The sequence below is a fragment of the Ectopseudomonas khazarica genome (assembly GCF_017915135.1).
GTDB lineage: Bacteria > Pseudomonadota > Gammaproteobacteria > Pseudomonadales > Pseudomonadaceae > Aquipseudomonas > Aquipseudomonas khazarica.
The window spans coordinates 5,072,257-5,127,990 of record NZ_CP068551.1 but is presented as its reverse complement, the minus strand read 5'-3'; the positions used below and the strand labels follow the sequence as shown (position 1 = coordinate 5,127,990).

Below are 55,734 nucleotides of genomic sequence, written 5' to 3'. Positions count from 1 at the left end.
CACGTCCATGGTCGCGGTGTCGGTGACGCGCATGCCGTCGATGAAGTGGCTCTCGATGGACAGGCGCTTGAGCAGGTCGCCGATCTGCGGGCCGCCGCCGTGCACGACCACCGGGTTGATGCCGACGGCCTTCATCAGCACGATGTCCCGGGCGAACCCCTGCTTGAGCTCCTCGCTTTCCATGGCGTTGCCGCCGTACTTGATCACCAGGGTCTTGCCGACGAAGCGGCGGATATAGGGCAGGGCTTCGGACAGTACCTTGGCAACCTGGGCGGCGGCGTCACGCTCGAGGGTCATGCGGGGGCTCCTGGAACTAATCGATCAAAAGGGCAGTTGCAGGTCGGGGGCGACCTTGTGCAGCTGGTTGCGGAACACATCCTGAATCCGCTCCAGCTCTTCCTGGGTGTCGGCCTCGAAGCGCAGCACCAGCACCGGCGTGGTGTTGGAGGCGCGGATGAGGCCCCAGCCCTTGGGATAGTCGACGCGCACACCATCGATGCTGGTGAGATTGGCCTCGCCCCACTGGCCTTCACGCTGCAGGCGCTCGATCAGCGGGAACTTGCTCTGCTCGGTCACCTGGATGTTGATTTCCGGCGTGGAGATGTCGCTCGGGAAGGCGCTGAACACCAGCTCGGCTTCGCGCTTGTCGAGGCTGAGGATTTCCAGCAGGCGCGCCGCGCTGTAGATGCCGTCGTCGAAACCGAACCAGCGCTCCTTGAAGAAGATGTGGCCGCTCATCTCGCCGGCGAGCAGGGCGCCGGTTTCCTTCATCTTCTTCTTGATCAGCGAGTGGCCGGTTTTCCACATCACCGGACGACCGCCATAGCCGCTGATCAGCGGGGTCAGGCGACGGGTGCACTTGACGTCGAAGATGATGTCGGCGCCCGGGTTGCGCGATACCACGTCCTTGGCGAACAGCATCAGCAGGCGGTCGGGATAGACGATGTTGCCGGTATTGGTGACCACGCCAACGCGGTCGCCATCGCCATCGAAGGCCAGGCCGAGATCGGCGTTTTCCGCTTTCACGCGGGCGATCAGGTCCTTAAGGTTCTCCGGCTTGCCCGGGTCCGGGTGGTGGTTGGGGAAGGTGCCGTCCACTTCGCAGTACAGCGGGATCACGCTGCAGCCGAGGGCTTCGATCAGTTGCGGGGCGATCACGCCGGCCGCGCCGTTGCCGCAGTCGACCACCACGCGCAGCGGCTTGGCCAGGGCGATGTCGTCACGGATGGTCTTGAAGTAGCGCTGCAGCACGTCGACCTGCTGCACGCTGCCCACGCCGCTGGCCAGGTCGTTGTCGTCCAGGCGGGTCTTCAGCGCCTGGATCTGCTCGTTGGCCAGGGTGTCGCCAGCGATGATGATCTTGAAGCCGTTGTAGTCCGGCGGGTTGTGGCTGCCGGTGAGCATCACGGCGGAACGCCCTTCCAGCACGTTGGCGGCGAAATACACCACCGGGGTCGGCACCATGCCGATATCGGTCACTTCGCAACCGCAGTCGAGCAGGCCCTGTACCAGCTGTTGCAGCAGTTCCGGGCCGGAGAGGCGGCCGTCACGGCCGACGATGACCTTGGGTTCGCCCTGGGCCAGGCTCTGCGAGCCGATGGCACGGCCGATCCAGTAGGCGTACTCGGCGGTCAGGGTGTCACCCACCACGCCACGGATGTCGTAGGCGCGGAAGATGTCGGCGGGGAGTTTCGGGGCGCTTTGGCTAGTCGTCATTGCGGGGTTCTGCTCCAGTCCCAGGAGATCCTGGTCTTCGTCGAGAATGTCGATATCGAGGATATCGGTGTCCTGGAACAGCGGGTCGACCAACTCGGCGGGCTTGGCAGCGGGCGGAGCGGCGGGAGCCGCAGCTGTTCCTTTAGCGGGTGTGGTACTGCCTTCAGAGCTGCTGCGACGCGGCAGCCGGGCCAGGCTCTGAGCCAGGGCATCGAGTGCTGGCACGCTGAGGCTGAAGGCTTTGACGTTTTTGCCGGCGGAGAGTTCTTTGAGCATTTGCCCGAGTTGTCTGGCGTCGCCGTTGACCTGGCGTTGCAGGCCGCCGCGCACCAGGATCAGGCCGATGACCGCGCCGCCGAGGGCGAGCAGGGCGGCCAGGGCCAGCATCAGCGGAGGAATGCTGCCCTGCACCAGGCCGGGGCCGGGGGTGAAGGTGACTTTCCAGTAGGGATTGCCGGTGGCGAAGGTCTGGGCGTTGCCGGCGCCCGGCTGGCCACGCTGCAGCAGCACCTGCGCCGGGGTGTTGGCGAACTGTTGCACCAGCTGCAGCTGGCCATACTCGGCCGGCAGCGGCGGCAGTGCCGCGAGCAGGCGTTGCAGATCGAACGCCAGCAGCAGGGTGCCCTGGGCCGGCTGGGTTTCGCTCATGCGCAGCGTTGCCGCGCTATAGGCCAGCCAGCGCTGGCCGACCCGATAGGCTTCGATGGCGGGTTGCTGGCCGCTCTCGGCGCGGCGCAGCATGTCCAGCCCGGCGAAGTTCATGGGGGCTGCGCGGCTGGTGTTCTGCACGGCTTCGCCACGCCGGTTGAGATGGGCATCGATGACGCCGTCCCAGTAGCCCAGGCGCCGTTCGGCTTCGCTGACCTGCAGGCTGTCGCCGCTCTGCAGGGCCTGCAGCAGCTCGGGGTTGCGCGCAGCGGACAGGCTGTCGGCCTGCATCTGCTTGAGCGCCTGCTGCACCGCCGCGGCCTGGCTGCTGCCGATGGCCTGGGTCAGCTCGGCCTGGCGGGCCTGGTCACCGCTGCTCTGGACGAACCAGAGCAGCGCGCCGCCGGCGCCCACGCCGATCAGCGTGGCCAGCAAGCCGGGCAGCAATGGGCCCAGGGCCGGCGCCGGCGCCTTGCTCCTGGTCTTCTCCGGCACGATGGCGGCGGAGGTGTCGGCTTCCTTGGCGTTGCGCTTGAAGAGTTTCACGTGGGTGCTCCTCGGCGGATCGTCCTGTGGGAAAGGGTCAGTGGCTGCCGGAGTGGCCGAAGCCGCCCGAGCCGCGTTGGGTTTCGTCGAACTGCTCGACCAGCTCGAAGTGCGCCTGCACCACAGGCACCAGCACCAGCTGCGCGATACGCTCGCCGATGGCGATGGTGAACGGCGTCTGGCCGCGGTTCCAGCACGACACCATCAGCTCGCCCTGGTAGTCCGAGTCGATCAGGCCGACCAGGTTGCCCAGCACGATGCCGTGCTTGTGGCCCAGGCCCGAGCGCGGCAGGATCATCGCGGCCAGGCCCGGGTCGCCGATGTAGATCGACAGGCCGGTCGGGATCAGGACGGTCTGGCCCGGCTCGAGGACGATGTCCTCCTTGAGCATGGCGCGCAGGTCGAGGCCGGCGGAGCCCGGGGTGGCGTATTGCGGCAGGGGGAATTCCTGGCCGAGGCGAGGATCGAGGATCTTGGCTTGCAGAGCGTGCATGGTCAGTTCTTGTTCAAACGGTCGGCGATGAGTGTGATCAACTGGCGGGCGATCTTGCCCTTGCTGGTCTGGGCAAAGCTGGTTTGCTGCAGCTCGCGGTCGATCACGGTGATGGCGTTCTCTTCACTATTGAAGCCGATGCTGGGATTGGCCACATCGTTGGCGACGATCAGGTCGAGATTCTTGTCGCGCAGCTTGCGCGAGGCGTATTCGAGCAGGTTCTCGGTTTCCGCGGCGAAGCCCACGCTGAACGGGCGGTCGTCGCGACCTGCGATGGTGGCGAGGATATCCGGGTTGCGCACCATTTGCAGGAGCATCCCCTCGCCACTGCTGGGGTCTTTCTTCAATTTGTGCTGCGCGACCACTTCCGGGCGGTAATCGGCCACGGCCGCGGCGGCGATCAGCACGTCGCAGGGCATCGCAGCTTCGCAGGCGGCGAGCATGTCGCGGGCACTGACCACATCGATCCGGCTGACCCGGTCCGGCGTCGGCAGGTGCACCGGGCCGCTGACCAGGGTGACCCTGGCGCCGGCTTCGGCGGCGGCCTCGGCCAGGGCGAAGCCCATCTTGCCGGAGCTGTGGTTGGTGATGTAACGCACCGGGTCGATGTTTTCCTGGGTCGGGCCGGCGGTGATCAGGATGTGCAGGCCGTCCAGCGCCTGACGCTCGAAGCAGTCGGCGGCCAGGTTGGCGAGGTCGTTCGGTTCGAGCATGCGGCCCAGGCCGACGTCGCCGCAGGCCTGGCTGCCGGATGCGGGGCCGAACAGGCGCATGCCGCGCTGTTGCAGCAGGTCGAGATTGGCCTGGGTGGCAGCGTCGCGCCACATCGCCTGATTCATCGCCGGCGCCAGGGCGATCGGGGCGTCGGTGGCCAGCACCAGGGTGGTCAGCAGGTCGTTGGCGATGCCCTGGGCCAGGCGGGCCATGAGGTCGGCGGTGGCCGGGGCGATGAGGATCAGGTCGGCCCAGCGTGCCAGTTCGATATGGCCCATCGCCGCTTCGGCGGCCGGGTCGAGCAGGTCGAGATGGACGGGGTGCCCGGAAAGCGCCTGCAGGGTCAGCGGCGTGATGAACTCGCGGCCGCCCTGGGTCATCACCACGCGGACTTCGGCGCCCTGATCCTTGAGTCGGCGAACCAGCTCGGCGCTCTTGTAGGCGGCAATACCGCCCCCCACGCCGACGATGATGCGTTTGCGATACAGCCGCTGCATAGGCTTGCCTTTTATATACCGGTGGATGTGCGCCACGTGACCAACGCCTCCCCAGGCCGGTCCCGTGTAAAAAGATGGGCTACGATAGCACAGCGCCCGCAGCGGAACAGCGGGCGCCTGGCTCGACATGGAGGTGTTCGATGAGCATTCGCGACTGGCCCGCGGCGGAGCGTCCGCGGGAGAAATTGCTGGAGCAGGGCGCTGCTGCGCTGACCGATGCCGAACTGCTGGCGATCTTCCTGCGCACGGGGGTTGCCGGCTGCAGTGCGGTGGACCTGGCGCGGCGCCTGCTTGCCGAGTTCGGCAGCCTGCGGGCCTTGCTGGAGGCGGAGTTGCCTGACTTCAGTCAGCACCTCGGCCTGGGGCCGGCCAAGTACGCGCAGCTGCAAGCGGTGCTGGAGATGGCCAGGCGGCATCTGGCCGAGCGTCTGCGCCGTGATTCGGCGCTGGAGAGTCCGCAGGTGGTGCGCGACTACCTCAAGGCGCAATTGCGCCACGAGTTGCACGAGGTGTTCGGCTGCCTGTTCCTCGATGCCAAACATCGCGTGCTGGCGTTCGAGGTGCTGTTCCGTGGTGGCATCGACAGTGCCAGCGTCCACCCCCGGCAGGTGGTCAGGCGTGCGCTGGCCAACAACGCGGCGGCGGTCATCCTCACCCACAATCACCCGTCTGGCGTTTCCGATCCCAGCCAGGCCGACCGTGTGCTGACCCGGCGCCTCAAGGACGCGCTGGCGCTGGTGGAGGTGCGGGTGCTCGACCACTTCATCGTCGGCGACGGCGAGCCGCTGTCGATGGCCGAGCAGGGGTGGATGTAGCCCGGCCGGTCAGCGGGCCAGGCTGACCCTGGCGAAGTCCTGCCGACCGAACGGGCTGACCCGGTAGCCCTCGACCTTGGCGTCGAGCAGGGCGAAGGCCGTGGGGTGGGCCAGCGGCAGCCACAGCGCCTGCTGCTGGATGATCGCCTGCGCCTGGTGATAGAGGCGACTGCGTTCGGCCTGGTCGCTGTGGGTCTTGCCGTCGGCGATCAGCCGGTCCAGGTCCTTGTCGCAGTAGCGCGCGAAGTTGAGGCCGGACTCGACCGAGGCGCAGGCGAATTGCGGGGTGAGGAAGTTGTCCGGATCGCCGTTGTCGCCGGCCCAGCCCATGAACAGCAGGTCGTGTTCGCCGGCCTTGGCGCGGCGGATCAGCTCGCCCCATTCGATCACGCGAATCTCGGCGTCGATGCCGACCTTGGCCAGATCCGCCTGCAATAGCTGGGCGCCGAGGCTGGGGTTGGGGTTGAGCAGGCTGCCGCTGGGGCGGGTCCAGATGGTGGTCTTGAAGCCGTCCGCCAGGCCGGCTTCGGCCAGCAGGGCGCGGGCGCGCTCCGGCTCATGGGCGTAGCCGGGCAGCTCGCGGGCGTAACTCCAGGTGTTCGGTGGGTAGGGGCCGTTGGCCGGCTCGGCGCTGCCTTCGAACACGGCCTTGACGTAGCTGGCCTTGTCGAACGCCAGGTTGATCGCCTGGCGGACCTGCGGCTTGTCCAGCGGCGGGTGCTGGCTGTTGATACCGACGAAGGCGGTCATGAAGGCGGCGGTCTGGGCACTCTTGAGCTTGGCGTCGCCGGCGATGGCCTGGACGTCCTGTGGCTTCGGCGACAGGGCGATCTGGCATTCGCCGCGGCGCAGCTTCTGCAGGCGCACGTTGCTGTCCGGGGTGATGGCGAAGATCACCCGGTCCATGGCGGGCTTGCCGGCAAAATATTCCGGGTTGGCGCGGTAGCGCACGGCGGCGTCCTTCTGGAAGCGTTCGAAGACGAAGGGGCCGGTGCCGATGGGCGCGCTGTTGAGCTTCTCCGGTGTGCCCGCCGCCAGCAGTTGCTCGGCATATTCCGCCGGGTAGATGGAGGCGAAGCCCATGCTCAGGGTGGCCAGGAAGGTGGCGTCGCGGCGGCTCAGGGTGATGCGCACGCTGTGTGCGTCCGGCGCCTCGACCCTGGCGATCAGGCTCGGCCACTGCATCGATTGCGCATGCGGATAGCCGCTGACGGCGACCGCGTGCCAGGGATGCTGGTCGTCGAGCATGCGCTGGAAGCTGAACACCACGTCCCGGGCATCGAGGTTGCGGCTGGGAGTGAAGGCGGCGCTGTGGTGAAAATGCACGTCATCGCGCAACTGGAAGTCGTAGACCAGGCCGTCCGCCGAGATCGACCAGCTGCGCGCCAGGCTCGGCAGCAGCTTGCCCTGCACGGCGTCGAACTCCACCAGGCGATTCATCAGCATGTCGGCCGACGCATTGGTGGTGGTCAGCGAGTTGTACTGCACCACGTCGAAACCTTCCGGGCTGGCTTCGGTGCACACGCTGAGGGTCGCGGCCTGGGCAAGGATCGGGGTGCACAGCAGAGTGGCGAGCAGCAGGCGCATGGTTGGCTCCATTCCTGGCGTGGATGACAAGCTTGCAACCCTAGTCGATTTGCCGGGTGCTGAATACCTCGGCGAGGCGACGAGCGGTCAAATGTGGATAATGCCCCGAAGGCTCGGCCCCAGGGCCGTTCGCGGGTGCGCCCTGACTTTTTATCCTGCGCTTTCCCTTGTTGCCCCCAGGGCTTTCTGGTATAAAGCAGCGCTCTTTTCTAGGGGCCCGGTTCTTGCGCTATTCAGTGCGCCCGGTAAGACCCTCGAGAAACGCGGCGCTGAGCGCCAATGACATTGAGTTTAAGCGGCCAACCCATGCCGGGTTGGGCATGTGGTTTTAGAGGGCTGAGGCATGTCGAGAGTCTGTCAAGTTACCGGTAAGGGTCCGGTAACCGGGAACAACATTTCCCACGCAAACAACAAAACCCGTCGTCGTTTCCTGCCGAACCTGCAGCACCATCGCTTCTGGGTCGAGTCCGAGAAGCGCTTCGTGCGTCTGCGCGTATCTGCCAAGGGCATGCGTGTCATCGACAAGCGTGGCATCGACGTAGTGCTGGCTGAGCTGCGCGCTCGCGGCGAAAAGGTTTAAGGAGAGAGTCATGCGTGAACTGATCCGTTTGGTGTCCAGCGCCGGTACCGGCCACTTCTACACCACCGACAAGAACAAGCGCACCACCCCCGACAAGATCGAAATCAAGAAATTCGATCCGGTCGTACGCAAGCACGTGATCTACAAGGAAGCCAAGATCAAGTAATTGATCGGCCTTCCGTCGAAAAAGCCCGCCCTTCCGGCGGGCTTTTTCGTTTCTGCGTGCGGCAATAGGTCTCAGGCATTCCCGGCGGGTGCCGGCCCGTGCCGGCTGACGACAGCCCAGGTGGCGGTTTAGACTGCGGCCTCTGGCCTGAAACTGACGCATCGTGCAGCTTTCTCCGGCCCGGCAACCTCCCTTCGTTCCCGTCCAGAGAGTCGCATGACCGCCTCAGCACATCCCGTGGAAGTTCTAATCGCCGAGGCCGACCCCTGGACTTCCAACCTGCTGCAGCAACTGGTGCTCGATGTCCGGGGCGATGCGCGCGTGCTGCAGGTCAGCGACGGCCAGACCGCTCTGGCCCGCTGCAAGCGGCGGCTGCCCGATCTGGTGATCGCCGACGGCGAATTGCCCGGGCTCGATGGTGTCGAGCTGCTGCGTCAGCTGCGGCGCCATCCGCGTACGCCGGCACTGCCCTTCGTCCTGATCAGCGGTCGTCTCGATGCCAGCAGCGTGCGCGCCGCGCGCCCGCTGGCGCCCAGTGCCTACCTGGCCAAGCCCTTCAATGCCGAAAGCCTGCGCCAGCGCCTGCGCGGGTTGTTGCCGGTCGCCAGCGGCGAGCCGCAGTCGCGGCAGCCGCTGCTGCTCAGCGAGCTGCGGGACTTTCTCGACACGGTGCGCGAGGAGGGCCAGGGGGCGCCGTTGCTCAGCGATGTGCGCAATGCCGTCAGCCAGGGCCTGCAGGCGGGTGAGCAGGACCTGGGCGAGCTGGCGGCGGTATTCGGCGCCGATCCGCAGATCACCGCTCTGCTGATCGCTGCCGCCAGCACGGCGGCGCAGCACCAGGGCATGCCCTGCCACACCCTGGCGCAGGCGCTGCAACGCCTGGGCGTGGCGCGCACGCTCAACCTGGTGCTGGGACTGGCGCTGCAGCGCAATGCCCAGCTGCGCGATGCGCGCCTGGCCGAACTGGCCACGCAGGCCTGGCAACGGGCCAGGCGCAGCGCCGAGCTGGCGCGCTGGCTGGCGACCGAGCTGAAGCTGGACGCCGAGCTGTGCTACACGGCGGGTCTGCTGCACAACCTCGGCGAGCTGGCCCTGCTGCGCAGCCTGCAGGACTGGCAGGAGGCCGGTGGCGAGCTGAGCAACGCGCAGATCGACGATGCCATGCAGCGGCGTGCGGCGAGTTTCGGCTCCGCCCTGCGTATCCGCTGGCGCCTGCCGTTCGGCCTGCGCGAGCTGATCGCGGCGTTCTATGGCCTGGGCAGCGGCGTGTTCTCCCGCGAGGCGCTGGTGCTCAACCTCAGCGGCCTGCTGCTGGCGCTGCCGGCCAACGCCCTGCCGGCCAGCCTGGCCGAGGCCCGTTGCGTGCGCATGCTGCGCCTGAACGTGGCGTTGCTGGAGCAGGTGCCGGTGGAGCTCTATCAGGCGTCCTGAGTGTCGTGATGGCGGACATCGTCGGCCAGCAGGTGCAGCGGCTGCGGGCGGCCGACGAAATAGCCCTGTGCATAGTCGATGCCGAGGCGGCGCAGGCAGTCCAGGCTGGCCTGGGTCTCGACGAACTCGGCGACGGTGAGCAGGCCGAGCTGGCCGGCGATCTGGCGCATCGAGCCGACCATGGCCTGGTTGATCGGGTCGCGCTCGATACCGCTGATGAAGCTGCCGTCGATCTTGAGGATGTCCAGCGGCAGGTGGCGCAGGTAGGCGTAGGAGGCGAAGCCGCTGCCGAAATCGTCCAGGGCGACCTTCAGACCCTTGCCGCGCAACTGTTCGATCCACTGCGCGGAAACGCCCAGTTCACCCAGGGCGACCATTTCCGTGACTTCGATGCACAGCTTGCTGGGCGGCAGGCCGTGGCGCTGCAGCTCGTCCTGCAGCAGGCGGTGGAAGCCGCTGTCGAGCAGTGAACTGGCACTGAGGTTGACGTTGACCTGGGCCAGCTGCGCCAGATGGCGTGGATTGGCCGCCAGCCAGGCGCACAGGTGCTGGATCACCCAGCGATCGATGGCGCCGAGGAAGTCATAGCGCGCCGCGGCGTCGAGAAACTGCGCGGGGCTGATCCAGTCGCCGTTGTGCGGGTCGCGGTAGCGCAGCAGCACTTCGTAGTGCAGGCCGCTGGAGGCCTGCTGCAGCGCCTGGACCGGCTGGAAGAACAGCTCGAAATGACCGCGCTCGGTGGCCTCGCGCAGGCGGGTTATCCACTGCAGCTGGCGCTGGTGTTCGAGCAGGGCGCCATCGGCCGGGTTGAACTGCTGTACGCGGTTACGCCCCTGGTGCTTGGCCAGCTGGCTGGCGCTGGTGGCCCAGTTCAGCGCCGTCTCCCAGTCGCTCACCCCGGAGCCGAGTGCCAGCATGCCGATGCTGGCGTGCAGGCGGAATGGCCGTCCCTGCCAGGTGAAGACGAACTGCTCGACGCCGCGGCGCAACTGTTCGGCCTGCTCCAGCGCGGCTTCGTCGTCCACCTCGCGCAGCAGGACGGCGAACTCGTCGCCGCCAACGCGGGCCAGCTCGGCATGCCGTGGCAGCTGATGCAGCAGTTGGCTGGCGAGCTGCCTGAGCAACTGATCGCCGGCGGAATGGCCACAGAGGTCGTTGACCTGCTTGAAGCGGTCCAGCCCCAGCAACAGCAGGTGACTGAAGCGGCGCTTGGCGGTGCCGCCGAGGGTTTCCGCGAGCAGCCGTTCCAGTTCGCGGCGGTTGAGCAGGCCGGTCAGCGCGTCATGTGCGGCCAGTTGCTGCAGGCGCTCTTCCAGCGCACGGCGCTCGCTGAGGTCGACCACGATGCCCTCGATGCAGTCCTGATGCGGACGCAGGTGCAGCGACAGGTACACCCAGCGCGGGCGCTGTTCGAGGTCGTACAGCTGGCATTCGCAGCTGGCGGTGCCGCTTCGCGCGTCCAGCTGCGAGAGCAGCTCGTGCCACTGCGTCTCGCCCACCAGGTTCGGCAGGGCGAGTGCGTCGAGGCTGGTCGGCAGTGCCTCGCGTCCCAGCAGGCGGGCCAGGCTCGGATTGGCTTCCAGCAGCCTGCCGTCGCGGCGGCAGCGGAAGATGCCTTCGCCGCTGTGGCGGAACAGCGCCTGGTACTGCTCCAGGTTGTCGATGGCCTGGGCCTGGCTGCTCAGCAGCACGCGGCGTACGCGCTCCAGCTGTTTGTCCAGCAGGGCGCCGAACAGCAGCATGCTCAGGGCCGGCAGGTAGGCGTACATGGCGTAGAAGCCCGCCGGCAGCGGGACCAGCCCGGCGCGGCCCAGCGGCACCAGCAGCATCAGGATCAGGGCCGCACTCCAGCACAACAGGTAGCCGGGCGCGTAAGGGCGGCGCTGGCGGACGCCGATGATCAGGAGCAGCAACTGGTACAGGCCGGTGGCCAGGATCAGCAGGTTCAGCACCTCATAGGCGCGCGGATGATCCACCAGCAGGCCGCCGACGCTGACCAGCAGGCTGGCGGCGAACAGCGCGTCGCGCAGCCAGCGCAGGCGCTTCAGGCGCAGGCCGAGGGCGCTGGCGATGAACAGCGAGCTGAAGATCATCATGCCGGCGGTGGGCAGGTTGACCAGCAGCTTGGGCAGCATCGGCCACTGCGGCCAGAGCAGCCCGGCGAGGTTGTAGATACTGGCGTTGTACAGCGCGGTACTCAGCGAGGTCAGGCCGAAACAGGCCAGCGGCCACTCGCGCAGCGTGCTGTAGCGGATCAGGTAGAACAGCGCCAGGGCCAGCAGCGCGCCGATCAGCAGGCCGCTGCGCAGCCAGCTGTGGGCGATCAGCTGCTGCCCCTGTTCGGCACCGACCAGCTGCAGCGGCAGGTTGATCGCCGAATGGCTCTGCACGCGCAGCAGCAGGGTGTGCACACCGGCGTCCAGGCGCGGCAGGTTGAGCAGGAAATGCGGATAGGGTTCGCCACGTTCGCTGAATGCCCGACTCGAACCACTGTAGAGCGGCCCCAGTGGCCGTTCTCCGTCGTACAGCCAGATTTCCAGGTCGTCGAGGAAGGTCTGTCCGATGATCAGTTGCAGGCGCTCCGCCGCCGGGGCCTGCACCTGCGTGGCGAGCCACCAGGCGCTGCGGCTGTAGCCGATACGCGGTGTGCCCTCGACCTCGCGACCCTGGGTGGCGATGCGTTGCAGCACCTCGCTTGCGGTCAGCTGGGCGCCGGGGTCCTCGAGCAGCAGGCTGCGTTCGATGCTGACCGGCTCGTCCAGGTCGCCCGCCTCGAGCTTGAGCAGCGGCAACGCGCCGCCCGCCCAGACCGGCAGGACGCAGACCAGGCAGAGCAGGGTCATCAATGAACGAAGTGGGCGGAGCATCCGGGCGCCTCATGGCTACTGCGAGGGCGCCGGAGTCCGGTGGACGTTGTTCTGTCGTGCGGTAACGGTCAGGCGCAGAGGGATTCTAGCCGACTGTCGGGATGATGATTGCGGGGCGAGTCTCATCCGCCAGGAAGAACTTCCCCGCCCGTCGCGGCGCACAGGGCGCCGCGCATGAGAATCAGGCGGCCTGCGTGCGTTGCGCTTGCGCCTGGTCGCGGCGGGTCCAGCGATTGGCGCGGGCGAACGTACCGAAGTCGTTGAAGCGCACGCCCATCTCGCGCATCACCCTGTGGGCGAAGGGCACGCTGAGCTGGCGGATGTAGAAGGGCTCCTTGACCACGAAGTGGTGGATCGCATGGCTGCTGCCGAAGTTGAAGCAGAATGCCTGCAACGGCCACAGCCACCAGGGGTTGAGCACCTGCGTCTGCTGGATCACGTTGCCCGGTTCGACATCGCCGTAGTAGTGCATGTTGGAGCTGACGAAGTGCAGGCAGAAGGTGCGCAGCACGTTGGGGCCGACCAGCACCACCACGGCGACGTTCACCACCTGCATGGTCGCCAGGGTCGTGGCCGACCAGGCAATGGGGGCACCGAGGGCGGCGCTGGCCCAGTCGAGCAGGTGGAAGCCGAGGAACAGGTACCAGGTCGCCCAGTTGAGCAGGCCCAGTGGCGCGTAGACCTTCAGCGTGCGGCTGAGGATCAGCCGGCGGTGCGCCGGATTCTTCGCCCGCAGCCAGCGGATCAGCGAGCTCATCATGTTGTCGCCGACCATCAGCAGGCGGGCGATGCCCCAGGGTTCGCCGTTGGTGATGGCGCGTTCCTCGGTATCCGCCTCGCTGCCGGACACCTTGTGGTGGTTCAGGTGCAGGTGCCGGCGCACCCAGGGGTTGATGGTGCTCGGCCGGGCCAGCCAGACCAGCGCCATCATCAGGTTGTGCGGTATGGGTCGCTTGCGGAAGTACATCGAGTGGATCAGGTCGTGCTCCAGCTCGTGGGTCAGCGAGGCGAAGAAGGCGTTGAGCAGCAGGCACGCCCACCAGGGCAGCTGGCCGCCGACGTACAGGGCCGCCGAACCGAGCATGCCGAGCAGGGCGAAGGCGAGAATAGCGGCGCCGAGCGCGTCCTGATGCTGCAGGATCGGGTAGCGCTGGCGCAGTGCGTTGCCGTGGGCCATCACCTGCTCGCGGATATGCGCGGCGCGTTGCTGATCATTAAGGCTTGCGGGGGAGGGGGACATGCCGACATCCTCTTGTTATTGGGCTGTGACTTCACTGTGCCGTGACGGTCGTCAGAGCGCCCGACCGAGCACGCCAACCTGCCTACCGGATACGCCAATCTGCATGACCGCCGAACCCTCCACCCTGGCCAGCTGGACCCGCGCCCTGCGCAAGCAGCTCGATGCCCTTGGCCTGGACAGCAGCGCGCTGTGCCGCGAGGCCGGGCTCGACCCTGCGCTGCTGGACGACCCCAACGCGCGTTGCCCGCTGTCGGTGACCACCCGCCTGTGGCAACTGGCGGTGGCGGCCAGCGGTGATCCGGCGCTGGGTCTGAAGACCTCGCAGTTCGTCAGCCCGACCACCTTCCATACCCTGGGTTATGCGCTGATCGCCAGCAGCAGCCTGCGCGAGATGTTCGAGCGCATCGTGCGCTATCACCGGGTGGTCAGCGATGCCCTGCAACTGGAGCTGCGCCAGGTGGACGATGCCTACGAGTTTCGTTTCCGTGTCCCGCCCGGCAGCCCGACGCCGGCAGCGGAGGCGCTGGACGCCTTCGCCGCGATCTACGTGCGCAGTTGCCGCAATCGCCTGAGCCGCGACTTCGCCCCGCTGCTGGTGCAGTTGCAGCGCCCGCGTCCGCTCGACCCCGAGCCGTGGCAGGCGGTGTTTCGCGCTCCCGTGCAGTTCGAGGCCGAGGAAAGCCTGCTGCGCTTTCCGCGGGACGCCTTCGAGCAACGCCTCGACGATGGCAACCCGGAGCTGGCCGAGCACAACGAAGCCGTGCTCAGGCGCAGCCTGGAACAACTGCAGGCGGCCAGTTGCAGCGAGCGGGTACGCAACTTCCTGCAGGCACAGTTGCCAGATGGCGAGCCGTCGGCCGAACGCATCGCCCAGGCCCTGCACCTGAGCCTGCGCAGCCTGCAGCGCCACCTGGCCGAGGAGGGCACCAGCTACGAGGCGCTGCTCGGGGACACGCGCCAGGCCCTGGCGCTGCAGCACATGCGTGACCCGCGCTGTTCGATCAGCGAGATTGCCTATCTGCTCGGCTTCAGCGACAGCAGCAGCTTCGGCCGAGCCTTCAAACGCTGGACCGGGCAGACCCCGAGCCAGTACCGCGACGGATTGAAAAAAGCATGACCCAGTACGACCTGATATTGGCCGGAGCCGGTCACGCCCACCTTGGCGTGTTGCGCCGTTGGGCCATGGTGGAACGCCCGCCAGGGCGGATCGGCCTGCTCAGCCCCGGCCCCGAGGCCTGGTACGCCGGCATGTTGCCGGGGCTGATCAGCGGCCGTTTCAGCGCTGCCGACTGCCGGGTGGAGCTGCAGCCGCTGTGCCGGGCGGCCAAGGTCGAGCTGATCGAGGGCGAGATCGCCTCGCTCGACGCCGACAGCCGCTGCCTGCGCCTCACCGATGGCCGTGACCTGCAGGGTGAATGGCTGTCACTCAACGTCGGTGCCGGCATGGCCATACCACCGCAGCAGGGCGATGCCATGCAGGTGCTGGCCGCGCGGCCCATCGAGCGGCTGCTGGTGGGCTGGCAGCAATGGCAGGCTGAACCCAGACGCATGGCGATTCTCGGCGGCGGCGCGGGTGGCGTGGAGCTGTCCCTGGCGCTGGCCGACAAGGTGCCGGCGCTGGCGCTGTTCTGCGGCGGCGCGCTGCTCGACGGGCTGTCGCCGGGACTGCGCCTGCGTGCCCTGGGCCATCTGCGTCAGCGTGGCGTGCAGGTGCGTGAGCACTGCCCGATCGGGCGCATCGAGGACGACTGGCTGCTCAGTGGCGACGAGCCCGTGTGGCGCGGGCGCCGCCTGTTGCTGGCCAGTGGCGCGCGGCCCTGGCCCTGGCTGACGGCCAGTCAGCTGGCCACGGACAGCGCCGGCTTCATCGCCATCCGACCGACCCTGCAGTGCGAGTCGCACGCGCAGGTGTTCGCCGTCGGCGACAGCGCCAGCCTCGATGGCATGCGCCGCAGCGGGCGTTTCGCGGTGCGCCAGGCGCCCGTGCTGGCTGCCAACCTGCAGGCGGCCTTGCAGGGGCGGCCCCTGCGCCAGTACCGGGCGCAGTGGCAGAGCCTGGCACTGCTCGCCACGGGTGATGGCGGCGCGCTGCTCGGCTGGCACGACTGGAGTGCGGGCGGGCAGCTCTACGGGCGTTGCAAGGACTGGCTCGACCGGCGTTTCGTCCAGCGCCATCGCGTCGTGGGGTAGGGCAGGCTAAATTCATGGCATGGTGCTACCAAAGTGCGATGGTGCTGGCGCTGCCAACCTGCTCGAATTCGGTCATCGTGCCCGGTCTGCATCGTCTGATTTGTCGACGGGCCTGCCTCCCCCGTAGCCTGTTGCCCAGGTTGCGTGGGATATTCCAGGAGAGAACCCGCCGTGACTTCGTCCGCCTACAGCGCCTCGCCGCGCACCAGAACAAGAACTCTGAGGTCGGTCATGCAAGCTGCTTTCATCCGCACACCTGTCGCCTGTCTGCTGCACGCCATCGGGCTTGCGGGCCTGATGCTGGTCTATCAGCAGGTGCAACTGCCCGCTTATGTCAGCGTGCCGTCCTTCCTGCTGCTGGCGCTGTGGCCCTGGCTGGGGCCCTGGCAGCGCCGAGACGAACCCGCCGCCGTGGTGCGCAAGGCGCCGGCCGGTGACTTCGTCGAGCTGAGCCGCGGGCTGTCGCGCCACACCTGTCACAACGCGCTGTCCGCAGCCAGGGTCGCCCACGCGGTCAAGCACCTGGCCGAACGCCTGCAATCGCAGCTGGCGGCGGTGCAGCAGGTCAGCCAGGCCGCCGAGGCCATTACCCTTACCGAGCAGGACAGCGCGGCACGTGCCGAGCAGACCCTGACGGCGGCCCGGCATGTGCGTGAGGCCAGTGCCGATGGCCAGGCCGAACTCAACCAGGCCATCGGCCGCATGCAGCAGCTCAGTGCCCAGACCCTGGCCAGCCGCGAGCTGATCGACGGCCTCGGCAGCCGCACCGAACAGATCGAGCAGGTCACCCAGGTGATCCAGTCCATCGCCAGCCAGACCAACCTGCTGGCGCTCAACGCCGCCATCGAGGCGGCCCGTGCCGGTGAGATGGGCCGTGGTTTCGCCGTGGTCGCCGATGAGGTGCGCAACCTGGCGGCGCGCACCGCCAGCGCCACCGAGGAAGTCAGCCAGATGGTCGCCGACATCCGCCAGCAGAGCACGGCAGTGGTCGAGCACATCCAGCGCCAGAGCGTCGAACTGGAGCAGGCGGCGCAGCAGATCGAGACCGCCGGCAGTCGGTTGCACGGCATCGCCGACCAGGCCGAGGAGGTCGAGCAGCAGGTGGCGCGGATCAGCGCCGGCACCGCCGACAATCACCAGCGTCTGGCCAGCCTGTCGGCCGCCGCGTTGCAGCTGCAGGATGACGTGCAGGGCAGCGAGGGACAGACGCGGCAACTGGCCGATGCCGCCGAACAGTTGGTCGGCCAGGCCGAGACGGTCAGCGAGCAGCTCGCCGAGGTGGGCCTGGACGACTATCACCAGCGGGCCTATGACCTGGCGCGCGAAGGCGCGGCTGCCATCGCCGCGCAGTTCGAGCAGGACCTGCAGGCCGGGCGTATCGGCCTCGACGACCTGTTCGATCGCCGCTACCAGCCGATTGCCGGTACCCAGCCACAGAAGTACCGCACGCGCTTCGACCAGTACGCCGACCAGGTGCTGCCGGCCCTGCAGGAACCCTTGCTCGAACGCCACGAGGGGCTGGTCTTCGCCATCTCCACCACGCCGGAAGGCTACGTGCCCACCCACAATGCCGCGTTCAACCATCCGCCCAGCGGCGACCCGGCGGTGGATGCGACCCGCAGCCGTGGCAAGCGCCTGTTCAACGACCGCACCGGTATCCGTTGCGGCAGCCACAAGCAGACCCTGCTGTTGCAGACCTACATGCGCGATACCGGCGAACTGATGCACGACCTGTCAGTGCCGATCATGGTGCAGGGCCGGCATTGGGGTGGTTTGCGTCTGGGTTATCGACCCGAGCCATAGGGGCGCCGCGCGCCCCGTCGGCGGCATTGCCGGCAGGAAAATGTCTGCCTGATTGTTTAGCCGGCGCACAACCAAGCGTATGAAAAACCCGATTTAACGCACGTCAAACCCTGTGCGACGCTGCCAAGCCATGATCTCCCCGGCCTGCCAAGTCCATGTTCCGCTGTACCGCGCGCCTGCGCGGCGGCGCCTGTTGGAGCGGCTCAACCCGCTGCTGACGATCATCCTCGCCTTCTGGGCGCTGTGGCACTGCCGCCACGCGCGCCCACCGGACGCCGTCCCCACCCGCTGAATTCCGATGGCTGCGCCATGCCCGCAGCCGCTGATGCCCAATTGTCTGCCTGTGCAACCTGTTCGAGAATCGAACGGGCCGTGCGGACACCGAGCGCCTGACTGGCGCAAGCGAGTGCGATATGACGACTTTCGCTGCTGTGCAGGAAGCCCAGGCTTTCCTGACCGACAACCCCGACATCGAACTGATCGAGCTGTTCATCCTCGACGCCAACGGCGTGCCGCGCGGCAAGCTGCTGCATCGCGAGGAACTGCTGGCGCTGTATGAGAGTGGCCGGCCGTTGCCGAGCACCATGCTGGGCCTGTCCATCCTCGGCGAGGATGTCGAGGACTCCGGTCTGGTCTGGGACGTCGGCGATATCGACTGCCGCGCCTACCCGTTGCCCGGTAGCCTGGTGCGCCTGCCCTGGCGGCAGATTCCCACTGCTGCGGTACAGGTTTCCATGCACCCCAGCGAAGGCCTGCCGGCAACCCCCGCCGACCCGCGCCAGTTGCTGGTGCGGGTGATCGAGCAGCTCGAAGCCGACGGCTATCACCCGGTGATGGCCTGCGAGCTGGAGTTCTACCTGCTCGACCAGAAGCGCGACGCGCAAGGGCGCCCGCAGCCGGCGCTGGATGCCGACGGTGGCCGTCCGCGACAGACCCAGGTCTACGGCCTGCGCGAACTGGAGCAGATCGAGCCGTTCCTCCGCGACCTTTACGCCGCCTGCAAGGCCCAGGGGATTCCGGCACGCACGGCGATTTCCGAGTACGCCCCCGGCCAGGTCGAGATCACCCTGGAGCACGGTCCGGTACTGGCGGCGATGGACCAGGCGGTGCGCTACAAGCGCCTGGTCAAGGGGGTGGCGCATGCCCACGGCATGCAGGCCTGCTTCATGGCCAAGCCGTTCGCCGAGATCGCCGGCACCGGCATGCACATGCACGTCAGCCTGGCCGATGCGGCGGGTGACAATCTGTTCGCCAGCGAAGATCCGGCCGGTACGCCGCTGTTGCGTCAGGCGGTCGGCGGCATGCTCGCCAGCCTGCACGACTCGTTGCTGCTGTTCTGCCCCAATGCCAACTCCTACCGACGTTTCCAGGCCAACAGCTACGCGCCGCTGGCGCCGACCTGGGGTGTGGATAACCGTACCGTGAGCCTGCGCGTGCCGGGCGGCCCGGCGAGGACCCGACACGTCGAGCACCGCATCTGCGGCGCCGACGCCAACCCCTACCTCGCGGCAGCGGCGATTCTCGCCGGTATCCAGCGCGGCATCCGCGACCGCCTCGACCCCGGGGCACCGATCGAGGGCAACGGCTATGCCCAGGCCAAGGAGCGCCTGCCGAGCCAATGGTCGGCGGCGATCCAGGCGCTGGAGCAGTCGAGCTGGGCCCGCGACGCCTTCGGTGACGACTTCCTCAAGGTGTTCCTGGCGGTCAAGCGCGCCGAGTATCGCCAGTTCATGGGCGAGGTCGGCGAGCAGGACTGGCGCTGGTACCTGAGCAACGCCTGACTGAACAGCATCGCGGCTGAAGCCGCTCCTACGAAGTGTGCATCCCATGTAGGCGCGGCGGGCGGCATTCCGCTTCAGCCGCGATCTCAGATTCACCGGTGCCAACGCACCCCAAGGATATGCAATGAACGCGATCAACCAAGCCGTCAAACCCGCCGCCGAGCGGGCGCCTTCCTACTACTCGGCGTCGCTCAACTTCGAGTCCGACTACCCGACGCTGCAGGGCAGCGTGAGCGTGGACGTGGCCATCATCGGCGGTGGCTTCACCGGCATCGCCACGGCCGTGGAGCTGGCCGAGCGCGGCCTCAAGGTCGCCGTGGTGGAAACCAACAAGGTCGGCTGGGGGGCCAGCGGGCGCAACGGTGGCCAGGTCACCGGCAGCCTGTCCGGCGACGAAGCCATGCGCAAGCAGATGCGCAACAGCCTCGGCAGCGACGTCGACGACTTCATCTGGCACCTGCGCTGGCGCGGCCACGAGATCATCAAGAGCCGTGTGGCCAGGTACGGCATCGCCTGCGACCTCAAGCACGGCCATCTGCACGCGGCGATGAAGCCCAGCCACATGGACGAGCTCAGGGCCTCCTACGACGAGGCGCTGCGGCGCGGCATGGCCGGCGAGGTGAGCCTGCTCGACGGCGCCGAGGTGCGTGCCCAGCTGGGCAGCGACCTGTACTGCGGGGCGATCAAGAACACCCGCAACATGCACCTGCACCCGCTCAACCTGTGCCTCGGCGAAGCGCAGGCGGCGGCGAGCCTGGGCGCGCTGATCTTCGAGCATTCCGAAGTGCTGGATATCGTCCATGGCCCGCGTCCGGCGGTGGTCACCACGGGCGGGCGCATCGAAGCCAAGCAGGTGCTGCTGGCTGGCGACGTCTACCACAAGCTGGAGCGGCGCAAGCTCAAGGGCATGATCTTCCCGGCCATGGGTGGCATCGTCACCACCGCGCCGCTGGGCGAGCTGGCGAAAGAGATCAACCCGCAGGACCTGGCAGTCTACGACTGCCGTTTCGTGCTCGACTACTACCGCCTGACCGGCGACGGCCGCCTGCTGTTCGGCGGTGGTGCCAACTATTCCGGGCGTGATTCACGGGACATCGCCGGGGAACTGCGCCCGTGCATCGAGCGCACCTTCCCGCAACTCAAGGGCGTGCAGATCGACTTCCAGTGGAGCTGCGCCATGGGCATCGTGATGAACCGCATCCCGCAGCTGGGCAAGCTGTCGTCCAATGTCTGGTACTGCCAGGGCTACTCCGGTCACGGCGTGGCGACCACCCACATCATGGGCGAGATCATGGCCAAGGCGATTACCGGCGACCTGGAGCAGTACGACACCTTCGCCGCCTGCAAGCACATCAAGGTGCCGCTGGGTGACCAGCTCGGCAACCCGATGCTGGCGGCCGGCATGTGGTACTACCAGATGCTGGAGAAGCTGCGCTGAGGGCGGCCCGAGTCCTCAGCGCCATTCAGCGGCGGACAGCGCCGATGAGGCGCAACAACTGCTGGCAGGCCCGTTCGACGTCGGACTCCAGGATGTTGGGAATGCCCAGCAGCAGCCCGGACCTGGCGCCTTCGGCCTTGGCGTACCAGACGCTCAGGGGCGCTGGCGCCATGCCCTGGGCCAGGGCCAGGCGGGCGATCCGTTGATCATCCTCGCGATTGTCGAGCGGCAGCAATAGCGCCAGCCCGGCCATGGCGTCCTGGGCATGTTCCTGACCCAGCGCCGCGCGCAGCAGCCCCAGGCGGGAGGCGTACAGGCGCTTCATGCGTCGCAGGTGACGCAGGTAGTGTCCGCCCTTCATGAATGCCGTGATGGTCATCTGCGTGGCCATCGCCGGTGCCGGTGCCAGCACGGCGGCGCTATCCATGAAGTGGTTGACCAGGGCCGGTGGTACGACCATGAAGCCCAGGCGCAGTGCCGGGCTGATCGTCTTGCTGAAGGTGCCGATGTGGATCACGCGCCCGGCATGGTCCAGCGAGGCCAGTGCCGGAGCGGCCTTGCCCGCCAGTTGCAGCTCGCTGAGGTAGTCGTCCTCGATGATCCAGCTGTCGCTGCGTGATGCCCATTCCAGCAACGCATGGCGTCGCGCCAGCGACAGGGTCATGCCCAGGGGGGCCTGCTGCCCAGCCGTCACCACGGCCAGGGCTGCCAGGGGCGCCCTGGCAATCCCCTGCTCGACGACCAGACCCTGCTCGTCGACGTCGACGGGCACCACCTGCACCCCCGTCGTCGACAGCGCGAGACGCGCCAGTGGGTAGCCCGGTTCCTCGAACCAGGCTTGCCGGTTGCGCAACGGCAGTCCGAGCAGCGCCAGGCCCAGGGCCCCGGCATAGCCACTGGTCACCAGGATCTGTTCAGGCGAACAGACCAGGCCGCGAGCGACCGCCAGGTAGGCGGCGATTTCCGTGCGTAGGGCCTGCTCGCCACGGGGATCGGGGTAGTTGGTCGGGCTGTGCGCCGCGTGCCGTGCGGCGCTGATGCTGGCGCGACTCCACTGGGTATAGGGAAAGGCATCTTGCGCCGGAACCCCCACCTGGAAGGGCAGCGGTGGATGACCGAACGGATGCATGAGGAACGCCGGCAACGGACCTCGCGGCGTTGCTGGGGCAACGAGCGTTCGGCTGCTCGGCGGGTGCTCGCAGACATAGGTGCCTGCCGCTCCGCGTGCGACCAGCAACTGCTCGTCGATCAGGCGCTCGTAGGCCGCCCGCACGGTGCCGCGCGCCACCCCCAGTTGCGCTGCCAGGTCGCGCCAGGAGGGCATGCGGGCGCCGGCATACAGCTGCCCTTCGCGGATGGCGCTGCCAATGCTGAGGCGTATCTGTTCGATCAGCGACTGGCCGGCGTGGCGGTTGAGCTCGATGCGCACGTTATCCACCCGGCCCCCCCTCGATCGAGGGCGTCAGCAGGTCGGTGCAGGGGCAAGGCGCGGAAGGAATGTCCATGGGCGATCGACCATCCAGCCCGGCTGTACGCAAGCGCGGTGGCCCTGTCCGGTGCTGGGAGCGGATGGGCCGGGTTGGCGTTGGCTTGCCCGGTGATGGTACAGCCGAAAAGGTAATTCTTGGCTCTTTTTTTTGCACCGTCAGCAGGTGAGGATCACGCCATCGCATTACTCGGTTCAGACTTTAAGGAGATCCACGGTGCCCCTGATGACACTTGCAACTCGACTCAAATACCTGGCTGGCGTGGCGCTGTTCGCCGTTGTCTGCCAGGGTGTTCACGCGGAAGAAAGCATCGATGAAGGCGAGCGACGTGCGCAGCATGCGGGGGCCGAGCTGGTCGGCAAGCCGGCGCCGGCGGCAGTCCTGCAGACCATCGATGGTGAGCGCATCGACCTGGCGCAGCTCTACGGCAAGAAGCCGGTCTACCTCAAGTTCTGGGCCACCTGGTGCGTGCCTTGCCGGCAGCAGATGCCCGGCTTCGAAGAGGTGCAGCAGACCCTGGGTGACGATATCCAGGTCATCGCGGTGAACACCGGCTTCAGTGACGACATCGAATCGGTCCGTGCCTACCGGCAGGCGCTGGGCCTGAGCATGCCCATCGTCGTCGATGACGGCAGCCTGGCCGCCGCGTTCAACCTGCGGGTCACGCCGCAGCACGTGCTGATCGGTCGGGACGGACGGATCGCGCATGTCGGCCACCTGGACGATGCGCAGTTGCACGCGGCCTTGCAGCGGGTGCTGGATGTGGGCACCGCGACGGTGGCGGCATCGCCGAACGAGCAGGCCGACGCCGGCCGTCGTTTCAACGTCGGTGATCAGGTCGAGGGTGTGCAGCTGGCGATGCTCGAAGGCGCTGCCGTCTCTCTCGGCCAGGCCAGCGGCAAGCCGCGGGCACTGGTGTTCTTCGCGCCCTGGTGCGAGTCCTACCTGGCCGAGAGCCGGCCGCAGACCTCCCAGGCGTGCCTGCGGGTACGCCAGGATGTCGACCGCCTGGCGGCGCAGAGTGGCGTCGAATGGTTCGGCATCTCGTCCGGGCTCTGGACGTCGAAGCAGGACCTGCAGGACTACAAGGCCAGCACCAACACGCAGCTGCCCCTGGCGCTGGACGAGGGCGACGCACTGTTCCGTGCCTTCGGTGTGCGCGACATCCCCAGTGTCGTGCTGCTCGATGCGCAGGGGCGTGTGGCCCAGGTGCTGAAGCCGCAGGATACGCACCTGGCCGAAGCGCTCGACAGCATCAGCGCCCGTTGATCTCCCTGGCGGCGGGGTGCCCGCCGCCATCCAGCCCTCCGCTCTCAAGGTCATCATGCTTAGACGGTTAATCATGGCACTGCTGTTCGGTGCCCTCATGGCCCCGCTTGCCTGGGCCCAGAACTTGCCGGGACGTGGTGAGGTGCTCATCACCTCGTCGCTGCTGGCCGAGAGTCCGACGCCTGCGGCAGGCGGGCAGACGACACTGGCGCTGCTCATGGATCCCCAGGCCGGCTGGCATGGCTACTGGAAGCAGCCCGGCGATGTCGGCCTGGCGCCGCAGCTGACCTGGCATCTGCCCGAGGGCGTCAGCGTCGGCGAGCCGGTCTATCCGGTGCCGCAGACGTTGCTGATCGATGGCCTGATGAACCATGTCTACGAGCACCCCTATGCCGTGCTGATACCGCTGCATGTCGCGGACGGCCTGGCCAGCGGTGAGTCGTTGGCGATTCGCCTGGATATGAAGTACCTGGCCTGCCGATACGACGCGTGCGTGCCGGAACAGGCGAGCCTGGAGACGCGCCTGACGGTCGGTGACGGCCGCAACGACCCGGCGCTGAGCGATACCTTCGCCCACTGGCGTCAGGCCTTGCCCAGGCCGCTCGGCAGCTCCGCCCGGTTCGCTGTCGAGGAGGGGCTCATGCGTGTCAGCATTCCGCTGCCTGCGGGCATGGCAATCGACGCGCCTCACCTGTTCTCGGCCACCCCAGGCGCCCTCGAAAACGCAGCCGAGCAACGGGTGGAGCGCAGCGACGATCACCTGATCATCGAAACCCGGCCGGGCCAGCAGGTGCCAGAGCACTTCGATGCCCTGCTGTCGCTGGGTAATGGCCTGGGCCTGGACGTGAAGGTCAGCCGCAGCGAGGTTCAGCCCGGCAATACGCTGGTGATGACCCTGGTTGCGCTGGCCGGTGCGCTGCTTGGCGGCCTGCTGCTCAACCTGATGCCCTGCGTATTCCCCATCCTCAGCCTCAAGGCATTGAGCATCGCACGAGCCAACGGCAGTGACGGGGCCGCCCGGCGCGAGGCGCTGGCGTACACGGCCGGGGTGGTGGCGGTCTGTGTCCTGCTGGGTGCGCTGTTGCTCGCGCTGCGTTCTGGTGGCTCGCAACTCGGCTGGGCCTTCCAGCTTCAGGACCCGCGGGTGATTCTGGTGCTGCTGTTGCTGAGCACGGCCATCGCACTCAACTTCGCCGGGCTGTTCGAACTCTCGTCGATCAATGTGGGCAGTGCTCTGGTCAACCGTGAAGGCCATGCCGGTGCATTCTGGACCGGCGCGCTGGCGGCCTTCGTCGCCACGCCCTGTACGGGGCCGTTCATGGCGGCTGCGCTGGGCGCGGCACTGGTGCTGCCTACCGGGGCGGCCATGCTGGTGTTCGCCGGTCTGGGCCTGGGGATCGCCCTGCCGTTCCTGCTGCTGGGCTTCGTGCCGGCGCTGCGTCAGCGTCTGCCGCGGCCCGGCCCCTGGATGGAAACCCTGCGCCACGTCCTGGCCGTTCCCATGTTCCTCACGGCGCTGGCGTTGCTCTGGGTACTCGCTCAGCAGGTCGGCAGCAATGCCCTGATCACGGTGATCGGCTGCACGCTGCTGCTGGGCCTCGGTCTGTGGGTCGCGGGCCTGCGCCAGCGGGCGTTCAAGTCAAACAGCTGGATACCTGCGGTGCTGGCGGCCGTCCTGGCGCTGAGCATCGGTCTGAGTCAGGACAGCAGCCCTCAGGCCCAGCGCGCAGCGCAGGCCTACCAGCCTTTCGACGAGGCGCGCCTGAGCAGCCTGCGCCAGGGCGAGCATGCCGTCTTCGTGTACTTCACGGCGGACTGGTGCGTGACCTGCAAGGTCAACGAGCAGGTCGCGATCAACCGCCCGCAAACGCAGCGCGCCTTCGACGAACATGGCGTGGAGGTGATGCGCGGTGACTGGACGCGCGGTGACGCCACGATTACCGCCTTTCTCGAAAAACACGGCCGCTCGGGTGTGCCGCTGTACCTGTGGTACGTGCCAGGCCAGGCGGCGCCAGAGGTGTTGCCCCAGGTTCTTGGCCCGGGGCTGCTGAGCGAGCTGGCTGCCAACGAGCGTCCCATGACGGAGCCTTGAGCGACCTGGCCAGGAGCGCGTCGGCAGTGCGCTGCGCGATGCGTCCGGCCGATCATCAGGAGCCGTGATCTCGGGCACGGGCATGCGCCGGTGGCGTTTCAGCGCTGGCTGCGGCATTCGCCCAGGCTGCGGTAGCGGATGCTGCGCAGTTCTTCGTTGCTGTCTTCGAAGACCATGATCTGTGGAATGACTCCGCAGTATTCGATTCTCGGGCTCTGGTAAACGACCTTGGCGATGTCCAGTTTCATGCTGTAGCGGTAGTCCTGGATTTGCGGCATCGGCTTGCCCGTGCGTTCGGCGTATCGCTGGGCGACTTCAATGCTGTTCTGTTCGATCTGCCTGACCTTGTCCTTTGGAAAGGACTGCGCAAGGGCGTTGCTGGCGACCAGCAGAAGGGCGAGAGGCAAGAGGTGGTTGACGATTTTCATGGCTGGGCCTGCGGCTGATGGTGTCGAGCCGGACACTAGCGACCCGTCGCTTACCCGGGCATTGCGCCAGGATTACAATCGCGAAAGCCGACGCCGGCAGGGGCTTGGCACCTGCCGGCGGCGCACTCAGAAGACGTACTGCAGGCGCATGACGACGCCATCGCCGGTGTCATCGCCGAGCGTGTTGCTGGCGTTGTCGGTACTCGCCGTGACGTAGTTGGCGCTGATCTTCACGGCCTCGTTGGCATACCAGTTGACGCCAAGCGTATGGGTCCTGGCGCGAGCGTCACCGACCTGGCGTGTGGTCGTGCTGCTGGTGATGTTGTCATCTTCCACCCTGATCGAGTCGAAACGGTAGAACAGCTCCCAGGCCCCCAGTGCCTTGTCGTCCGCCTTGATGGTGTCGAACCTGGCGCCATCGAGTCGGTAGAGACGTGGCTCGCCGGTGAGGGTGTAGGCGACCTGGACGTAGTAGCCGTCCGCTTCGACGTCGTTGCTCGCCTGGTCGGCCTTGAGGGTGCGGCGCAGATACTCGCCCTGGACCGAGAAGGCATCCAGGGCCCAGGCACCCTCCACGCCCCATACCGCATCGTCGTCCCAGAGATCGGCGCTGGCAGCAGCGCCACCGAAGACCACGCGGTTGCCGTTGTCACCGGCGCTGCTGCCGCCGTTGGTGCTGACACCGCGCATCCCCACGCGTGGACGAATGCGAGTGTCCACGGCACTGCCGCCGAGGTCGCGATAGGCGTACTGCAGGCCGACATGCAGGACATTGCCGGGTTGATTGAGGGGCGCGAACACCGCGCGGGCGTTGTAGCGTTTGACGCTGTCACCATCGCTGTCGTTGTTGTTCTCGCTGAAGACGCTGCCGGAAAGGTACGCGGAACCGGCGATGACGCGGGTCGCCTGTAGCCCCAGGCCGGAGTTGTCGTTTATCCAGTCGGCCAGCTCGTAGGACAGGTTGCGTTCCAGCGCCGTCGTCCATTTCGAGCTGGTGGCCTTCTCCAGGCCGAAGTCGGTGTAGAAGCGACCGGCCTTGACGTTCAGCGGGCTGAAGCCGGTATAGGTGACGCTGGCCTCGTCGAAGTAACCGGCACTGTCGTTGCCGGTGTTGCGCGACAGGTCATAGTTGATCTGGTACTTCCAGTCCTTGTAGGCGGTGCCGCCCAGTTCCAGGTAGGCGCGTCGGAAATAGCCCGCATCGGCCGAGTTGCCATTGCGCGTGTAGTAACCGTCGAACATCGAGTAGTCGGCCTGCAAGCGGCCGCCCAGCTTGAAGCTGAAGGCTTTGTCTGTGGTGGCCACCTCCAGCCCGCCTTTGGTCCTGATGACGATATCGGCGCCGTCGGTGGTGACCGTCCCGGCGTGTGCCGGGATGGCAGGAAGACTCAGCAGGATGCCGAGTGCGAGGAGGGGAAATGGCGTGGTTTTGATCAACATGCATGGCTCCTTGTCGCCGAATGTCAGGGGTTGGCGACGGGATGCTTTGCGGGGCGGATGACGCTTGGCGGGCAATTCGGTGACGATTCGATGACACTCGCCCGTTGCGGGCGCGCACCCCGGAAATACTGGGCGCTGGCGCTTTTCCGGGCATGCCGGGGGGTGATTTCACTGCGATTGCGATCACGTGAAACCCGCCGTGTGGCACCCAGTCGCTGGCGCCGTGAGCGACGCTGCAGAACCCGGATTACAGATAAGTAATCTTGCGGCAAGCCTGGCGAAAGACGGTGCTCGGTAGGCTGCCGGCCATGTCATCACGTCTTGCCAGTGCGCACATGCAGAATCGAGTCCGGAGCCACATGCCTGGCGGTCGCCATGGCTGAGATCGAGCGACTCGTGGCCAGGAGCTTTCTGGCAACCGCGCGCTGCGCCAGTTTCAAGCAGGCGGCACGCAGCCTGAACATGCCCCCCACGTTGTTGCGCAAGCAGTTGCGGCGGCTCGAAACGAGCCTGGGGGAAGCGCTCTTCGTCTATCAGGATCGCGCACTCGCACTGACGTCACGCGGCCTGGCGTTGCAGGCGGAACTGGCATCCCGGCATCGAGACCTGCGCCCCGAGGTCGGTTTCGCCGAACGGCCCGAGCTGCGTCTGGCGCTGCCGGAATGGGTGCTCGACGATGTGCTGGGTCGGCATCTGGTGGCCTTTCTGCGCAGGCATGCCGGCGTGCGCCTGGAGCTGCTCCGCCAGGACCAGGGGCCGCTGCTGCAGAGCGAGGTCATGATCTGGCTGGCCGATCCCGACCAGGCCCGGCCTGATCCCGGTTTTGCCATGACGCGGCCCCAGCGCCTGGCCAGCGTCGAGTTCCAGGCCTGCATCGGCAAGCGCTACGCCCGTGAGCGACGGCTACCCGCGCGCCTGTCTGATCTGCACGACTACATGCTGGTGCAGCGCCCGGACACGTCGGCATCGGCGGTGTTCGCGCCGTGGAATGCCCTGGTGGACGCGCGTGGCAGCGCGGTGACACGGGCGCACTCCCAGCAATGGACGATGGAGCTGATCCGGCACGCCGCCTGTATTGGCCTGATGCCGCACTACACCTCGCACATCGACGCGAACCTGCAGCTGCTGCCCGGCCTCTTTGCCCGACCGATGAGGCAGTCGATCTGGCTGGCCTGCGCACCGCTCTCGGCGCAGCGCGAGGACGTCATGAGCCTGCTGGCGCTGATCCACAACGCCTTCGCGGAGCGTCGCGACTGGTTTGCTGCAGACGATGAGTGATGCCGCACGACGACTTGCCGTGCCGGCGTGCGAGCGGACCGTGCAGGGGGCGTCGAGTTCTTCGATTACGAAATTGTAATGCGGCGCTCATCTCCGAGTTATCCGCAGGTTGCAAGGATGTGAGGGCCATAACCACAAGAAGAGTCGGCCTATGACAACCCCAAAACTGCCGGTAAGCATCAGGAGCCATGTATGAACAAAAGCCCTTTAACCCTGGCGATCATCTCCGCACTGGCATTCGGTCCAGGCACGATGACGCAGGCGTCCGAGACACAGGCCAGCGACGGTTTCGTCGAGGGAAGCAGCCTGAAGATCCTCAACCGCAACTTCTACTTCAACCGGGACTTCCGCAAGGGCGAGGCCAGGGTGCTGCCCAACGGTGAGCGCAGCAGCTACACCGAGGCCTGGGCGCACGGCATTCTCGCCAACTTCGAATCCGGCTTCACCCAGGGTACCGTCGGCTTCGGTGTCGATGTCCACGCAGGGCTGGGCCTGAAACTGGATACCGGCGACGGCCGTTATGGTCCGGGTGGTAGCGTCGACATGCTGCCGGTCGACAGCGATGACCGGGCCGAGGATGCGTATTCCAAAGTGGGCGCGGCGGTCAAAGCCCGCTTTGCCGACACCGTGGTCAAGGCCGGTGATGTGTTTCCGACCACGCCTGTCGTGCACTACGGCGATTCGCGTTTGCTGCCGCAGAGCTTCAAGGGGGTCACCCTGGTCAACGAGAGCGTGGACGGGCTGACCCTGCAGGGCGGCCGCCTGCACGCCATGAGTCAGCCACAGGAAAGCACCTCGCGTGGTGAGTTCGCGACCTTCTACGCCGGGCAGGTGGACTCGCCCTGGGTCGGCTACTTCGGTGGCGACTATGCCGTCAGCGACAACCTGGGCTTCAGCCTCTACGGCAGCCGCCTGAAAGATGTCTGGGATCAGTATTACGCCGGGATGTGGTGGACCTATCCGCTCTCCGACGACCTGGCGCTGTTCGGCGGGCTGAACTATTACAACGCGACGGACGAAGGCAAGAAACGCCTGGGCGAACTGAGCAACAACATCTACAGCGGCAGCATCGGCGTGCGCTACGGCGCCCACCGCGTCGCCCTCTCTCACCAGCGCAACAATGGCGACGATGATTTCGACTATCTGCGCCAGTCCGACTCCATCTTCCTGGACAACTCCCTGCAGTACAGCGATTTCAACTCGCCGAAGGAGCGTTCCTGGATGCTGCGCTACGACCTGGACATGGCGGACTTCGGCATACCCGGGCTGAGCTTCATGGCGCGCTACGCGCTGGGGCGTGACGCGGACTACTCCAATGCCAACAGCACGTACATGCGCAGGGATGACGCCGGCAACCCGCTGACCGACCAGAAGCGCTGGGAGCGCAATATCGAGGTCAAGTACGTGTTCCTCGACGGCTCGCTCAAGGACCTCTCGGTGCGTGTGCGGCAGATGAATACCCGTGCCACCGCGTATGAAAGCGACCTCGATGAGGTGCGTGTCATCGTCGAGTATCCGCTGCAGGTGCTGTAACACCGAACAGGAGCGGCGCTGCCGCTCCTGACTGTCAGGATTGTAATGCGGGCCTCATGCTCCCGTTAGGTGCGCCTACCTAACATGGGGCTGTCTTCGAAGCGTTCGTTTCCACGTTTGCTCAGTCAGTCCGAGGTTCCCATGAAAGTGTTCACCCAGTTCCTGTTCGTCGTTCTCCTGAGTGCAAGCAGCCTGCTCGCCTCGGCGGAGGATGGTTCGCAACGCTCGCTCGATGCGCTCAAGCAGTTCCGTGAAAACCAGCAGCGCATCCATGGCGATCGAGCCGCCGGGCAGCAGCCATCATCGCCTGTTCAGAGTGGCGACAACGACGCAGTGCGTGACTGAACGCACGTCGTTTCCCCTCTTCAGTCCCCATCTCTTGGTAGCTCCCGCTCCTTTGGTTGAGAGATGGTTTTTGGCGCCCCTTCGGGGCGCTTTTTTATGGCGCTTATCAGGCGGGCGTCTTCACGCATCGAATCAGTCCGGTGGTGCCAGGTTCTTCCGGGGCTTGCGCGTACGCGTGCAGCCTGTCCCTGGGCCGCGCCTGCCGTTAGCGGTGCCTCAGGGGCGAGCCACAGTGGGGAAGTAGAGGGTGAAGGTGGTGCTCTCGTGCACGATGCTGCTGACGTTAACCTGGCCCTGATGCAGGCTCATGATCGAACGCACGATGGCCAGGCCCAGACCGGTGCCGCCGTCGGCACGCGAGCGTCCGCGGTCGACCCGGTAGAAACGCTCGAACAGCCTGGGCAGGTGCTCGGGCGGGATGCCGGGACCCGGGTTGCTCACCGCCAGCGTCACCTCCGAGGGCCCTGCGCTGATCCTCATGTTCACCGTCGCCCCTTCCGGGCTGTGGCGAATGGCATTGGACAGCAGGTTGGAGATGGCCCGTTGCACCATCAGGCGGTCACCCTCGATCGTTGCCTGGCCGGCGACGTCGAGCAGGATGCGCTTCTCTTCGGCCATGAGGGCGAAGAGTTCCGCGACCTTTCGGGCTTCTTCGTGCAGGGCGATCTCTTCGAAAGGAATCAGCGCGGCGGGATGGCTGACATGGGCCAGGAACAGCATGTCCGACACGATACGCGTGACCCGGCCGAGCTCCTCGGTGCAGTTCTCCAGTACCAGCTTGTACTGCTCGGGCGGCCGTTCTCGCGACAGCGTCACCTGCGCCTTGCCGATGAGGTTGGTGATGGGGGTGCGCAGCTCGTGGGCCAGGTCATCGGAGAACTGCGAGAGCTGCTGCACGCCGCTGTCCAGGCGATGGAGCATGAAGTTGATGCCACTGGCCAGTTCACGAAGCTCGCGGGGCAGATTCTCCAGCGGCAGGCGGTGGCTCAGGTCCTGAGTCGATATGCGCTCGGCGATCCTGCGGAACTGATGCAGCGAGCTGAGACCGCGATGGGCTATCCATCCGGCGCCTGCAGCGATCAGCAGCAGCACGAGAGGCAGGGCGATCAGCGTGGATTCGATGTAGGCGCGCAGCAGTGCCTGATCGCTGGCGCGGTCGAGGGTGAGTACGGCTCGGATGCGTGTCCCATCCTTGCGTACCATCAGCTGCGAGGCCGTCATCCGTTCATTGCCCAGGGCGTCTTGCCAGCGCTCGAAACGCACGGCCTCGCTCGAACTCTTCGACAGCGGTGGCAGGTCCGCCAGGTTGCCCTGGCGCAACAGGACACGCGGCTCAGGGCCATCGTCATACAGGATGAGCGAGAGGTTGTCGTGGCCCTTGATCAGGTCCCTGATGTTGTGGATCTGGTCGCCCACTTCGGGACGCAAGGCGACTTCGCGGGTGGCATGGCGAACCTGCTGCAGCTTGTCCTCGAGGTTCTGTGTCGCGATGCCGTCGAGTTGTCGGCTCAGCGAGAAGTAGGCCAGGGCACTGAGCAGCGCAACCAGCAGCAAACCCAGCAGGGCGACGGAAAGGCTGAGCTGGCCCGACAGCCGGGCGGGCCTCATGAACGGGCCTCCAGCACATAGCCGACACCGCGCAAGGTGTGGATGAGCTTGTTCTCGAAGGGGTCGTCGATCTTCGCACGCAGGCGCCGGATCGAGACTTCCACGACATTGGTGTCGCAATCGAAATTCATGTCCCAGACCAGGGAAATGATCTGGGTGCGCGAGAGCACCTCACCGCTGCGGCGCATCAGCAGGTGCAGCAGGGCGAACTCCTTGGTGGTCAGGTCGATGCGCTGTTCGCTGCGGTAGGCGCGATGACGGGCCGGGTCCAGTTCGAGGTCGTCGACCTTGAGGACGTCAGGCACGCTCGGTTGTTCGCCACGCCGCAGGAGCGAGCGGACCCTGGCCAGCAGTTCGGGAAACTCGAATGGCTTGACCAGATAGTCGTCGGCGCCGGAGTCGAAGCCTTTCAGCTTGTCGGCCAGCCGGCCGCGTGCGGTCAGCATCATCACCGGGGTGCGGCTGTTGCGGCGGATACTGGCGAGTACTCCCCAGCCGTCGATTTCCGGCAGGTCGACATCGAGTATGACCAACTCGTAGGCAGACTGCGCTGCCATATGCAGGCCGTCGACACCGTTGGTTGCAATATCGACGATATAACCACTTTCGCTCAGGCCCTGGTGGAGATAGTCGGCAGTTTTAAGCTCGTCCTCAACGATCAGGATTCGCATACGCTGGATAACCTTGGTGAGATGGATATGGAGTTTTTCGAGTCGCGGTTGTTGTCGAGGATGGCGATATCGATGCGTTATGTTCGGGCGCGAAATGATGAACCTTGAAGTGGCTACAGAGTCAAGGAAGGCCCTTTGTTTCAAGGCGTTACATGAACTTATAGGCCTGTTTTCGCGTGTGGTTTCGCGAAGTTCATATATGTCTATTTGTAACTTGCCGAGTGCTCTGTTATGTGCGGGGTGCATGTTAATACAGGGCATTATCCTGTGGCCGAGTATTACGGATTTGTAATTTCGCAGTCACTCCGTCGATAGGTGGGGCTGCCTAAATTCTGCACCGAATGAAGTTTGCCGAGACGTGCACGCATGTCTGCGGATTTATATCGGTGTGGAGGAAAAACCCTTGTCGAGGCGATATTCGAAAGTTGCTGAAGTATGGGTCCTGGCCGCTGCTTTCGTGTTCCCCCTGGGCCAGGCCAGTGCGTCGACAGCGATCACGCTGAGCCAGGCGTGGGAGCGAGCCCTGCAAGGCAACCCGTCGCTGCTGGCCGGTGAACGCAACGCCGGCATTGCCGAGGGCGAGCGCAGGCAGGCCGGGGTGCTGCCCAACCCGGAGTTGTCCTGGGAGGTGGAGGACACGCGCAGTGCGACGCGGACCACCACGCTACAGATCAGCCAGCCGATCGAACTGGGGGGCAAGCGCGGTGCCCGTATCGAGCTGGCCGAGCGCGGTATCGACAGCGCCTCGATAGGCCAGGAGCAACTGCGCAACGAACTGCGTGCCGAGGTGGTGGCGGCATTTCAGGGGACGTTGCTGGCGACGATGCGCCAGACCCTGGCCGAACAGGCACAAGCGCTGAGTGAGCGTGGCGTCGCGGTGGTCGAGGCGCGAGTCAAGGCGGGCAAGGCGTCCCCGCTGGAGGTCGCACGGGCCCGCCTGCAGTTCGACGAGGTGCGCCTGGAAACCGCGCGTGCCCGCGATCAACGGCGCAATGCCATGAGCCAGCTACTGGCGGTCATCGGCCCGCAGGCCAGCGCGGATGAGCTGGAGCTGAGCGGCGATGCCGCCAGCCTGCCCGCGTTACCGGGTGTGACGGAGCTGTTGCGCCGTCTGGACAGTGCCGCGCCGATGCGTCTGGCGCAGATCGAGATCGAGCGCCAGGAGGCCGCCATCGCGGTGGAGAAGAGTCGGCGCATTGCCGATCTCAGGGTCAGCCTCGGCAGCCAGTACAGCCGTGAGGATCGCGAGCGGGTGAATCTGCTCGGGCTGTCCATGCCGTTGCCGTTGTTCGACCGCAATCAGGGCAACGTGCTGGCCGCCTCGCGGCGCGCCGAGCAGGCGCGCGACCTGCGCAATGCGGCGCAGCTGCGCCTGCGCAGCGAGGTGCAGCAGGCTCACCAGCAATGGCGCACGGCGCAGAGGGCGATTCGCAGTTTCGAGGACGGCTTGCTGGGCGCCGCCGACCAGGCGCTGGAGAGCACCACGCGGGGGTTCCAGATGGGCAAGTTCGCCTTCATCGACGTGCTCGATGCCCAGCGCACCCTGATCGACGTCCGCTCGCGCTACCTGCTGGCGCTCGACGAAGCGCTGGCCGCCTGGGTCCGGCTCGAACGCATCTATGGCGATCTCTCCGCCGGTACGGATGGGTACTGAATCCTTGTCACCAGGGCCGGTGCGATGCCGGCGCTGATCACTGTTTGGGGTTGTTCATGCAGAAGAAGCTCGGTGTTGCCATCACGGCCGCCATGGCCGTGGGTTTTGTGGGTGGGGCGCTGTTCTACAACGGTGGGCAGTTCGCTGCGGACATGGGGCATCGACTGGCGGAAAGCGACAAGGGCTACGCGACCGGGGTCAATCCGCTCGGCGCGGCGCAGGCCGCGAGTGCGGGCGAGGAGCATGCCGAGGACGGCGATGGTCATGCGCAAGGCGATGAGGCGGCAGAGGGGCATGCCGAGGAGGGTGGGCTGCTGCTCAGCGACGTGCAGATCGCCGCTGCCGGTATCGAGCTCGCCGAAGCGCAGGCACGCAGCATGAGCACCTATATCTCGCTTCCTGGCGAAGTGAATTTCGATGAGGAGCGCACGGCGCACGTGGTACCGCCCAGTGCCGGGGTGGTCGAGCGGGTGCTGGTCGGCCTGGGGCAGAAGGTGGCGGCTGGCGAGGCGCTGGCGGTGATCGTCAGCCAGCAGGTTTCCGAGCTGCGCAGCGAACTGGCGGCGGCCTCACGGCGCCTCGAGCTGGCGCGCACCACCTTCGAGCGTGAGCGCCAGCTGTGGCAGGACGGCATCTCCGCCGAACAGGATTACCTGCAGGCCAGGCAGGCGCTGCAGGAGGCGCAGATCGCCCTGGCCAACGCCCGGCAGAAGGGCAGGACCCTCGATCCCCAGGGCGATGCCGGCGACGGCAGTCGCTACGAGCTGCGTGCCCCCTTTGCCGGTGTGGTGGTGGAAAAGCACCTGGTGCCGGGCGAGGTCGTGGGCGACAGCAGTGCGGCCTTCACCGTGGCCGACCTGAACCGCGTGTGGGTCACTTTCAGCGTGTCTCCGCGCGACCTGGAGCAGGTCAGGGTCGGCCAGGACGTGCGCGTCATCGCTCCCGAACTGGGGCGCGAGACGACCGCCAAGGTCGCCTATGTCAGCCGCCTGCTGGGTGAGCAGACGCGCACGGCCACGGGCCGCATCACCCTGGACAACGCCGATGGCGTATGGCGCCCCGGCCTGTTCGTCTCCGTCGCCCTGGCCACCGAACGCCATGCGGCCAGGGCGGTGATCCCGCTTTCGGCCGTGCAGGAGGTCGAGCAGCAGAGCAGTGTCTTCGTGCGCACCGACGAGGGTTTCGACGTTCGTGCAGTGACGCTGGGGAGCCGCAGCGACGGCTTCGTGGAGGTACCCGAGGGGCTGAAGGCCGGGGAGCGGGTGGCGGCTGCCGGCAGCTTCATTCTCAAGTCCGAACTGGGCAAGGCCAGCGCCGAGCACGCGCACTGACCCTCACCGACGAGTATTCCTCATGTTTGAGCGCATCATTCAATTCGCCATCGAGCAGCGCTTTCTGGTGCTGCTGGCCGTGCTGGCGATGGCCGGGGTAGGTGTGGCCAGCTATCAGAAGCTGCCGATCGACGCCGTTCCCGACATCACCAACGTGCAGGTGCAGATCAGCACCGCTGCCGATGGTTTCTCGCCGCTGGAAACCGAGCAGCGCATCACCTTTCCCATCGAGACGGCCATGGCCGGCCTGCCGCACCTGAAGCAGACCCGCTCGCTGTCGCGCTCGGGGCTGTCGCAGGTGACGGTGATCTTCGAGGATGGCACCGACCTCTACTTCGCCCGGCAGTTGGTCAACGAGCGCCTGCAGGCTGCCAAGGAGCAGTTGCCCGAGGGGGTGGAGGCCTCCATGGGGCCGATTTCCACGGGCCTGGGCGAGATCTTCCTGTGGACGGTGGAGGCCGAGGAGGGCGCCCTCAAGGAGGACGGTACGCCCTATACGCCGACCGATCTGCGGGTGATCCAGGACTGGATCATCAAGCCGCAACTGCGCACGGTGCCTGGCGTGGCCGAGATCAACAGCATCGGTGGCTTCGCCAAGGAGTTCCAGATCGCCCCCGATCCCAAGCGCCTGGCCGCCTACAAGCTGACGCTGGGCGAACTGCTGCTGGCGCTGGAACGCAACAATGCCAACGTCGGCGCCGGCTACATCGAGCGCAACGGCGAGCAGCTGCTGGTGCGGGCCCCCGGCCAGCTGGGCACGCTGGAGGACATCGCCAACATCGTGGTGGCCAACGTCGATGGCACGCCGATTCGCGTCAGTCACGTGGCGCAGGTGATGCTCGGGCGTGAGCTGCGTTCCGGCGCCGCCACCGAGAACGGCCGCGAGGTGGTGCTGGGCACGGTGTTCATGCTGATCGGCGAGAACAGCCGCAGCGTATCCCAGGCCGTGGCCGCGCGGCTGGAGGAGATCAACCGCTCGCTGCCCGAAGGGGTGGTGGCGGTGACGGTGTATGACCGCACCAACCTGGTGGACAAGGCCATCGCCACGGTGAAGAAGAACCTGATCGAGGGCGCGATCCTGGTGATCGTCATCCTCTTCCTGTTCCTCGGTAACATCCGTGCCGCCCTGATCACGGCCATGGTGATTCCGCTGTCGATGCTGTTCACCTTCACCGGCATGTTCGGCAACAAGGTCAGTGCCAACCTGATGAGCCTCGGGGCACTGGACTTCGGCATCATCGTCGACGGTGCGGTGGTGATCGTCGAGAACGCCATTCGCCGCCTGGCCCACGCGCAGCACAAGCACGGTCGCGAGCTGACCCGCAGCGAGCGCCTGCACGAAGTGTTCGCCGCCTCCAGGGAGGCGCGCCGCGCGCTGATCTTCGGCCAGCTGATCATCATGGTGGTGTACCTGCCGATCTTCGCCCTGACCGGGGTCGAGGGCAAAATGTTCCACCCCATGGCCTTCACCGTGGTCACTGCGCTGTTCGGCGCCATGATTCTCTCGGTGACCTTCGTCCCGGCGGCGATCGCCCTGTTCGTCACCGGCAAGGTGAAGGAAGAGGAAAACGCGCTGATGCGCATCGCCCGGCGTGCCTACGAGCCGGTACTGCAGTGGGTCATGCGCTATCGCCTGCAGGCCTTCGGCGCCGCCCTGGTGCTGGTGCTGTTCTCCGGCTTCCTGGCCTCGCGCATGGGCAGCGAGTTCGTCCCCAGCCTGAGCGAGGGTGACTTCGCCCTGCAGGCGCTGCGCGTGCCCGGCACCAGCCTGACCCAGTCGGTGGAGATGCAGATGCGCCTGGAGCAGACCCTGCTGGCCCAGGTGCCGGAGGTGCAGCGCGTCTTCGCCCGCACCGGCACGGCCGAGATCGCCTCCGACCCGATGCCGCCGAACATTTCCGACAGCTACGTGATGCTCAAGCCGCGTGAGCAGTGGCCTGACCCGGACAAGTCGCGGGAAACCCTGATCGCCGAACTGCAGGCCGCCGCCGAGTTGGTGCCGGGCAGCAACTACGAGCTGTCGCAACCGATCCAGCTGCGTTTCAACGAGCTGATTTCCGGCGTGCGCAGCGACGTCGCGGTGAAGATCTTCGGTGACGACAGGGACGTGCTCAACCGCATGGCTGCCGACGTGGCGCAGGCCCTGGGCAGCATCGCGGGAGCATCCGAGGTGAAGGCCGAGCAGACCAGTGGCCTGCCGGTGCTGACCGTGGCCATCGACCGCGACAAGGCGGCGCGCTATGGCCTGAACGTCGGTGACATCCAGGACACCGTCGCCGTTGCCGTGGGTGGCCGCCGGGCGGGCACGCTGTTCGAGGGCGATCGCCGCTTCGATCTGGTGGTGCGCCTGCCGGAAGACCTGCGCACCGACATCGACGGCCTGTCGCGTCTGCTGATCCCCGTGCCGGCCGCCGGGGCCGCCACCAGCGTCGGCTTCATCGCCCTGGCGGAAGTGGCCCGGCTGGAACTGGCGCCCGGCCCCAACCAGGTCAGCCGCGAGAATGGCAAGCGCCTGGTGGTGGTCAGCGCCAACGTGCGTGGGCGCGATATCGGCTCCTTCGTGGAGGAAGCCGAAGCGAAGATTCGCCGCGACGTGAAGCTGCCCGCCGGCTACTGGACCAACTGGGGCGGGCAGTTCGAACAGTTGCAGTCCGCCGCCAGGCGCCTGCAGGTGGTGGTGCCGGTCGCCCTGCTGCTGGTCTTCATGCTGCTGTTCATGATGTTCAACAATCTGCGCGATGGCCTGCTGGTGTTCACCGGCATCCCCTTCGCCCTGACCGGGGGTGTCATGGCGTTGTGGCTGCGAGACATTCCCCTGTCGATCTCCGCCGGGGTCGGCTTCATCGCCCTGTCGGGGGTGGCGGTGCTCAACGGCCTGGTGATGATTTCCTTCATCCGCAACTTGCGTGAGGAAGGTATGGGCCTGCAGCGAGCCGTCACCGAAGGGGCCTTGCAGCGCCTGCGCCCGGTGCTGATGACGGCCCTGGTGGCGTCGCTGGGCTTCGTGCCGATGGCCCTGGCCACCGGCACCGGTGCCGAAGTGCAGCGACCGCTGGCGACCGTGGTGATTGGCGGCATCCTGTCGTCCACCGCATTGACGCTGCTGGTGTTGCCGGCCTTGTATCGCTGGGCGTACCGGCGTGAAGAGCAGGCGGAACCGGAGGCCAGCCCGTGACCGCGCCGCCCATGCGCGGTCCGGGACTGGGACGTCAGCCGCCCTGCGCCTGGAGGAACAGGGCGAACAGCTCCGACTGCGACTTGATCCCCAGCTTGCTGTAGACATGCTTGCGGTGCACCTTCACGGTCTCCGCCGAGATCGCCAGCTTGCGCGCCACTTCCTTGCTGGAGTGGCCGCTGAGCATCAGCCGCACCACTTCCAGCTCGCGGCCGGTCAGGGCGGTCTCCACGTGCCGCGCCATCTGCTCCAGGCGCTCCTGCCAGGGCGGGGGCGCGCTCGGTTCGCCGGGCTCCGGCTCGAAGGCCAGGCGCTGGCGCATCAGCGCCGTGACCCAGGGCTGCACCAGGCCGAGCAGGGCGATCTGCTCGGGGCGGAAGGCCTGGCGTGAGCCCAGTGACAGGCACAGGGTGCGTTCGCCCGGCAGGGCCAGGTTGATCTGCACTTCGTCGGCGACCACGTTGAGGCGGAAGTAGCGCTGGTAATAATCGGTCTGCTCGAAGCACTCCGGCGCCACCTCGCCCAGGCGCACCAGGCCGTCGCGGCGGCCTTCGCGGCTGGCGATGTAGAAGGGGTCGAGCAGGTAGAGGCCGCGCAGGTAGTCCTGGAACAGCAGGTCGGGCTCGCCATCATTGCCGCTACACTCGGCCAGCACCTGCGGGCGGCCCTCGCTGAAGACCAGCGCCACCCAGCTGTCGTGCGCCACGTACTGGCTCAGGGTGCGCTGCAGGGCACGCCAGAAGTGAGGGCCCGGCAGCGCGTCGATCAGCTCGGCGACGCTGCGATGGAAGGCGATGTCGTGCAAGGTCATGGTCATGCCTCTACCCCCGGGGGGTTACCCCGCATGCGTGATTTCGCCCGGGCACCCCTGTCTCCATACTCGAACCCTGGCGGATGGCTGCCGGCATTCTGGGTAGCCACCACGCGTCGTGCAACAACAAGAATCGGAGCCCTGTCATGCAAGTCGAACTCGTCCAGCTCGCTGGCCGTGATGGCGATACCGCCCACAACCTCGCTGCCGCGTTGCACGCCATCGCCGGCTGCGCGGCCGGAACCCGCCTGCTGGTCTTTCCGGAAACCTACCTGACCGGCTTCCCCACGGCGGAGAACGTCGCCGCCCTGGCCGAGCCACTCGATGGCCCGAGCCTGCGGGCGGTCCGTCGCGCCGCCGCCGAGCGGGGGGTGGCCGTGGCCATCGGCATTGCCGAGAACGACAACGGCGTGTTCTACAACACCACGCTGCTGATCGATGGCGACGATACCGTCCTCACTTACCGCAAGACCCATCTGTGGGCCTCCGATCGGGGCGTGTTCACCCCGGGCGACCGCTACGCCACGACGCTGCTCGACGGTGTGCGCGTCGGTCTGCTGGTGTGCTTCGACATCGAGTTTCCGGAAAGCGCCCGGGCCCTGGGCGAGCTGGGCGCCGAGTTGCTGATCGTCACCAACGGCAACATGGACCCCTACGGGCCGACCCATCGCACCGCGATCATGGCGCGGGCGATGGAGAACCAGGCCTACGCGGTGATGGTCAACCGCGTCGGCGAGGGTGACGGCAACCTGGTGTTCGCCGGCGGCAGCGCGGTGGTCGAGCCCGGCGGCGGCCTGCTGCTGGAGGCGGGGCGCGAACCCTGCCGGCAGGTCATCGAACTGGACATGCAGCGCCTGGCCGAGGCCCGTCGCGACTATCGCTACCTGGACGAGCGACGCATGCCGCTGCCTGGCCAGCGTGTCGAGCATGACAGCGGCCTGCGTGAGCTGCTGATTCCCTGATTTCCCCTGAACGGGCGCCGCAGAAGCGCCCGTGCGGCCTCGCCGCGCCTTTCTTTCGCCGACTTCGGCTCTGCCATAACAATTTCAAAAAAACGGGAGTAGCAAGCAATGGCTCGTCTGCAACGATCCCTTTCACTGGGAGCGGTGGTGCTGTTCGGCATCGCCTACATGACACCGATCATCGTCCTCGGCACCTTCGGCATCCTCGCCGAGATCACCCGTGGTGCGGTGCCCGCGGCCTATGTCGCCGCCTCGCTGGCGATGGTCTTCACGGCACTCAGCTACGCCCGCATGGCCGGGTTGTTCCCGGTGGCCGGTTCGGCCTACAGCTACGTGCGCCGCAGCATCAATGATCACCTGGGGTTCATCGCCGGCTGGGCGGTGCTGCTCGATTACCTGTTCCTGCCCATGGCCATCTGGCTGATCGGTGCGGCCTACCTGCACTCGGCCTTCCCCGGCTTGCCACAGGCGCTGTGGGTGCTGACCTTCATTGTGCTGACCAGCCAGATCAACGTGGTCGGTCTGCGCCTGGCCAAGGGCATCAACGGCGTGCTGATGCTGGTGCAGTTCCTCGTCCTGCTGGCCTTCGTCGCGCTGTGCGTGCACTACGTGCTGGGTGATGCGAGCAAGCCGCTGTGGTCGCTGGAGCCGTTCCTGGGCGAGGGCATGAACCTGTCGCTGGTCATGGCTGGCGCGGCGGTCGCCTGTTACTCCTTCCTCGGCTTCGATGCGGTCAGCACCCTGACCGAGGAGACCCACGAACCGCAGCGCACCATTCCGCGAGCCATCCTGCTGATCACCCTGATCGGTGGCCTGATCTTCGTGGTCACCGCCTACTTCGTGCAGCTGGCGCATCCCTCGACGCTGTTCGAGAGCAGCGATGCGGCGGCCTACGAGATCGCCCGCAACATCGGTGGCGACCTGTTCGTGTCGGTGTTTCTGATCGGTCTGATCGTCGGCCAGTTCACCTCGGGCCTGTCGGCCCAGGCCAGCGCCTCGCGCCTGATGTTCGCCATGGGCCGTGACGGCGTGCTGCCGCGGGCCTTGCTGGGCACCCTGAGCCCGCGTTTCGGCACCCCGGTGGGCGCCATCCTGGTGTGCGCGGTCGTGGCCCTGCTGGCGCTGAAGCTGGACGTCACCACCTCGACCTCCTTCATCAACTTCGGCGCCTTTCTCGCCTTCAGCCTGGTCAACCTCTCGGTGATCGTCCACTTCGCCCGCCAACCGCAGGCGCGGGGGCCGCTGCAGGTGCTGCGCTACCTGCTGTGCCCGCTGCTCGGTCTGCTGGCGACACTATGGCTGATGGTCAGCCTGGATCGCCTGGCGATCATGCTCGGCTGCAGCTGGCTGGTGCTCGGTGGCCTGTACCTGACCTGGCTCACCGGAGGCTTTCGCCGCCGTCCTCCGGAGCTGCAGTTCGACGCGCAGAGCTGAGCTGCGCCACCGTTGCCGGATCTTCGTCGCGCTCGGCGACGAAGGTCACCGGTTTCGAGCCGTCGGCATTGAGGTGCAGGATGCGTTCGGGACGGCCCTGCGCGTCGAAGAACACCTGGCCGAGGCCGGCGCCGTTCCACAGCCGCTCGCCCGAGCGGCTGCGGTCGGGGATCAGCGGGGTGACGCGCATGCGCCGGCGCTTGGTCAGCCAGTTGAGTGGCGACCAGGGGGCATAGAGCCAGCGGTTGAGGCGGTCGAACCAGTCCAGCAGCCTGTGCGGGAATTCGTTCTTGATGCCGCTGCTGGTGATCTGCCAGATGGTGGGACTGTTGCGGCGCAGGCGGATGCTCACCCGGTAGACGAAGGAGTAGTGCACGTCGCCGGAGAGGATGACGAAGTCCCCAGGCGTGCGCGAGTGGCGGAAGATGTTCATCATCACGCTGGCTGCACCGCGATGGGCCATCCAGTTCTCGGCATCGACCAGCAGCGGATGGCCGGCGTAGGTGAACAGCTTCTGGATACCTTCGATCAGCTTGACGCCGAACATCGGCGCAGCGGAGACGATGATGCAACTGGGGTGATCGAGCAGCGCCTGCTGGAAGTCGCACAGCGCTTCCCAGTCCATCAGCCCGGAGGGCTTCGACAGATGACCTTCGCTGCGCCAGCGCCGCGTGCGGGTGTCGAGCACCAGCAGCGCCGGGGTGGTCGGCAGCACGTAGTGCCAGTGCTGGAACTCCAGCAGCTGCCCGATCAGCGCGTCCTGCGTCTTGGCCTGCAGGTGGTCGTCCGCCTGGCGTTGCAGGAGCAGGTCGCGGCAGGCCCGCAGCGGCTCGGCGAACGCCTGCGGGTCGTTGCCCCAGCCCTGGCACAGCAGGTAGGCGAGCAGGGCGTTGCCGATGATGCGCCGGGAGAACGGATGGCCGTAGGCGGTCTGTTCCCAGCGCGCGGACAGGTTCCAGTCGTCGGTGACGTCATGGTCGTCGAAGATCATCAGCGTCGGCAGGTGGGCCAGCACGCGGGCGGCCTGGCCGAGCCCCTGGCGGAATGCCGCGATGCGCTGACGTTCGTCGGCGTAGCGCTGCTGGAGTTGCTCGTCCAGTGGCGGGGGCGTTTCCTCGATCAGCGTCCAGGGCACGGGCGACCAGACCAGCAGGTACATGGCGATCATTTCGGCGAAGGTCACCAGGTGGTTGTCGGCGCTGCTGCTGGTGAAGATCGGTTTCTTCACGCCGCCGAAGAACTTGTCGCGCAGGGTCTGGTTGCTGGTGATCTCGGGCAGCAGCTCGGCCCGCCTGTAGTAGCCCACCGGATCGGCGTAGAGCGCCTGGCTGTCTTCGACCACCGCGCCTTCGAGCTGCTCGTCGAACAGGCCGAGGCGGGCGATCAACTGGTGGATGGCGCACAGCATCGGCCCGGCGACGTCATCCACGTACACCTGGTCGCCGCTCATCAGCAGCAGGGCCGGGCGCTGCGTGGCGTCGTGCGGCTCGGCCAGCAGGCGGTCGGCGCAGAGCAGGCCATCGTCGGCGGCATGGTGCGGTTTGCGGCAGGAGCCGTGGAGCAGTTGGTCGAGCCGTGCACGCAGGACGAAATCGGCGTGCTCGGCGCCGTCGTGGAGCAGGTGCGCCGCCCAGTCGGCCATGCCGCACGTCCCGTCAGCCGCGATGATCTGCAGGTCATAGGCGACGCGCACATCCTGGGGCAGGGCGCGCTCGATGGGCACGTCGAGCAGATGCAGGACCGCATGCCGACCCAGCGGCAGCTGCTGGCAATGCGCGTCGAGGGCCAGGGTGCGCGGCTCCTCACCGTCGGGGTGCAGCCAGAGTTGCAGGCTCAGCTCGCGACTGGCCACCAGCCACAGCACCAGGCGGCCGGGCTCCAGGCGGCGCAGCAGCGGGCCGGCCAGCACCGCGGGCAGTGGCGTGTGGAGGTTGTCGGGCATGAGGCTTCCTGCAGGATGAGAGACAGGGCTTGGACAGTGGCAGGGCGCCAGCGGTTCAGGAGGCCAGCTGGCGCAGGTGCTCGACGTCGAGAATCTCGATCTCGCCGTAGGTCAGGCGCACGACGCCCTGGGCCTCCAGCTCCTTGAGGATCTGGTTGGTGGTCTGGCGCGACAGCGAGAGCATCAGCGCCAGTTGTTCCTGGGCCAGGTGCAGCACCCGGCGCGGCTCGCTCTCGCCGTAGTTCTCGGCGATCAGCAGCAGGCGCCTGGCCAGGCGTGGCGCGGCCGGCAGCAGGCTCATGTCTTCCAGGGCGATGAAGGCCAGGCGCAGCTTGTGGCTCATCAGCAGGGCGAAATCGCGCCAGTGCTGCGGCTGGCGTTCGAGCAGGGCGAGCAGCTCGGCCTGTGGCAGCAACAGCAGGGTGCTGGCGCTTTCGGCGAAGGCATCGTGGGTGCGCGGCAGGCCGTCGAACAGGGAGATCTCGCCGAACCAGTACGGCGGCTCGACCAGGGTCAGCAGGGCTTCCTTGCCGTTCTCGCCGATGGCGCCGACGCGCACCGCGCCCTCGACCACCGCGTACAGGCCGCTGGGTCTGTCGCCACGGCGAAACAGCCGCTGGCCGGCATCCAGGCGCTGCACCCTGGCCATCTGCAGCAGGGTCTGGCTCAGCGCCGCAGGCAGCGCGGCGAACCAGTGGCCCTGGTTCAGCAGGCTGGCGTAGGTGCGAGGGTCGGGCATGTCGGCTCCTGTAGGGCGCTGTGGCCGTCGATGTCATTGTCGGCTAGGCGACAGAGCGATGCGCCGGCGCGAGGTGATCATGGCGGGGCCTGTTCCCCTGCTGAGGACGATAACAATGAAAACCCTCGTCGATCACCTGGCCCAGTATGCCGCCTACCACCGCGACCGACGCAACATCGCCAGCCATTTCATCGGCATCCCGATGATCGTGCTGGCGGTCGCCGTGCTGCTCTCGCGCCCGGGTTTCGCGCTGTTCGGCCTGTGGCTGGCGCCCGCCACCCTGGTGGCGCTGGCCGCCGCGCTGTTCTACCTGCGCCTGGATACCCGCTTCGGTCTGGTCATGAGCCTGCTGCTGGCGCTGTGCCTGTGGGCTGCTGCCGGGCTGGCGGTGGCCGGCACGGCGTTGTGGCTGTCGGCGGGGCTCGGCCTGTTCGTGGTCGGCTGGGTCATCCAGTTCGTCGGCCACTATTACGAAGGGCGCAAGCCGGCGTTCGTCGATGACGTCATGGGGCTGATGGTCGGCCCGCTGTTCGTGGTGGCCGAGCTGGCCTTCCTGCTCGGCCTGCGCAAGGAGGTCGAGCACGCGGTGGTGGAAATCGCCGGGCCGACCTGCATTCGCGAGAAGAAGGCCCTGGCCTGAGTCGCCCGGCTGACGGGCGCATGCGCCGACGAGCCGGCTTCTGCGGCTACCCGGCACGGCTGGGCTAGAACATCGCCATCCACTGCGCGGTCAGCGAGCGCGCGTGGCGGTCCACGGTGATCGGTGCGAAGGGGCGGCCGGACACGCTCTCCAGCGTGTTGCTCTGGCTGTTCATGTCGGCCAGCGCGGCGCGCAGATAGCCCCAGCGGGTCTGCAGCTTGTTCACCTGCGGGTCCGCCTTGGCATCCAGAGCGTGCAGTTCCTGGTCGATGGCCGGCAGCAGCAGGCGTTCGTCCTGGCCCAGGTAGGTGTCGGGGTGCTCGCGGGCGATCTCGAAGGTGCCCAGGTAGGAGCGGGCGAGGTACTGCACCCCCAGGTACTCGACCTTCGCCGCCAGTTCGCTCTGCCCTGGCGCCCCCGGCAGCCCCCTGGCCGCCGCGAGAAAATCACGCAAGGCGCGACTGAGGTCCTCCGGGAAGCGCCAGGGCACGTTCTCGTCACCGGGGCCATAGGAAACACCGTTGCGCAGTTGGGTAACGAGGGCGTGGTGGGCGCTGGTGAGCTCGCTGCTGCCCTGCGGCAGGCTCTGCATGGCGCCGGCCAGAGCGGCCAGGTCGGCCTCCAGGCGCTGTCGATGGACCTTCTGGAAGCCCTCGCCACGTAACAGCATCAGGCTGCTGGTCGCGCGGCAGGCGTGAATCTGGATCTGTTCCTGCGGACTGACGGCCTCGGCGAAGGCCATGGGCGAGAGCCCGACGAAGAGGCCCAGCGACCAGAGAAAGGCATGGCGTAGCAGTGCTTTACAGCGCATCCGGGTGCTCCTTGTTATTGTTTTGAGCGGGGCGGCGTCAATGACACAGCGTCAAGACTACTGCGTCATGCCGGAGCGAGCATGACCCGAAAGAGTGATTTCGTCGGAAATCGCTACCGTTCGGGGGCTTTTGCCAGGTTGCGCAGGTACTCGGCACTGAAGGCGTCGGCCGGGAAGAAGGTTTCCAGGGCCAGCTCGGCCAGGGTCACGTCGTTCGGTGTGCCGAACACGGTGGTGGTGCTGATCATGCTCAGCACGCCGGCTTCGGTGCGCAGTTGCACCGGCATCAGGACCGTCTCGGCAGAGGCTTCGCCCTCATCCTCCGGCGCCGGGTAGGTCCGCAGTTCCTCGTGCAGGGCCAGGAGCTGCGGGTCGCCGCTGATCTCGGCATCGCGGTGCAGGCGCAGCAACAGGTGCGCGCGCCACTGCGCCAGGTTGACGATGCGCGGGGCCAGCCCCTCGGGGTGCAGGGACAGGCGCAGCACGTTGAGCGGCGGGCCGAGCAGGGCGTCTGCCACGCCGACGAGAAAGGGGCCGACCGAGGCGTTGGCCGCGAGCAGGTTCCACTGCCGGTCGATGGCCAGGGCGGGATAGGGTTCATGGGCTTTGAGCAACTGGTCGATGGCCTGGCGCGCCGGCTCCAGCGCCGGGTCGGCGAGGTCGTGCTGGCTGTATAGCGGGGCGAATCCCGCGGCGCTGAGCAGGCGGTTGCGCTCGCGCAGGGGAATCTCCAGCTGCTCGGCCAGGTGCAGCAGCATGTCGCGGCTGGGTTGTGCGCGGCCGGTCTCGACGAAGCTCAGGTGGCGGGTGGATATCTCCGCCTCGCAGGCGAGGTCGAGCTGGCTCAGGCGGCGCCGCTGGCGCCATTGGCGCAACAGGGCGCCGGCGGTCTGGGAGTTCGTAGTCATGGCCAGCACGATAGTCCAGCCAGGTCATGTCGGCCATTACCTGATAGGTAATCGACGGCCCGTGCGTTTCGGCGAAGTCTGTAGGCCAGGCACCACCCCGGTGCTCCCTGTGGAGAACTTGCCATGAACGTACTGCAACCCAACCCCATGCTGCGTGATGCGCTGTTGCTCGACGGCCTGCTCAGCGGCGTCACCGGCCTGCTGCTGGTCCTGGCGGCCGGCTGGCTGGGCGCCTTCCTCGAACTGCCGCGCCTGCTGTTGCTGGTCGCCGGCAGCGCCCTGTTGCCATTCGCCGCGCTGCTGGTGTGGTTGTCCAACCGCCAGCAGATCAGCCGCCAGGTCGTCTGGGCGGTCATCGCGGTCAATGCCCTGTGGGTGATCGACAGCCTGCTGGTGCTGCTGATCGGCTGGCTGTCGCCGAACCTGTTCGGCTACGCCTTCGTCATCGCCCAGGCGCTGGCGGTGGCGCTGCTGGCCGAGCTGCAGTGGTTCGGCCTCCGCCACTCGCAGGCGGCCGCCATCTGACGCTTGCGCTCAGAAGCCGCGCAGGGCCAGTTCGCTGCCGAGCAGCAGCAGGCCGACGAAGAACCAGCGTTTGAAGCGCTCGGCGCTGATGCGCTTGCGCAGCCACTGGCCGGCGGCCATGCCCAGCAGGGCGGGCAGCAGGGCCAGGGCCGAAAGGCCCAGCACCGCCGGCTGCAACAGTTCGCCGCTGTGCCCGAGCGCCGCCGCCAGGGCCAGGGTGGAGACGCTGAACGAAAGCCCGAGGGCCTGGATCAGGTCGTCCTTTTCCAGGCCGATGGCCTGCAGGTAGGGCACCGCAGGGATGACGAAGACGCCGGTGACGGCGGTGATCGCCCCGGTGACGGCGCCGATCAGTGGCGCCAGCCAGGACTCGTATCGCGCGGTGACGCGCACCTGCACCCTGGCCAGGCCGAGCACGGCATAGAGCACCAGTGCCGCACCAAGCCAGCGGCTGGCGCCGGGCAGGTCGAGGCTGTGCAGCGCAGCGGCGACCAGCAGCGTGCCGGCGACGATACCCAGCAACATGGGCCACAGACGGCGCAGCATCGGCAGCGGGCTGCGGCCGTCGCACAGCTGCCAGATGTTGCTCACCATCGAGGGGATGATCAGTAGCGCGGCGGCCTGCAAGGGCGCCATCAGCAGGCCGAGCAGGCCCACGGCGATGGTGGGCAGGCCGAGGCCGACCACGCCCTTGACCATGCCGGCGAGCAGGAAGGTGGCGAGGATCAGTGGCAGGTACTCGGTCATCGTGCGGCTCCCCTGTGGTGCATGGCCTGGCTGTCGGCGGGGGCCTGCTCGCGCTCGTGCAGGCCGTAGTCGCGCAGCACCTGGGCCACGCGCAGGCGATAGTCGGCGAAGACGCTTTCGCGCCCCGCCGTCTGCGCCTCGCGGTGCTCCTGGTGCTGGCGCCAGGCTTCGACCGAGGCGGCGTCCCGCCAGAACGACAGCGAGAGGATCTTGCCCGGTTCGCTGAGGCTCTGGAAACGTTCGATGGAGATGAAGCCGGGTTGCCTGGCGAGCAGCGGGCGCAGCCCGGCGGCGAGGTCGAGATAGTCCTGCTGCTGGCCTGGTCGGGCCTGTACTTCGAAGATCACGGCGAGCATCGGGTTTCTCCCTGGCTGGCTCTGGTTGACGTTGCCTGCCAGTATTCACGTGTCATGCACGCCATGTTTCGTCATGAGGTGAATTATGGAATACGCACCGGGTTTCAGTTCGATCGCCGCGCTGCTCGCCGATGCCGGGCGCGCCAGCATGGTCTGGGCGCTGATGGACGGCAGCGCACGCCCTGCCGGCGAGCTGGCGCTGCTGGCCGGGTTGTCGCCATCCTCGACCAGCGCGCACCTGGCCAAGCTGGTCGAAGGCGGCCTGCTGGTGCAGCAGCGCCATGGGCGCAATCGCTATTACCGCCTGGCCGGCCCGGAAGTGGGGCAACTGGTGGAGGCGCTGGCCAGTGCGGCGCTCGCCGCACAGCCGCGCCAGTCGCGTCCTGTGCCGGCGTCGCGGGGTACGCCGCAGGCGATGCGTGAGGCGCGCACCTGCTATGACCACCTGGCCGGTGAGCTGGCGGTGGGGGTCTTCGCGCGCATGTGTGCGGCCGGCTGGCTGGCGCAGCAGGACGGCACGCTGGCCATCACCGCGATGGGTGAGCAGCGCCTGCAGGCATTGGGCATCGACTGGCCCCAGGTGCAACGGCAGCGCCGTCAGCGGCTCTGCGCCTGCCCCGACTGGAGCGAGCGCAAGCCGCATCTGGGTGGGGCGCTGGGCGCTGCATTGCTGGCGCTGTGCGAGGCTGAAGGCTGGCTGCGGCGCAGTCAGGGCTCGCGTGCGCTGCAGGTCTCGCCAGGGGGGCGCAGGGCGATCATGGCGATCGCCCTGGAGTAGGCGCTGGAACCGTTCGCGGCGCTCAGGCCTGGGCGCTGACCGGCTTGCCACCCTTGGGCTTGAAGTACAGCGTGGTGCCGCGCGCGAGGTTGTCCAGGCTGGCGTGGTCCTTGGCCACCTCGGCTTCGATCAGCTCGTCCTGGCCTTCCACCTTGAGCGTGATGCGGGTGATGGCGCCGAGCAGGCGGATGTCGCGCACTTCACCGGCCTGGTGATCGGCGGCCGGTTCGCTGCACAGATCCACTTCGTGCGGGCGGAACAGCACATGGTGATCGCTGCCCACGTACAGGCGGTTGGCATCGCCGAGGAAGTGGTAGACGAAATCGCTGGCCGGGTATTCGTAGACCTCCGCAGGCGAGCCGATCTGTTCGATCACGCCCTTGTTCATCACCACGATGCGGTCGGCCACTTCCATCGCCTCTTCCTGGTCATGGGTGACGAACACGCTGGTCAGGTGCACTTCCTCGTGCAGGCGCGCCAGCCAGCGGCGCAGCTCCTTGCGCACCTTGGCATCGAGGGCGCCGAAGGGTTCGTCGAGCAGCAGCACCTTGGGTTCCACCGCCAGTGCGCGGGCCAGGGCGATACGCTGGCGCTGGCCACCGGAGAGCTGCTCCGGATAGCGGTCGCCGAGCCAGTCGAGCTGCACCAGATTGAGCAGTTCATGCACTTTCTCGGCGATCTTCGCCTCGCTCGGGCGCTCGCTCTTGGGTTTCATGCGCAGGCCGAAGGCGACGTTGTCGAACACCGTCATGTGGCGGAACAGGGCGTAGTGCTGGAACACGAAGCCGACGTTGCGATCACGCACGTCGTGGTCGGACACGTCCTCGCCGTGGAAGCCGATGCTGCCGCTGTCCGGGGTTTCCAGGCCGGCGATGATGCGCAGCAGGGTGGTCTTGCCGCAACCGGACGGGCCGAGCAGGGCCACCAGCTCGCCGCTCTGGATGTTCAGATTGATGTCGTTCAGCGCCGTGAACTGGCCGAACCGTTTGTTGACGCCTTTGACTTCGATACTCATGGCTGATGTTCCTGGTTGTTCCGTGGGCCATGCCGCTCCTGGCGGCGTGACGGCTGTCAGTCTTCTCGGTTGGCCTGTAGCTGGCGGCTCAGGCGCGCCTCGCTCCACTGGCGAAGCAGCAGCACCACCAGGGCCATCACGAGCAGCAGGATCGCGACGCTGAAGGCGGCGACGATGTTGTACTCGTTGTAGAGAATCTCGATGTGCAGCGGCAGGGTGTTGGTGTAACCGCGGATATGCCCGGAGACCACCGATACCGCACCGAATTCGCCCATCGCACGGGCGGTACACAGGACCACGCCGTAGATAAGCGCCCATTTTACGTTAGGCAGCGTGACATGCCAGAACATCTGCCAGCCACTGGCGCCGAGCAGGCGCGCAGCCTCTTCCTCGGTGCTGCCCTGCTGCTCCATCAGCGGGATCAGCTCGCGGGCGACGAAGGGAAAGGTGACGAACAGGGTGGCCAGGACGATGCCCGGCACGGCGTAGACGATCTGCAGGTCGTGCCTGTCCAGGTACGGCGCGAAGAGGCTCTGCGAGCCGAACAGCAGCACGTAGATCAGTCCGGCGACCACCGGCGACACCGAGAACGGCATGTCGATCAGGGTGACCAGCAGGCTCTTGCCGCGAAACTCGAACTTGCTCACCGCCCAGGCGGCCGCGACGCCGAACACCAGGTTCAGCGGCACCGAGATGGCGGTGGCCAGCAGGGTCAGTTGCAGGGCGGCGATGGCGTCCGGCTCGCGGATCGCCTCCCAGAAGAACGCCAGGCCGCGACTCAGGCCCTGGGTCAGCACCATGTACAGCGGCAACAGGAGAATGACGGCGAATACCGTCCAGGCGATGACGATCAGCGCAATGGCGCCGGGCGAGCGACTGGCGGGGCGCGCAGCGGCCTGCCGGCCAAGGGTTGCAAGGCTCATGACGGCTCCTCAGATGGGCGGCTGGATGCGGCGCTGCAGCAGGTTGATCAGCAGCAGGAGGACGAATGACACCAGCAGCATGATCACGCCGATGGCAGTGGCGCCGGGATAGTCGTACTGATCCAGCTTGGCGACGATCAGCAGCGGCAGGATCTCGGTCTGCAGCGGGATGTTGCCGGCGATGAACACCACCGAGCCGTACTCGCCGACGCCACGGGCGAAGGCCAGGGCGAAGCCGGTCAGCCAGGCCGGCAGCAGGCTCGGCAGCAGCACGTGACGGAACACCTGCAGTGGCCTGGCGCCGAGGCAGGCGGCGGCCTCCTCGACCTCCCTGGGGATGTCCGCCAGCACCGGCTGCAGGGTGCGCACCACGAACGGCAGGGTGACGAACACCAGCGCCAGGGTGATGCCCAGCGGGGTATAGGCGATCTTGAACGGGAGCAGCGAGCCGAGCAGGCCGTTGGGTGCGTACAGCGCGGTCAGGGCGATGCCGGCCACGGCGGTGGGCAGGGCGAAGGGCATGTCGACCATGGCGTCGATGATGCGCCGGCCGGGGAAGCTGTAGCGCACCAGCACCCAGGCGATGATGGTGCCGAGAATGCCGTTGAGCAGGGCGGCGGCCAGCGCGGTGCCGAACGACAGCTGCAGCGAGAACTGCAACTGGCGGTTGCCGAGCAGGCGCCACCACTGTTCGGCGCTGAGCTGCAGCGAGAAGAGCAGCATCGCCCCCAGCGGGATCAGCACGATCAACGCCAGGTAGCTGATGCTGTAGCCCAGCGTCAGCCCGAAGCCGGGTATGACCGGGGAAGTTCGACGAGACATGGTCAGTCCTTTTGTGCAGGTCCACGGCACGGCGTGCCACCGGTTATCAGGTGGCACGCCGGGGCGCTCGGATCACTGGTTGATCTTCTGGAAGATGTCGTCGAACACGCCGCCATCGTCGAAGTACTTCGGCTGCGCCTGTTTCCAGCCACCGAAGTCCTTGTCGATGGTGACCAGGTGCAGATCCTTGAACTGCTCCTTGAACTCGGCTGCCACCTTTTCGTTGCGCGGACGGTAGAAGTTCTTCGCCGCGATGCGCTGGCCTTCCTCGCTGTACAGGTGTTGCAAATAGGCTTCGGCGATGGCGCGGGTGCCCTTGCGGTCGACGTTGGCATCGACCACGGCCACCGGTGGTTCGGCGAGGATCGACAGCGACGGGGTGACGATCTCCAGCTGGTCGCCGCCTTCCTCGGCCAGCGACAGGTAGGCTTCGTTCTCCCAGGCCAGCAGCACGTCGCCCAGGCCACGCTGGACGAAGCTGATGGTGGCGCCACGGGCGCCGGTATCCAGCACCGGGGCGTGACGGTACAGCTCGGTGACGAACGCCAGCGCCTGCTCTTCACTGCCGTATTGCTGGCGGGCGTAGGCCCAGGCGGCGAGGAAGTTCCAGCGCGCGCCGCCGGAGGTCTTCGGGTTCGGCGTGATGACTTCGACGCCGTCCTTGACCAGGTCGTCCCAGTCGCTGATCTGCTTCGGGTTGCCCTTGCGCACCAGGAACACGATGGTCGAGGTGTAGGGCGTGCTGTTGTCCGGCAAGCGTGCCTGCCAGTTCGGGTCGATCAGCGTCTGGTTGTGGTTGATCGCGTCGATATCGCCGGACAGCGCCAGGGTCACCACGTCGGCGCGCAGGCCGTCGATCACCGCGCGGGCCTGCTTGCCCGAGCCTCCGTGGGACTGCTGGATAGTCACGGCCGGGTTGCCCTGGGCCTGCCAGAATTCGTTGAAGGCGGCGTTGTACTCGACGTACAGCTCGCGGGTCGGGTCGTAGGACACGTTGAGCAGCGGCGCGGCGGCGGCCGGGCCGGCGATCAGGCTGCTGGCCAGCGTGGCCAGGGCGAAACGGCGAATGGACATGGTGCAGCTCCTCACGGATTGGGTGCGGGTGTTGGCGGTAGCCCTCCGGTGGTCCGGTCGGGCTGCATCATGGGTCAGTTCTTGGTGTTCGGTTGTTGCAGGCGGATCTTTTCCTTGCGCTCGATCTGCACGACCTGGCCGTTGTGCACGGTGATTTCCACCGCGCCGAATTTCAGGCCCTGCAGGGCGGTCTGGATCTCGCGCAGGATGCTGGCGTCATCCTGGCCTTCGAGGTGTCTCAGCGTCGCAGTCATTTCCAGGCTCCTTGTGGATGGGCGCCATGACGGTGGACGGCGACCGCCGTTGGCGTGGAGCGGATAGTAGGGAGGCGCTAATATTCTTAAAAATAATGTTTAAGAACATTTATAGATCGAAAAAGAATATTAGACGGCGATGTTTGCTCCGGTGTTTTTTGCATAAGCAAATGAATTCTTATTCTTTTTGTGCTTGCAAGCTTCTGCCTAGACTGGGGCCATTCGACTCAGGAGGCGCCGACCATGCGCAGCGAAGCAATCCGTTATCTGATCCTGCCAGGCTGGCAGGGCTCGTCCGCCGAGCACTGGCAGAGCCACTGGCAGCGCAGCCTGCCGAACAGTACACGGGTCGAGCAGCAGGACTGGGCCAGCCCGCAGCGCGCCGACTGGGTCGCCGAACTGAATCGGGCGGTGGCCGCCGATCCACGCCCCGCGATCCTCATCGCCCACAGCCTGGGCTGCGTGACCGTCGCCCACTGGGCGCAGCAGGCGCCGCTGGAGCTGCTGCGCCGGGTACGCGGTGCGCTGCTGGTGGCGCCGGCGGACGTGGAGCGCCCAGGCTGCCCTGAGCCGCTGCAGAACTTCGCGCCGCTGCCGCGTGACCTGCTGCCGTTTCCCAGTCAGCTGATCGGCTCCGACAACGATCCTGCCGCCAGCGCCGCACGCGCCGTCGAGATGGCGCGTCACTGGGGCAGCGACGCAGTGGTGCTCAGCGGGGTGGGGCATATCAACGTGAAATCCGGGCATCATCACTGGGAGCAGGGCTTCGCTCATCTCTATCGCCTGCAGAACCGCATCGAGCAGCAGCAACGCCGGCGCGCCTGAGTTTTCGGGGTGGGGCCGGGCCAGGCAGCCGCCCGCTTCCTTTTTCTTCTCGGGTGAGCCGCCCCGTACTGGAGTCCTGGCCATGCCGCCTACATTGAATGCGCCGCCGCTGACCTTCGCCGATGCGCCGCAGAACCCCCTGAGCATCCGGGCCAAGGCGCTGGTGTTCGTCGACCCGCGTTCGCGTCAGCTGCGCGAGCGGGCCGACGCCCTGGCGCCGGGGCATCAGCCGCTGCTGATCCGGGGCGAGACCGGCACCGGCAAGGAGCTGCTGGCCCGCTACATCCACCGGCACAGCGAACGCGGCGGCCTGTTCGTGGCCCTGAGCGCCGCGACGATCAGCCCGCGGTGGGGTGAGGCCGAACTGTTCGGCCACGTCGGCGGTGCCCATGCCGGTGGTGCCGGCAGCCGGGCCGGCTGGTTCGGTTCGGCCCATGGCGGCACCCTCTATCTGGACGAGATCGCCGACCTGCCGCGCGCGTTGCAGCGCAAGCTGCTGGCGGCGCTGGAGACCCGCGAGGTGTACCGCGTCGGTGCCAGCCAGGCGACACCGGTGGATGTGCGCCTGCTGGCCGCGAGCAGCATCGACCTGGCCCGTGCAGTGGCTGCAGGAACCTTCGACGAAGGCCTGTATGCGTATCTGTGCGACGGCCAGCTGCATTTTCCCGCGCTACGCGAGCGGGTCGGCGACATCCTGCCGCTGGCCGAATACTTCCTCGGCATCCATGCCCTGCGCCTGGGTCTGGCGATTCCCGCACTCGGCGAGCAGGCCCAGGCCGTGCTGGAGGCGCATCGCTGGCCGGGCAATACCCGCGAGCTGGAGAACGTCATTCACTTCGCGCTGCTGCTGGCCGGCGCCAGCGAGATCGCCCCCGAACACCTGCAGTTGGTCATGGGCCAGACCGGCTGAACGGGCGCGGCACGCTGCCGTGAGCCCGTCCGGGGGATTCGTCACCGCGCCGGCAGCGGGTTGCGCCGGTGTCAGGTGTGAAACTGCATCACGGCCGTGCGCATGTCCTGAGCCACCTGCTCCAGTTGCTGCGCCGAGCGTGCCAGCTCGTTGACCGCCAAGGTGTTGTGACGGGCCATTTCGGCGATCTCCTCGACCCTCCTGGCAACTTCGTTGCTGGCGCTGCTCTGTTCGCCGATGGTGTGGGATATCTCGCCGACTACCTGGGCTGCGCGCTGCGTGCCGTCGCGGATTTCACTGATCGAGGTGCCCGCCTGGTGCGCCAGGGCGACGCCGTCGTTCACCCGGTTCACGCCGGTCTGCATGCTGTCGACGGCCAGGCTGGTGTTGCTGCGGATGCGCTCGATCATCGCCGTGATTTCCTGCGTCGACTGC

At 66.9% G+C, this 55,734-nt stretch carries 49 protein-coding genes (2 of these 49 cut by a window edge); 24 read left to right on the top strand and 25 right to left on the bottom strand.

Annotated features, from left to right (window positions below; translation table 11 throughout):
* The 4 genes in view from argB to coaBC are tightly spaced (at most 37 nt apart) and all read right to left on the bottom strand, a layout consistent with a single transcriptional unit that may run on beyond the window.
* Positions 1-297, bottom strand: partial view of an acetylglutamate kinase gene (gene argB, locus JLK41_RS24075; RefSeq protein ID WP_037051158.1) — the 5' end (the start) only. The gene continues 609 nt to the left of window position 1, outside the view; only the first 297 of its 906 coding nucleotides appear in the window; its start codon is at positions 295-297; its stop codon lies off the left edge, out of view.
* A gap of 24 nt (positions 298-321) precedes the next feature.
* Positions 322-2,910: a phosphomannomutase/phosphoglucomutase gene (locus JLK41_RS25515; protein WP_342357363.1), complete on the bottom strand. Its 2,589-nt coding sequence runs from the start codon at positions 2,908-2,910 to the stop codon at positions 322-324.
* A 37-nt stretch (positions 2,911-2,947) separates the two neighbouring features.
* On the bottom strand, positions 2,948-3,403 hold the full coding sequence (gene dut / locus JLK41_RS24065) for a dUTP diphosphatase (RefSeq protein WP_037051166.1): 456 nt from the start codon (positions 3,401-3,403) through the stop codon (positions 2,948-2,950).
* A gap of 2 nt (positions 3,404-3,405) precedes the next feature.
* The gene (coaBC, locus tag JLK41_RS24060) at positions 3,406-4,614 is read right to left on the bottom strand and encodes a bifunctional phosphopantothenoylcysteine decarboxylase/phosphopantothenate--cysteine ligase CoaBC (protein WP_037051169.1); all 1,209 of its coding nucleotides are present in this window, start codon (positions 4,612-4,614) and stop codon (positions 3,406-3,408) included.
* Between the two features lie 140 nt (positions 4,615-4,754).
* On the opposite strand from coaBC, the gene radC reads away from it, so the two are divergent.
* Complete coding sequence (gene radC / locus JLK41_RS24055) at positions 4,755-5,429, top strand: RadC family protein (RefSeq protein WP_037051173.1); 675 nt, start codon at positions 4,755-4,757, stop codon at positions 5,427-5,429.
* 9 nt (positions 5,430-5,438) lie between these two features.
* Here the strand turns inward: radC and JLK41_RS24050 are convergent, their stop codons facing one another.
* Positions 5,439-7,016 (bottom strand): ABC transporter substrate-binding protein, encoded by a 1,578-nt coding sequence (locus tag JLK41_RS24050; protein ID WP_210390012.1) that lies wholly within the window; start codon positions 7,014-7,016, stop codon positions 5,439-5,441.
* 343 nt (positions 7,017-7,359) lie between these two features.
* Between JLK41_RS24050 and rpmB the strand changes: the two genes are divergently transcribed.
* The 3 genes from rpmB (at position 7,360) to JLK41_RS24035 (ending at position 9,193) form a co-directional block, all read left to right on the top strand.
* On the top strand, positions 7,360-7,596 hold the full coding sequence (gene rpmB / locus JLK41_RS24045; protein ID WP_003242523.1) for a 50S ribosomal protein L28: 237 nt from the start codon (positions 7,360-7,362) through the stop codon (positions 7,594-7,596).
* A 10-nt stretch (positions 7,597-7,606) separates the two neighbouring features.
* Positions 7,607-7,762: a 50S ribosomal protein L33 gene (rpmG, locus tag JLK41_RS24040; RefSeq protein WP_003457707.1), complete on the top strand. Its 156-nt coding sequence runs from the start codon at positions 7,607-7,609 to the stop codon at positions 7,760-7,762.
* 216 nt (positions 7,763-7,978) lie between these two features.
* On the top strand, positions 7,979-9,193 hold the full coding sequence (locus JLK41_RS24035) for an HDOD domain-containing protein (RefSeq protein ID WP_210390011.1): 1,215 nt from the start codon (positions 7,979-7,981) through the stop codon (positions 9,191-9,193).
* On the opposite strand, the gene JLK41_RS24030 is transcribed toward JLK41_RS24035, so the two are convergent.
* Complete coding sequence (locus tag JLK41_RS24030) at positions 9,181-12,060, bottom strand: EAL domain-containing protein (protein WP_210390010.1); 2,880 nt, start codon at positions 12,058-12,060, stop codon at positions 9,181-9,183. The two genes, JLK41_RS24035 and JLK41_RS24030, sit on opposite strands and share 13 nt — an antisense overlap.
* A 181-nt stretch (positions 12,061-12,241) precedes the next feature.
* Positions 12,242-13,300, bottom strand: coding sequence for a fatty acid desaturase (locus JLK41_RS24025; protein WP_210390009.1), 1,059 nt, complete (start codon positions 13,298-13,300; stop codon positions 12,242-12,244).
* Between the two features lie 103 nt (positions 13,301-13,403).
* Here JLK41_RS24025 and JLK41_RS24020 point away from each other — a divergent pair, with 103 nt between their 5' ends.
* The 5 genes from JLK41_RS24020 to JLK41_RS24000 all read left to right on the top strand — a co-directional run bounded on the left by JLK41_RS24020 (position 13,404) and on the right by JLK41_RS24000 (position 20,512).
* Positions 13,404-14,417 carry an AraC family transcriptional regulator gene (locus JLK41_RS24020; protein ID WP_210390008.1) on the top strand — a complete coding sequence of 338 codons (1,014 nt, stop codon included), beginning with the start codon at positions 13,404-13,406 and terminating at the stop codon, positions 14,415-14,417.
* Positions 14,414-15,490: an FAD-dependent oxidoreductase gene (locus tag JLK41_RS24015; RefSeq protein WP_037051202.1), complete on the top strand. Its 1,077-nt coding sequence runs from the start codon at positions 14,414-14,416 to the stop codon at positions 15,488-15,490. The genes JLK41_RS24020 and JLK41_RS24015 overlap by 4 nt, the downstream gene beginning before the upstream one ends.
* A 231-nt stretch (positions 15,491-15,721) precedes the next feature.
* Positions 15,722-17,293: a methyl-accepting chemotaxis protein gene (locus tag JLK41_RS24010; protein ID WP_037051205.1), complete on the top strand. Its 1,572-nt coding sequence runs from the start codon at positions 15,722-15,724 to the stop codon at positions 17,291-17,293.
* A 413-nt stretch (positions 17,294-17,706) separates the two neighbouring features.
* On the top strand, positions 17,707-19,074 hold the full coding sequence (locus tag JLK41_RS24005) for a glutamine synthetase family protein (RefSeq protein WP_210390007.1): 1,368 nt from the start codon (positions 17,707-17,709) through the stop codon (positions 19,072-19,074).
* A 124-nt stretch (positions 19,075-19,198) separates the two neighbouring features.
* Positions 19,199-20,512: an NAD(P)/FAD-dependent oxidoreductase gene (locus JLK41_RS24000; RefSeq protein WP_425321830.1), complete on the top strand. Its 1,314-nt coding sequence runs from the start codon at positions 19,199-19,201 to the stop codon at positions 20,510-20,512.
* Positions 20,513-20,537: 25 nt separating this feature from the next.
* On the opposite strand, the gene pdxR is transcribed toward JLK41_RS24000, so the two are convergent.
* Complete coding sequence (gene pdxR, locus JLK41_RS23995; protein WP_210390006.1) at positions 20,538-21,950, bottom strand: MocR-like pyridoxine biosynthesis transcription factor PdxR; 1,413 nt, start codon at positions 21,948-21,950, stop codon at positions 20,538-20,540.
* 274 nt (positions 21,951-22,224) lie between these two features.
* Between pdxR and JLK41_RS23990 the strand changes: the two genes are divergently transcribed.
* Both JLK41_RS23990 and JLK41_RS23985 read left to right on the top strand, forming a co-directional pair.
* Entirely contained in the window at positions 22,225-23,268 is a 1,044-nt protein-coding gene (locus JLK41_RS23990) for a TlpA family protein disulfide reductase (RefSeq protein WP_210390005.1), read from the top strand.
* 73 nt (positions 23,269-23,341) lie between these two features.
* A complete protein-coding gene (locus JLK41_RS23985; RefSeq protein ID WP_244976455.1) occupies positions 23,342-25,360 on the top strand; it encodes a protein-disulfide reductase DsbD family protein in 2,019 nt (672 codons plus the stop codon).
* Between the two features lie 98 nt (positions 25,361-25,458).
* On the opposite strand, the gene JLK41_RS23980 is transcribed toward JLK41_RS23985, so the two are convergent.
* Positions 25,459-25,788: a DUF2790 domain-containing protein gene (locus tag JLK41_RS23980; protein WP_210390004.1), complete on the bottom strand. Its 330-nt coding sequence runs from the start codon at positions 25,786-25,788 to the stop codon at positions 25,459-25,461.
* A gap of 126 nt (positions 25,789-25,914) precedes the next feature.
* A complete protein-coding gene (locus JLK41_RS23975; protein ID WP_210390003.1) occupies positions 25,915-27,228 on the bottom strand; it encodes an OprO/OprP family phosphate-selective porin in 1,314 nt (437 codons plus the stop codon).
* A gap of 375 nt (positions 27,229-27,603) precedes the next feature.
* Between JLK41_RS23975 and JLK41_RS23970 the strand changes: the two genes are divergently transcribed.
* The 3 genes from JLK41_RS23970 to JLK41_RS23960 all read left to right on the top strand — a co-directional run bounded on the left by JLK41_RS23970 (position 27,604) and on the right by JLK41_RS23960 (position 30,384).
* Positions 27,604-28,506: a LysR family transcriptional regulator gene (locus JLK41_RS23970; protein WP_210390002.1), complete on the top strand. Its 903-nt coding sequence runs from the start codon at positions 27,604-27,606 to the stop codon at positions 28,504-28,506.
* A 252-nt stretch (positions 28,507-28,758) separates the two neighbouring features.
* On the top strand, positions 28,759-30,039 hold the full coding sequence (locus JLK41_RS23965) for an OprD family porin (RefSeq protein ID WP_231499307.1): 1,281 nt from the start codon (positions 28,759-28,761) through the stop codon (positions 30,037-30,039).
* Between the two features lie 141 nt (positions 30,040-30,180).
* Positions 30,181-30,384 (top strand): hypothetical protein, encoded by a 204-nt coding sequence (locus JLK41_RS23960; protein ID WP_208651156.1) that lies wholly within the window; start codon positions 30,181-30,183, stop codon positions 30,382-30,384.
* A gap of 216 nt (positions 30,385-30,600) precedes the next feature.
* On the opposite strand, the gene JLK41_RS23955 is transcribed toward JLK41_RS23960, so the two are convergent.
* Together JLK41_RS23955 and JLK41_RS23950 are read right to left on the bottom strand one after the other, a co-directional pair.
* Complete coding sequence (locus JLK41_RS23955; RefSeq protein ID WP_210390001.1) at positions 30,601-31,992, bottom strand: heavy metal sensor histidine kinase; 1,392 nt, start codon at positions 31,990-31,992, stop codon at positions 30,601-30,603.
* Entirely contained in the window at positions 31,989-32,663 is a 675-nt protein-coding gene (locus tag JLK41_RS23950) for a heavy metal response regulator transcription factor (protein WP_037051233.1), read from the bottom strand. The genes JLK41_RS23955 and JLK41_RS23950 overlap by 4 nt, the downstream gene beginning before the upstream one ends.
* Before the next feature lie 457 nt (positions 32,664-33,120).
* Here JLK41_RS23950 and JLK41_RS23945 point away from each other — a divergent pair, with 457 nt between their 5' ends.
* Genes JLK41_RS23945 through JLK41_RS23935 form a run of 3 tightly spaced genes read left to right on the top strand, consistent with a single transcriptional unit; the run spans position 33,121 to position 38,823 of the window.
* Positions 33,121-34,317, top strand: coding sequence for a TolC family protein (locus JLK41_RS23945; RefSeq protein WP_244976454.1), 1,197 nt, complete (start codon positions 33,121-33,123; stop codon positions 34,315-34,317).
* Between the two features lie 56 nt (positions 34,318-34,373).
* The gene (locus JLK41_RS23940) at positions 34,374-35,648 is read left to right on the top strand and encodes an efflux RND transporter periplasmic adaptor subunit (protein ID WP_210389999.1); all 1,275 of its coding nucleotides are present in this window, start codon (positions 34,374-34,376) and stop codon (positions 35,646-35,648) included.
* 22 nt (positions 35,649-35,670) lie between these two features.
* Complete coding sequence (locus JLK41_RS23935; RefSeq protein ID WP_210389998.1) at positions 35,671-38,823, top strand: CusA/CzcA family heavy metal efflux RND transporter; 3,153 nt, start codon at positions 35,671-35,673, stop codon at positions 38,821-38,823.
* A gap of 34 nt (positions 38,824-38,857) precedes the next feature.
* Here JLK41_RS23935 and JLK41_RS23930 read toward each other — a convergent pair whose 3' ends face one another.
* Positions 38,858-39,640, bottom strand: a complete 783-nt coding sequence (locus JLK41_RS23930; protein ID WP_210389997.1) for a helix-turn-helix transcriptional regulator — start codon at positions 39,638-39,640, stop codon at positions 38,858-38,860.
* A gap of 140 nt (positions 39,641-39,780) precedes the next feature.
* Here JLK41_RS23930 and JLK41_RS23925 point away from each other — a divergent pair, with 140 nt between their 5' ends.
* Both JLK41_RS23925 and JLK41_RS23920 read left to right on the top strand, forming a co-directional pair.
* The gene (locus JLK41_RS23925) at positions 39,781-40,596 is read left to right on the top strand and encodes a carbon-nitrogen hydrolase family protein (RefSeq protein WP_210389996.1); all 816 of its coding nucleotides are present in this window, start codon (positions 39,781-39,783) and stop codon (positions 40,594-40,596) included.
* Positions 40,597-40,704: 108 nt separating this feature from the next.
* The gene (locus tag JLK41_RS23920) at positions 40,705-42,030 is read left to right on the top strand and encodes an APC family permease (protein WP_210389995.1); all 1,326 of its coding nucleotides are present in this window, start codon (positions 40,705-40,707) and stop codon (positions 42,028-42,030) included.
* On the opposite strand, the gene JLK41_RS23915 is transcribed toward JLK41_RS23920, so the two are convergent.
* Both JLK41_RS23915 and JLK41_RS23910 read right to left on the bottom strand, forming a co-directional pair.
* The gene (locus tag JLK41_RS23915; RefSeq protein ID WP_210389994.1) at positions 41,975-43,972 is read right to left on the bottom strand and encodes a metallophosphoesterase family protein; all 1,998 of its coding nucleotides are present in this window, start codon (positions 43,970-43,972) and stop codon (positions 41,975-41,977) included. The two genes, JLK41_RS23920 and JLK41_RS23915, sit on opposite strands and share 56 nt — an antisense overlap.
* Positions 43,973-44,027: 55 nt before the next feature.
* On the bottom strand, positions 44,028-44,711 hold the full coding sequence (locus tag JLK41_RS23910; protein WP_210389993.1) for a Crp/Fnr family transcriptional regulator: 684 nt from the start codon (positions 44,709-44,711) through the stop codon (positions 44,028-44,030).
* 115 nt (positions 44,712-44,826) lie between these two features.
* Between JLK41_RS23910 and JLK41_RS23905 the strand changes: the two genes are divergently transcribed.
* The gene (locus JLK41_RS23905) at positions 44,827-45,351 is read left to right on the top strand and encodes an Mpo1 family 2-hydroxy fatty acid dioxygenase (protein ID WP_037051246.1); all 525 of its coding nucleotides are present in this window, start codon (positions 44,827-44,829) and stop codon (positions 45,349-45,351) included.
* Between the two features lie 64 nt (positions 45,352-45,415).
* On the opposite strand, the gene JLK41_RS23900 is transcribed toward JLK41_RS23905, so the two are convergent.
* Entirely contained in the window at positions 45,416-46,162 is a 747-nt protein-coding gene (locus JLK41_RS23900) for a hypothetical protein (RefSeq protein ID WP_047587131.1), read from the bottom strand.
* A gap of 113 nt (positions 46,163-46,275) precedes the next feature.
* Positions 46,276-47,070 (bottom strand): MmyB family transcriptional regulator, encoded by a 795-nt coding sequence (locus tag JLK41_RS23895; protein ID WP_210389992.1) that lies wholly within the window; start codon positions 47,068-47,070, stop codon positions 46,276-46,278.
* Between the two features lie 123 nt (positions 47,071-47,193).
* Here JLK41_RS23895 and JLK41_RS23890 point away from each other — a divergent pair, with 123 nt between their 5' ends.
* Positions 47,194-47,595: a hypothetical protein gene (locus JLK41_RS23890; RefSeq protein ID WP_037051248.1), complete on the top strand. Its 402-nt coding sequence runs from the start codon at positions 47,194-47,196 to the stop codon at positions 47,593-47,595.
* Positions 47,596-47,604: 9 nt separating this feature from the next.
* Here the strand turns inward: JLK41_RS23890 and JLK41_RS23885 are convergent, their stop codons facing one another.
* Positions 47,605-48,342 (bottom strand): sulfite exporter TauE/SafE family protein, encoded by a 738-nt coding sequence (locus JLK41_RS23885; protein ID WP_210389991.1) that lies wholly within the window; start codon positions 48,340-48,342, stop codon positions 47,605-47,607.
* Positions 48,339-48,698, bottom strand: a complete 360-nt coding sequence (locus tag JLK41_RS23880; protein WP_037051250.1) for an antibiotic biosynthesis monooxygenase family protein — start codon at positions 48,696-48,698, stop codon at positions 48,339-48,341. Before JLK41_RS23880 ends, JLK41_RS23885 begins: the two co-directional genes overlap by 4 nt.
* A gap of 85 nt (positions 48,699-48,783) precedes the next feature.
* Here JLK41_RS23880 and JLK41_RS23875 point away from each other — a divergent pair, with 85 nt between their 5' ends.
* Positions 48,784-49,476 (top strand): ArsR/SmtB family transcription factor, encoded by a 693-nt coding sequence (locus tag JLK41_RS23875; RefSeq protein ID WP_179555173.1) that lies wholly within the window; start codon positions 48,784-48,786, stop codon positions 49,474-49,476.
* Between the two features lie 22 nt (positions 49,477-49,498).
* On the opposite strand, the gene JLK41_RS23870 is transcribed toward JLK41_RS23875, so the two are convergent.
* The 5 genes from JLK41_RS23870 to oscA form a co-directional block, all read right to left on the bottom strand.
* On the bottom strand, positions 49,499-50,491 hold the full coding sequence (locus JLK41_RS23870) for a sulfate/molybdate ABC transporter ATP-binding protein (RefSeq protein WP_210389990.1): 993 nt from the start codon (positions 50,489-50,491) through the stop codon (positions 49,499-49,501).
* A gap of 56 nt (positions 50,492-50,547) precedes the next feature.
* A complete protein-coding gene (gene cysW, locus JLK41_RS23865; protein ID WP_037051265.1) occupies positions 50,548-51,414 on the bottom strand; it encodes a sulfate ABC transporter permease subunit CysW in 867 nt (288 codons plus the stop codon).
* Positions 51,415-51,423: 9 nt separating this feature from the next.
* On the bottom strand, positions 51,424-52,236 hold the full coding sequence (gene cysT, locus JLK41_RS23860; RefSeq protein ID WP_210389989.1) for a sulfate ABC transporter permease subunit CysT: 813 nt from the start codon (positions 52,234-52,236) through the stop codon (positions 51,424-51,426).
* A gap of 72 nt (positions 52,237-52,308) precedes the next feature.
* Entirely contained in the window at positions 52,309-53,310 is a 1,002-nt protein-coding gene (locus JLK41_RS23855; protein ID WP_210389988.1) for a sulfate ABC transporter substrate-binding protein, read from the bottom strand.
* A 74-nt stretch (positions 53,311-53,384) separates the two neighbouring features.
* Positions 53,385-53,564: a sulfur starvation response protein OscA gene (oscA, locus tag JLK41_RS23850; RefSeq protein WP_037051271.1), complete on the bottom strand. Its 180-nt coding sequence runs from the start codon at positions 53,562-53,564 to the stop codon at positions 53,385-53,387.
* Positions 53,565-53,807: 243 nt separating this feature from the next.
* Here oscA and JLK41_RS23845 point away from each other — a divergent pair, with 243 nt between their 5' ends.
* Both JLK41_RS23845 and JLK41_RS23840 read left to right on the top strand, forming a co-directional pair.
* Positions 53,808-54,389, top strand: coding sequence for an RBBP9/YdeN family alpha/beta hydrolase (locus JLK41_RS23845; RefSeq protein ID WP_037051273.1), 582 nt, complete (start codon positions 53,808-53,810; stop codon positions 54,387-54,389).
* Between the two features lie 82 nt (positions 54,390-54,471).
* Positions 54,472-55,299: a sigma-54-dependent transcriptional regulator gene (locus JLK41_RS23840; protein ID WP_210389987.1), complete on the top strand. Its 828-nt coding sequence runs from the start codon at positions 54,472-54,474 to the stop codon at positions 55,297-55,299.
* 71 nt (positions 55,300-55,370) lie between these two features.
* On the opposite strand, the gene JLK41_RS23835 is transcribed toward JLK41_RS23840, so the two are convergent.
* A protein-coding gene (locus JLK41_RS23835) for a methyl-accepting chemotaxis protein (RefSeq protein ID WP_210389986.1) crosses the window boundary here: on the bottom strand, positions 55,371-55,734 show its end. The gene runs 1,244 nt beyond the window's last position; only the last 364 of its 1,608 coding nucleotides appear in the window; the start codon falls outside the window, past its right edge; its stop codon occupies positions 55,371-55,373.

Coding starts and splice junctions, on each gene's coding strand:
- JLK41_RS23980 (WP_210390004.1), bottom strand. CDS start 25,788: ATGAAAATCGTCAACCACCTCTTGCCTCTCGCCCTTCTGCTGGTCGCC.
- coaBC (WP_037051169.1), bottom strand. CDS start 4,614: ATGCAGCGGCTGTATCGCAAACGCATCATCGTCGGCGTGGGGGGCGGT.
- JLK41_RS23915 (WP_210389994.1), bottom strand. CDS start 43,972: ATGCCCGACAACCTCCACACGCCACTGCCCGCGGTGCTGGCCGGCCCG.
- JLK41_RS23840 (WP_210389987.1), top strand. CDS start 54,472: ATGCCGCCTACATTGAATGCGCCGCCGCTGACCTTCGCCGATGCGCCG.
- JLK41_RS23955 (WP_210390001.1), bottom strand. CDS start 31,992: ATGAGGCCCGCCCGGCTGTCGGGCCAGCTCAGCCTTTCCGTCGCCCTG.
- JLK41_RS23940 (WP_210389999.1), top strand. CDS start 34,374: ATGCAGAAGAAGCTCGGTGTTGCCATCACGGCCGCCATGGCCGTGGGT.
- JLK41_RS23950 (WP_037051233.1), bottom strand. CDS start 32,663: ATGCGAATCCTGATCGTTGAGGACGAGCTTAAAACTGCCGACTATCTC.
- JLK41_RS23905 (WP_037051246.1), top strand. CDS start 44,827: ATGAAAACCCTCGTCGATCACCTGGCCCAGTATGCCGCCTACCACCGC.
- JLK41_RS24005 (WP_210390007.1), top strand. CDS start 17,707: ATGACGACTTTCGCTGCTGTGCAGGAAGCCCAGGCTTTCCTGACCGAC.
- JLK41_RS23890 (WP_037051248.1), top strand. CDS start 47,194: ATGAACGTACTGCAACCCAACCCCATGCTGCGTGATGCGCTGTTGCTC.
- JLK41_RS23985 (WP_244976455.1), top strand. CDS start 23,342: ATGGCACTGCTGTTCGGTGCCCTCATGGCCCCGCTTGCCTGGGCCCAG.
- JLK41_RS23965 (WP_231499307.1), top strand. CDS start 28,759: ATGACGCAGGCGTCCGAGACACAGGCCAGCGACGGTTTCGTCGAGGGA.
- JLK41_RS23910 (WP_210389993.1), bottom strand. CDS start 44,711: ATGCCCGACCCTCGCACCTACGCCAGCCTGCTGAACCAGGGCCACTGG.
- JLK41_RS23875 (WP_179555173.1), top strand. CDS start 48,784: ATGGAATACGCACCGGGTTTCAGTTCGATCGCCGCGCTGCTCGCCGAT.
- JLK41_RS23990 (WP_210390005.1), top strand. CDS start 22,225: ATGACACTTGCAACTCGACTCAAATACCTGGCTGGCGTGGCGCTGTTC.
- JLK41_RS23880 (WP_037051250.1), bottom strand. CDS start 48,698: ATGCTCGCCGTGATCTTCGAAGTACAGGCCCGACCAGGCCAGCAGCAG.
- JLK41_RS23920 (WP_210389995.1), top strand. CDS start 40,705: ATGGCTCGTCTGCAACGATCCCTTTCACTGGGAGCGGTGGTGCTGTTC.
- JLK41_RS23960 (WP_208651156.1), top strand. CDS start 30,181: ATGAAAGTGTTCACCCAGTTCCTGTTCGTCGTTCTCCTGAGTGCAAGC.
- JLK41_RS24010 (WP_037051205.1), top strand. CDS start 15,722: ATGCAAGCTGCTTTCATCCGCACACCTGTCGCCTGTCTGCTGCACGCC.
- JLK41_RS23935 (WP_210389998.1), top strand. CDS start 35,671: ATGTTTGAGCGCATCATTCAATTCGCCATCGAGCAGCGCTTTCTGGTG.
- JLK41_RS24025 (WP_210390009.1), bottom strand. CDS start 13,300: ATGTCCCCCTCCCCCGCAAGCCTTAATGATCAGCAACGCGCCGCGCAT.
- JLK41_RS24015 (WP_037051202.1), top strand. CDS start 14,414: ATGACCCAGTACGACCTGATATTGGCCGGAGCCGGTCACGCCCACCTT.
- JLK41_RS24000 (WP_425321830.1), top strand. CDS start 19,199: ATGAACGCGATCAACCAAGCCGTCAAACCCGCCGCCGAGCGGGCGCCT.
- dut (WP_037051166.1), bottom strand. CDS start 3,403: ATGCACGCTCTGCAAGCCAAGATCCTCGATCCTCGCCTCGGCCAGGAA.
- JLK41_RS23885 (WP_210389991.1), bottom strand. CDS start 48,342: ATGACCGAGTACCTGCCACTGATCCTCGCCACCTTCCTGCTCGCCGGC.
- JLK41_RS23930 (WP_210389997.1), bottom strand. CDS start 39,640: ATGACCATGACCTTGCACGACATCGCCTTCCATCGCAGCGTCGCCGAG.
- JLK41_RS24030 (WP_210390010.1), bottom strand. CDS start 12,060: ATGCTCCGCCCACTTCGTTCATTGATGACCCTGCTCTGCCTGGTCTGC.
- JLK41_RS24020 (WP_210390008.1), top strand. CDS start 13,404: ATGACCGCCGAACCCTCCACCCTGGCCAGCTGGACCCGCGCCCTGCGC.
- JLK41_RS24035 (WP_210390011.1), top strand. CDS start 7,979: ATGACCGCCTCAGCACATCCCGTGGAAGTTCTAATCGCCGAGGCCGAC.
- JLK41_RS23870 (WP_210389990.1), bottom strand. CDS start 50,491: ATGAGTATCGAAGTCAAAGGCGTCAACAAACGGTTCGGCCAGTTCACG.
- cysW (WP_037051265.1), bottom strand. CDS start 51,414: ATGAGCCTTGCAACCCTTGGCCGGCAGGCCGCTGCGCGCCCCGCCAGT.
- JLK41_RS23845 (WP_037051273.1), top strand. CDS start 53,808: ATGCGCAGCGAAGCAATCCGTTATCTGATCCTGCCAGGCTGGCAGGGC.
- JLK41_RS23970 (WP_210390002.1), top strand. CDS start 27,604: ATGGCTGAGATCGAGCGACTCGTGGCCAGGAGCTTTCTGGCAACCGCG.
- JLK41_RS23975 (WP_210390003.1), bottom strand. CDS start 27,228: ATGTTGATCAAAACCACGCCATTTCCCCTCCTCGCACTCGGCATCCTG.
- JLK41_RS24050 (WP_210390012.1), bottom strand. CDS start 7,016: ATGCGCCTGCTGCTCGCCACTCTGCTGTGCACCCCGATCCTTGCCCAG.
- JLK41_RS23925 (WP_210389996.1), top strand. CDS start 39,781: ATGCAAGTCGAACTCGTCCAGCTCGCTGGCCGTGATGGCGATACCGCC.
- rpmG (WP_003457707.1), top strand. CDS start 7,607: ATGCGTGAACTGATCCGTTTGGTGTCCAGCGCCGGTACCGGCCACTTC.
- radC (WP_037051173.1), top strand. CDS start 4,755: ATGAGCATTCGCGACTGGCCCGCGGCGGAGCGTCCGCGGGAGAAATTG.
- oscA (WP_037051271.1), bottom strand. CDS start 53,564: ATGACTGCGACGCTGAGACACCTCGAAGGCCAGGATGACGCCAGCATC.
- JLK41_RS23855 (WP_210389988.1), bottom strand. CDS start 53,310: ATGTCCATTCGCCGTTTCGCCCTGGCCACGCTGGCCAGCAGCCTGATC.
- JLK41_RS23895 (WP_210389992.1), bottom strand. CDS start 47,070: ATGACTACGAACTCCCAGACCGCCGGCGCCCTGTTGCGCCAATGGCGC.
- rpmB (WP_003242523.1), top strand. CDS start 7,360: ATGTCGAGAGTCTGTCAAGTTACCGGTAAGGGTCCGGTAACCGGGAAC.
- cysT (WP_210389989.1), bottom strand. CDS start 52,236: ATGTCTCGTCGAACTTCCCCGGTCATACCCGGCTTCGGGCTGACGCTG.
- JLK41_RS23900 (WP_047587131.1), bottom strand. CDS start 46,162: ATGCGCTGTAAAGCACTGCTACGCCATGCCTTTCTCTGGTCGCTGGGC.